Raw genomic sequence first — 44304 nt, 5'->3', positions numbered from 1 at the left:
CCAGCGGACCCTCCGGGCTTCGTTCTTTCGTGTTTCCAGCTTATCAGATGTTTTCCGCTCCGTTTCCGGGGCTTCGTTCATCCGACTCGCCGGTGCCTTCTGGGGTTTGACGCCCCGTCCGACGTTTCAAACTCTAGCCGATCCCTGCCCCGAAAGGCGAATCGACCGCAATCCGATAAAACGAGCACGCCGAATAAGAACCGAGCCGCGACGCAGAAATGCGAACGCAACCCAGCCCGAACCTGGGAAGTGGTGTTTCAGAGGATTGGCCGCCCCGGGACCGTCCGCGCAGACGCGTGTCCGGTGCTCCCTGCCGAGCAGCTCGAAGAACTCTACGCGCTTCTGGGGCCGGATGCAAACGGCAGGCAAAAGCGCGCCGGCCTGGCCCCGGGGAGAGGGGTCCGGCCGGCGCGCCGCGCGGGACGGGCTCAGTTGTTGGTGGGGAAGCCGAGGTTGATGCCGCCGTGCGACGGGTCCAGCCAGCGCTGGGTCACGGCCTTGCCGCGGGTGAAGAACTGCACGCCGTCCGGGCCGTACGCGTGGGCGTCGCCGAACAGGGAGGCCTTCCAGCCGCCGAAGGAGTAGTAGGCGACGGGCACCGGGATCGGCACGTTGATGCCGACCATGCCGACCTCAACCTCGAACTGGAAGCGCCGGGCCGCGCCGCCGTCGTTGGTGAAGAGGGCGGTGCCGTTGCCGTACGGGTTGGCGTTGATCAGCGCCAGGCCCTCGTCGTAGGAGGAGACGCGCACGACCGAGAGGACCGGGCCGAAGATCTCGTCGTTGTAGACGGACATGCCGGGCTTCACGTGGTCGAACAGCGTCGGGCCGAGCCAGAAGCCGTCGGCGGTCGGGGTGCCGTCCTTGTCCTCGGCGGTGACCGGGTGCTTGCGGCCGTCCACCGCGAGGTCGGCGCCGTCGGCGACACCGGACTCCACGTAGGAGGTGACCTTGTCGCGGTGCTGGCCGGTGACCAGCGGGCCCATCTCGGAGTCGCCGTTGCAGCCCGGGCCGACCTTGAGGGTGGCGACCCGCTGCTTGATCTTCTCGACCAGCTCGTCGCCGATCGGGTCGACCGCGACCAGCACGGACACCGCCATGCAGCGCTCGCCGGCCGCGCCGAAGCCGGCGTTGACGGCGGCGTCGGCGGCCAGGTCCAGGTCGGCGTCGGGCAGGACCAGCATGTGGTTCTTGGCACCGCCCAGGGCCTGCACGCGCTTGCCGTAGCGGGTGCCGGTCTCGTAGACGTAGCGGGCGATCGGGGTGGAGCCGACGAAGCTGACGGACTTGATGTCCGGGTGCTCCAGCAGGCGGTCGACGGCCACCTTGTCGCCGTGCACGACGTTGAAGACGCCGTCCGGCAGGCCGGCTTCCTTCCACAGCCCGGCGAGGAAGTTGGCGGCGGACGGGTCCTTCTCCGAGGGCTTCACCACGACGGTGTTGCCCGCCGCGATGGCGATCGGGAAGAACCACATCGGCACCATCGCCGGGAAGTTGAACGGCGAGATGACGGCGACCGGGCCGAGCGGCTGGCGGATCGAGTACACGTCGATGCCGGTGGAGGCCTGCTCGGTGAAGCCGCCCTTGATGAGCTGCGGGATGCCGCAGGCGTACTCCACGACCTCCAGGCCGCGGGCGATCTCGCCCAGGGCGTCGGAGTGCACCTTGCCGTGCTCCGACACGATGATCGAGGCCAGCTCGTCGCGGCGGGCGTTCAGCAGCTCGCGGAAGGCGAAGAGCACCGTCGACCGCTTGGCGACCGAGGCGGTGCGCCACTCGGCGAAGGCCGAGGCGGCGGCGGCCACGGCCTGGTCCACCTCGGCGATCCCGGCGAAGTCGACCTGGCCGGCGACCTGGCCGGTGGCCGGGTCGAAGATGTCACCGCGGCGGGGCGCCGCACCGGCGGTGGCGACCGGCTTGCCGCCGATCCAGTGAATGATGTGCTTGCTCAAGGTCCGTCTGCCTCCGAAGTCCCGGGCGGCATCCTGCCGCCGGTCCGGTGTGGCGCCGCCCGTGAATGGGCCGGGCGACGGGATTCACGGGGCTACCGCGCTCGCCTTCCAGTCTGGTCCCCGTCCCGGCCCTGCTCAACGAACAGGCTGACGGGGATCTCGGATTCAGCCTTACAGGTCGTCGGCCGCTACTCCGAACGTGCTCCGCCCACGCCCGGGGGGTCTCCGCAGGCCAGGGTGCCCGCACGCCAGCGCGCCCGCAGGCCACGGCGCCCGCAGGCCCGGGGCCGCCCCGGGCCGGAGCCACCGCTCCCCCGCCCCGCGCCGCATCCTCCGGGACGCGTCTAGGACTCCTCCTCCGAGGACGGATCCCCCGGGTACGGGTCCTCCAGGTACGGATCGTGCAGCCCGTCCGCCGCCTCCTGGGTCTCCAGCAGGTCCAGCCGCAGGTCCTGCGCCCATGCCAGCGCCCAGCGCTTCAGTCCGGCCACGGCCCTGGCCGGGACGCCCCGGGCGCGGAACCGCCCGTCCGCCGCCTCGGCGAGCGTCTCCAGCCGGTCGGCGAGCGCGGCGGGCTGGAAGTCCGGGTCCAGTTCCCCTGCCAGCGCGAGCAGTTCGCCCTCCCGGTAGCAGCGGGTCAGCGCGTGGACGTCGACCAGGTCGCGCGGCATGCCCCGGTCCACGAGCAGCGCGGTGGTCAGCGCCGCCGCGTCCTCCAGGGCCACGACCGGCAGCACCGCAGGCGGCTCGTCCGGCCCGGGTGCGCCCAGGTCGAGCCGGACCGACCGGTGACCGACCGGTTCCTTGCGCAGTTCCACGGTGTGCGTCCGGCCGCCCAGCGCCAGCCGGACGGTGAGCTGCTCCAGCCGCGGGGTGCCCGGACGCTCGGCCACCCCGCCACCTGCCGCGCGGTACGCCCCGGCGAGCGCTTCGGCCACCTCGGGCAGGTCGGCACCGCCGGTCACCAGGGTGAGCCCGTCCTGTGCGCAGGCCGCGACGCCGTGGGCGCGCAGCGCGTGTCCGCCGGCCAGGGCGAGGCCGTGCCGGTCACAGACCGGCGCGGCGAGCCCGGCCAGGCGCAGCTGGGCCGGGCCCGGTCGGAGGGACGCGTCTACGGCGTGCGGAGCGGTGGTCACGCCTCCAGTCTGACGCGACCGCCCGCGCCGTGCGCCACCGTCGCGCCGCACGCCACCGTCGACCCGCTCACCACCGTTGCCCGCGCGCCACCGTCGCCCCGTGCACCACCGCCGGCCCGCTCACCACCCGCCGAGACCCGCCGCGGCCTCGTGCAGGCCGAGCTCCAGCAGCACGGGGTCGGTGAGCCGCCCGGAGCCGTCAGGCGGAACGAGCCAGCGCACGCCCCGACTGCTGCGCCCGGGGTGCGGGACGACGATCCAGGTGCCCTCCCCCGCGCTGCGCACGCCCGTGCCGATCCAGCGGGCGGCGGTGCCGACCGGCACCAGGAAGCCGAGGTGCTCCTCGCCGGAGTCGGTGAGGACGGGGCCGCAGAGGACGGTGCCCAGGATCTCCAGTGCCCGGCGTCCGAGCCGTCCGGGGACGGAGAGGACGTCCCAGCGCCGGCCGGCCGGCAGCAGCACCAGGCCCAGCCCGGTGCGTTCCCACCGCTCCAGGAAGGCCTCCGGGTCCGGTGCCACCTGTACGAGCCAGTGCAGTCCGGTGTTCTCCATGTCTGTCCCCGCTTCTCGCTTCTCGCCGTTCGTACAGTTCGGGCGGCGGGAATGACCGGGACCCGCCGTCACCAGGGAGAGGCGGACGGCGGGTCCCTCTTACACGGGTCCTGAGCACTCGGGTGGTGGACGTTCACCCGGTTGGATGCACCAGGTCAGCTGTCGAAGCCCAGCCCCAGCCGGTCGAGCGTGCGCAGCCAGAGGTTGCGGTGGCCGCCGTTGCGGTCGGCCCGCTCCAGCGACCGGGTGGTGATCTCGATCCCGGCCCAGCGCACCGGTTCGGGCGGGAACGGCAGCGGCTTGCTGCGGACCATCTCCAGCGAGGTGCGCTCGGTGCGCTCGCCCGCGAGCAGGTCGAGCATCACCTCGGCGCCGAAGCGGGTCGCGCCGACGCCGAGCCCGGTGTAGCCGACCGCGTACGCGACCTTGCCCCGGTACGCGGTGTCGAAGAACGCCGAGAACCGGCTGCAGGTGTCGATCGCGCCGCCCCAGGCGTTGGTGAAGCGCAGCCCCTCCAGCTGCGGGAAGCAGCGGAAGAAGTGGCCGGCCAGGGTGCGGAAGGTCTCCGGCCGCTGGTCGTACTCGTGCCGGACGTGCCCGCCGTAGTGGTAGACCGCGTCGTAGCCGCCCCAGAGGATGCGGTTGTCGGCGGAGAGCCGGAAGTAGTGGAACTTGTTGGCGCTGTCCCCGAGCCCCTGCCGCCCGCGCCAGCCGATCGAGGCGAGCTGCTCGTCGGTGAGCGGCTCGGTCATCAGCGCGTAGTCGTACACCGGGACGACGTACGGGCGGACCCGCTTGAGCAGGGAAGGGAACACGTTGGTGCCGAGGGCGACCCTGCGGGCGAAGACCCGGCCGTACGGGGTGCGGGCGGCCATGCCGCTGCCGTGCTCCCGCAGGTCGGTGGCCCGGGTGTGCTCGAAGATCCGCACGCCCTGGCTCAGGCAGGCGTCCTTGAGGCCCCAGGCGAGCTTGGCGGGGTGGACCATGGCCACGCCATCCTTGTCCCAGAGGCCGCCGAGGAAGGTCGGCGAGTTCACCTCGGCGCGCAGCTGGTCGGCGTCCAGGACGGTGATGTCGAGGCCGTAGCGGGCGACCGCCTCGGCGACCTCATGGAGTTCCTCGACCTGGTGGGGCTGGGTGGCCACGTCGATCTCGCCGGTGCGCTCCCACTCGGCGTCGATGCCGTAGCGCTTGAGGGTGGCCTCGATGCCGTCGAGGTTGGCGGCACCGAGGCGTTCCAGCTGGGCGAGTTCGGACGGCCAGCGTTCCAGGCCGTTGCCGAAGCCGTGGGTGAGGCTGGCCGCGCAGAATCCGCCGTTGCGCCCGGACGCGGCCCACCCGACCTCGCTGCCCTCGACGAGCACGACGTCCAGGGAGGGGTCGCGCTCCTTCGCGATCAGGGCGGTCCACAGGCCGGAGTAGCCGCCGCCGACGACCAGCAGGTCGCAGGTGGTGTCGCCGACCAGGGCGGGCAGCGCCGTCGGCCGGCCCGGGTCCTCCAGCCAGAAGGGGGTGGGCCTTGCGTCACTGAGTGCGCGGGCGGAGTCCATGCATTATCAGCCACTTTCTACGGATAGATGACAGTACGAGCCACCGCTGACCGACCGTACGTCAGGCGGTGGCCTTCCTCCGGTTGCCGAGCCACTGGCCGGCGACGGTCAGCACGACCGCGGCGAGGAACATCGCGGTGCCGATGACGTTCACCTGCACCGGGATGCCGCGCTGCGAGGCGCCCCAGACGAACATCGGGAAGGTGACCGTGGTCGGGCCCGAGTTGAACTGGGTGATGATGAAGTCGTCGAAGGAGAGCGCGAAGCTGAGCAGCGCTCCCGCCGCGATGCCCGGCGCCGCCAGCGGCAGGGTGACCCTCAGGAAGGTCTGGACGGGGGTCGCGTAGAGGTCCTGCGCGGCCTGTTCGAGCCTCGGGTCCATGCTCATCACGCGCGCCTTGACCGCCGTCACCACGAAGCTGAGGCAGAACATGATGTGCGCGATGAGGATGGTGGTGAAGCCGAACGGGATGCGCATGTTGAGGAAGAGCGTCCCGAGCGAGGCGGCCATGACCACCTCGGGCATGGCCATCGGCAGGAAGATCATCGCGGTGGTGGCCGAGCGGCCGCGGAAGCGGTAGCGGGCCAGCGCGAAGGCGACCATGGTGCCGAGCACGGTGGCGCCGATGGTGGCGAACACCGCGATCTGCAGGCTGAGCGAGAGCGACTGGCACATGTCGGCCACGCCGCAGGGGTTGGTCCAGGCGTCGGTGGAGAACTCGTTCCACTCGTAGTTGAACTTGCCCACCGGCTTGTTGAACGAGAAGGCGAGCACGACCAGGTTGGGCAGCACCAGGTAGGCGAGGGCCAGCAGGCCGGCCAGCACCACCAGGTGGGCGCGGACCCACTTCAGAATCCGGGACATCAGACCAGTTCCTCCGTCCCGGCCTTGCGCATGTAGACCGTCACCATGCCCAGGATCAGGGCCATCAGGATGAAGCTCAGCGCGGCGGCCGTGGGGTAGTCGAGCACGTTCAGGAACTGCTTCTGGATGCCGTTGCCGACCATCTGCTCGCTCGGCGAGCCCAGCAGCTGGGCGTTGATGTAGTCGCCGGACGCCGGGATGAAGGTCAGCAGGGTGCCCGCGACCACGCCCGGCAGCGAGATCGGGAAGGTGACCTTGCGGAAGGTGGTGAACGGCCGGGCGTAGAGGTCGCCCGCCGCCTCGTGCAGGCGCGGGTCGATCCGCTCCAGCGAGGTGTACAGCGGCAGGATCATGAACGGCAGGAAGTTGTAGGTGAGGCCGCAGACCACCGCGAGCGGCGTGGCCAGCACCCGGTCGCCGGAGGTGAGGCCGACCAGGTTGGTGAGGTCCAGGACGTGCAGCGCGTTCAGCGCGCCGACCACCGGGCCGCCGTCGGACAGGATGGTCTTCCAGGCCAGCGTGCGGATCAGGAAGCTGGTGAAGAACGGCGCGATGACCAGGATGAGGATGACGTTGCGCCAGCGCTTGCTCGCCTTGAAGGCGATCGTGTACGCGAGCGGGTAGCCGACGGCCAGGCAGAGCACGGTGGCGACGGCCGCGTACGAGAACGAGCGGACGAAGTGCCACTTGTACTCGACCAGGGCGTCCCAGTACGTCGAGAAGTGCCAGGTGACCTTGAAGCCCTCTTCGAGCGAGCCCGTCTGCAGCGAGGTCGACCCCTGGTAGACCATCGGGACGGCGAAGAAGACGACCAGCCAGGCGATGCCCGGCAGCAGCAGCCAGTACGGGGTGAGCTTGCGCCTGGGCTTGCGCTCCGCCACCAGCGGGACGACTTGGGGCGGCGCGGCCGGGGTGGTGGTGGTCATGCGGCCTCCTCCGCCGTGCCCGCGTCGATCGCCTGCGAGGCGTCCAGGGCGAAGGAGTGCGCCGGGTTCCAGTGCAGCCGGACGGCGGCGCCGGGGACGATCCGGGCGTCGCGCTCCATGTTCTGCTCGAAGACGGTGACCTCCTGGCCGCCGTCGGTGCGCACCACGTACTGAGTGGAGACGCCGATGAAGCTGGAGTCGAGCACCGTGCCGGCCAGCTTGTTGCGGCCGTCGGCGACCTCCTCGGAGGCGTGCGTGATGGTGATCTTCTCCGGGCGCACGCCGAGATGGACGCGCTTGGCGTCGGTGGCGCAGCGCGCCCTGGGCACGGTGAGGCGGGCGCCGGCCGCGCTCAGCAGCAGGTCGCCGCCCTCGCTGCCGGTGACCTCGGCGGGCAGCAGGTTGGACTGGCCGAGGAAGTTGGCCACGAAGGTGGTGGCGGGGTTCTCGTACAGCTCGGCGGGCGCGCCCAGCTGCTCGACCCGGCCGCCGTTCATCACCGCGATGGTGTCGGCCATGGTCATGGCCTCCTCCTGGTCGTGGGTGACGTGCACGAAGGTGATGCCGACCTCGGTCTGGATCCGCTTGAGCTCCAGCTGCATCTGCCGGCGGAGCTTGAGGTCGAGCGCGCCGAGCGGCTCGTCCAGGAGCAGCACCTGCGGGTGGTTGATCAGCGCGCGGGCGACGGCGACGCGCTGCTGCTGGCCGCCGGAGAGCTGGTGCGGCTTGCGCCGGGCGTACTGGCCGAGCTCGACCAGCTCCAGCATGTCGTCGACCTGCTTCTTGACGTCCTTCTTGCCGCGTCGGCGCAGGCCGAAGGCGACGTTCTCGAAGATGTCCAGGTGCGGGAAGAGGGCGTAGCTCTGGAAGACGGTGTTCACCGGCCGCTTGTACGGGGGCAGGGCGGTGACGTCCTGGCCGCCGATCAGCACGGTGCCGCTGGTGGGCTCCTCCAGGCCGGCGATCATGCGCAGGGTGGTGGTCTTGCCGCAGCCGGAGGCGCCGAGCAGGGCGAAGAAGGAGCCCTGGGGGACGGTCAGGTCGAGCGGGTGGACGGCGGTGAAGGCGCCGTAGGTCTTGCCGATGCCGGTGAGCCGGACGTCGCCGCCGGCGGCCGAGTCTCGCTGCTGGTCTGTCATGGGTGGTGTCTTCCTGGGTCTCTCTGCCGGGAGGGGGGTCAGGCGCCGATGAGCTTGGAGAACTTCTGCTCGAAGTCGCTCTCCTCGCTCTCGGTGAGCGTGCGGAACACGTGCGCCTTGGCCGCCATCTCGGGGGTGGGTACGACCAGCGGGTTGGCCGCGGAGTCCGGGGCGAGGGTGGCGAGCTCGTCCTGCATCCCGGTGACGGCGGAGACGAAGCCGATGCCCGCGACCAGCTGCGCCGCGATCTTCGGCTGATAGTAGAAGTCGATCAGCTTTTCCGCGTTCGCCTTGTGCTGCGCCTTGGCCGGAACCAGCATGTTGTCGGTCGAGGAGAGGAAGCCCTTCTCCGGGATGACGAACTCGATGTCCGGGTTGTCGGCGCGCAGTTGGATCAGGTCGCCGCCCCAGGCGATGCAGGCCGCGATGTCGCCGGAGGAGAGTTCCTGGCCGTAGTCGTTGCCGGTGAAGCGGCGGATCTGCTTGCTGTCGACGGCCTTCTGCAGCCGGGCGATCGCGCCGTCGAAGTCGTCGGCGGTGAACTTCGCGGAGTCCTTGCCCTGGTCCAGCAGCACCATCCCGATGCTGTCGCGCATCTCGGAGAGGAAGGTGACCCGGCCCTTGAGCTCGGGGTCGTCCAGCAGTTGGGAGACGCTGGTGACCTCCTTCCCCTTGGTCGCCTTCTTGTTGTACGCGACGACGGTCTGGATGCCGGCCCACGGGTAGGAGTAGAGCCGGCCCGGATCCCAGTCGGGAGCTCGGAAGCGCGACTCGACGGTGGTGATCGCGGTGGTCACGTTCGCCGGGTTGAGCTTCTGCACCCAGCCGAGCCGGATCAGCCGGGCGGCCATCCAGTCGGTGAGCACCATCAGGTCGCGGCCGGTGTCCTGCCCGGAGGCGAGCTGCGGCTTGATCTTGCCGAAGAACTCGACGTTGTCGTTGACGTCCTCGTTGTACCTGACCTTGATCCCGGTGGCCTGGGTGAAGGCCTCCAGGGTGCCGTGCTTCTCCTTGTCGTTCTCGTCGGTGTCGACGTACAGCGGCCAGTTGGAGAAGGCGACCTCCTTCTCCGTGTCCGAGAGGTCCTTGGCGGCGTTCGCGGTGGAGTCTCCGGTCGCCCGGGGGGCCGCCGGGATGCCGCACGCGGCCAGGGTGCCGGCTCCGGCGGTGAGGGCGGCGGCGCGCAGCAGGGTGCGGCGGCCGAGTGCGGCCCGGCCGCTGGTCAGGCTGCGCTCCCAGGCCCTGCGGACCGGTTCGGGCAGACCGTCGGTGAGCTCGTTGAACGCCATGGAACGGGCCTCCTGGGGGAGAGAGGGGCGTGGGGGGAAGCGCCCTTGTCCGGGGGTTATCTGTCTCCGAAGACGGTGCGGTGCCAGTCCTTGCGGGCCACCGCGGTGGTGTCGAACATGACGTGCTTGACCTGCGTGTACTCGTCCAGCGAGTACTGGGACATGTCCTTGCCGTAGCCGGACGCCTTGTAGCCGCCGTGCGGCATCTCGCTGATGATCGGGATGTGGTCGTTGACCCAGACGCACCCGGCCGCGATCTCCCGGGTGGCGCGCAGCGAGCGGTGCACGTTGCTCGTCCAGGCGGAGGCGGCCAGGCCGTAGGGGGTGTCGTTGGCCAGCCGCAGGCCCTCGTCGTCGCCGTCGAAGGGCAGCACGACCAGCACCGGGCCGAAGACCTCGCCCTGGACGACCTCGCTGTCCTGGGCCGCGCCGGTGATCAGGGTGGGCGGGTAGTACGCGCCCCGGGTGAGGTCGCTGCCGTCGTGGCCCTTCTCGGGCACGCGGCCGCCGGTGACCACGGTGGCGTAGCCGCGGGCGCGCTCCACGAAGCCGGCCACCCGGTCCCGGTGGGCGTACGAGACCAGCGGGCCGAGGTCGGTCCGCGGGTTCAGCGGGTCGCCGATCCGGATCGCCGCGAACAGCTCGGCCACCCCGGCCACGAAGGCGTCGTACAGCGGGCGCTGGACGTACGCGCGGGTGGCGGCGGTGCAGTCCTGGCCGCCGTTGATCAGCGAGGCGGCGACGGCACCGTGCACGGCGGCATCGAGGTCGGCGTCGTCGAAGACCACGAACGGGGCCTTGCCGCCGAGCTCCAGGTGGGTGCGCTTGACGCTCGCGGTGGCGAGCTCGGCGACCCGCTTGCCGACCCCGGTGGAGCCGGTGAAGGAGACCATCGCGACGTCCGGGTGCCCGACCAGGTGCTCGCCGGCGGTGCGCCCGGCGCCGGTGACCACGTTGACCACGCCGTCCGGGATGCCCGCCGCCGTGCAGGCCCCGGCGAACATCAGCGAGGTCAGCGGGGTCAGCTCGGCCGGCTTGAGCACGATGGTGTTGCCCGCGGCGATCGCCGGGAGGATCTTCCAGGCGGCCATCTGCAGCGGGTAGTTCCACGGCGAGATCGAGCCGACCACGCCGATCGCCTCGCGCCGCACGTACGAGGTGTGGTCGCCGGAGTACTCGCCGGCCGCCTTGCCCTCCAGGTTGCGGGCGGCACCGGCGAAGAACGCGGCGTTGTCGATGGTGCCGGGAACGTCGAACTCGGTGGCCAGCTTGACCGGCTTGCCGGTCTGCGCGGTCTCCACCCGGGCGAGGTCGCCGCAGGCGTCGGTCAGCACGGCGGCCAGCCGGGTGAGCGCCTCGGAGCGCGCGCCGGGGGTGGCGGAGGACCAGCCGGGCAGCGCGGCCTTCGCGGCGGCGACGGCCGCGTCGACGTCGTCGGTGCCGGCCAGCGCGACCTGCTCGACCACGCTGCCGTCGGCGGGGTTGACGACCTGGAAGGGCTCGCCGCTCCCCCGGGCCGGGCGGCCCGCGATGTACTGCGCGCCCGCGCCGAAGTCGGTCAGGTCCATCTGGTTCCTCCAAGTGCCGGTGGTACGACTGAGCGACGGAGCGCCGCCTCCGCGGTGGGGGTCTGCGGGGGCGGGAGTCCGTCCTGTCGATCATCGGGGTTGCGCGATCCTGGCAGTCCGGACACGTCCGGACAAGGGATTCCACGGTTGCGTTCCGGTCACTGCGACGGATTCCGCCGTGGGGTCGGTTTTCCGCCACAGCCGACCCGCTGACCATGCCCGGTGCCGCCGGGGCGTGACAAGGGTCACTGCGACAATCTCGGCACGAAGGGCCTTACAGGGTGCAAGGGTCCGGGCAGGGCGACAGGTCGTCTCGGGGATGGATGATTCACCTGACACTCTGACCGCCCCCGCCGACGCCCGCCCCACTCCAGCCCCCGCCCTGCACATGGAGGCCCGCGATGCTCCCCACCGTCGCCCGCGTACTCGACCTGGAGGTGATGCGGCGCGGCCTGCCCCAGGTCGTGGCCGGCGCCGACCACCTGGAGCGCCCGGTCCGCTGGGTCCACGTGAGCGAACTGCCCGACGTCGCCGGGATGCTCCGGGGCGGCGAGCTGGTGCTGACCACCGGCATCGCACTGCCCGAGGACCGCGAGGGCCTGGCCCGCTACGTCCGCGAGCTGGACGAGGTCGGGGTGGCCGGCCTGGTCGTCGAGTACGGGCGGCGTTACTTCGACGCCCTCCCCCGCGCCCTGGTGAACGCCGCCGAGCAGCGCGGACTGCCGCTGATCACGCTCCGCCGCGAGCTGCGCTTCGTCGCCGTCACCGAGGCCGTGCACGCCCTGGTGGTCAACGCCCAGCTGGAGCAGCTGCGCATCTCCGAGTCCGTCCACCAGGTGTTCAACGAGCTGGTGGTGGAGGGCGCCGAGCCGCCCGAGGTGATCCGGCAGGTCGCCCGGATGGCGGGCGGGCCGGTCGTCCTGGAGAACCTCGCCCACCAGGTGCTCGCCCACGACGCCGCCGGACGCCCGGAGGCCGAGGTGCTGGAGGACTGGGAGCGCCGCTCGCGCGGGGTCCGTCCGCCCGGCCGCACCGGCCACGACCCGCGCAGCGGCTGGCTGGTCACCACCGTCGGCGCCCGCGGCCAGGACTGGGGCCGGCTGGTGCTGGTGCAGGAACCCGGCCCGCTGCCCGAGGGCGAGGCCCACCCGCACAGCATGCTGCTGGAGCGCGGCGCCTCCGCGCTGGCGCTCAACCGGCTGGTGGTCCGCGACCGGGAGAGCCTGGAGCGGCAGACCCACCGCACCCTGCTCTCCGGCATCCTCACCCACGCGCTGACCGTCTCCGAAGCGGCGCTGCGCGCCCAGGCGCTCGGCGTCCCGCTGGAGGGCCGGCGGCTGGTCGGCGTGGTGCTGCGGCAGCGCCGCGGGCCGATCCCGGCCGCGCTGGAGGCGCAGGCCCGGCTGCGCGACTTCACCGAGCTGGCCGCGGGCGCGGTCCGGTCCTGCCGGCTCTCCGCGCTGGTCGGCGCACTGGACGACGAGGCCGTCGGCCTGCTGATCTCGCTCGGCGCCCAGCAGGACGAGCACGCCGCGCTGGACTCCTTCTCGGCCGCGCTGCGCCGGATGTCGGCCGAGGCCGGCCGCGAGGGCACCGACCCGGCGGGCCCGGTGGTCGCGGTCGGCTCCTCCGTCGGCTCGGTCCGCGACGCCCGGCGCACCCTGCTGGAAGCCACCCAGGTCGCCGACGCCGCCCTGCACGACGTGCCCGGCGGCGGCCGCACCTCCTCCTACTACCGGCTCCCGGACGTCCGGCTGCGCGGCCTGCTCCACCTGCTGCGCGACGACGCCCGGCTGCAGACCTACGTGGAGCGGGAACTGGGGCCGCTGCTGGCCCACGACGCCGAACACAACGGCCAGTTGGTCCAGATGCTGCGGATCTACCTGGAGCAGGGCCGGAACAAGTCGGCCGCGGCGGACGCCGCGCACCTGTCCCGGCCGTCCTTCTACGACCGGCTGCACAAGGTCGAGCGGATCCTCGGCGTCGACCTCGACCAGGTCGAGTCCTGCCTCTCCCTGCACGTCGCGCTGCTCGCCCTGGACGCCGTGCGGCGCTAGCGCCCCGCCCCTCGCACCCGGTGGTGCGGCCTCACACCCCGGTGATGCGCCCCCAGACCTTGTGCAGCGCGGGCCGCTCGGCCGAGGCGACGTCGCGCATGGTGCGCAGCCGGGCGCGCATCTCCTCGGTCGGGAAGACCAGCGGGTTCTCGGCGAGTTCGGCCTTCTCCTTGTCGCCGCTGGCCGCCAGCACCTCGCGGGCGGCCGGCACCGGGCAGATGTACTGGACGAACGCGGCGAGCTCGGCGGCCACTTCGGGCCGGTAGTAGTGGTCGACCAGCAGTTCGGCGTTGCGCTTGTGGGTGGCGCGGTTGGGGATCATCAGGCTCTCCGCCCACAGCTCGCCGCCCTCCTCCGGCACCACGAACTCGATGTCCGGGTTCTCGGCGGTGAGTTGGACCGCGTCGCCGGAGTAGGCCTGGCAGGCGAGCGCCGCTCCGGAGGCGAGGTCGCTGGTGTAGTCGTTGCCGGTGAAGCGGCGGATGTGGCTGCTGTCGACCATCCTCTGCACCAGGTCCATCGCCTTGTTCGCGTCGTCGTCGTCGAACGCCGAGATGTCCGCGCCCTGGGAGAGCATCAGCAGCCCGAGCGCCTCGTCCAGCCCGGCGAACAGCGTGACCCGGCCCTTGAGGTCGGGCGCCCACAGGTCCGCGGTGGACTTGATCTCCCGGCCGAGCGCCTTGCGGTTGTAGGCGATGCCGGTGATCCCGGACTGCCACGGCACGCTGCGCCGGCGCCCGGGGTCGAAGGCCGGGTTCGCGAGCTGCGGGTCGAGGTTGGCGGTGACGTTGGGCAGGTTCGCCCGGTCCATGGCCTGCACCCAGCCCAGCGAGACGTACCGCCCGGCCATCCAGTCACTGACCACCATGAGGTCCCGGCCGGGGTCGGCGCCCTGGGTGAGCACCGGGCTGATCTTGCCGAAGAACTCGTCGTTGTCGTTGATGTCCTCGGTGTAGGTGACCTCGATCCCGGTCCTCTCGGTGAAGGCCTCCAGGGTCGGCCGCCCGCCCTGGTCGTCGGTGTCGATGTACTGCGTCCAGTTGGAGAAGGCGAGCCGCCGGTCGCTGTCCGACCGGTCCGGCGCGGAGCGGCGTTCCTCGGCGACGTACGCGGACGGGATCCCGCAGCCGGTCAGCGTGCCGGCACCGAGCAGCGCGACCCCGCCGAGCACGGAACGTCGGCGCACTGGACGGGAGTCGGACGAGCGGCGGGTCAGGGTGGTGCTGGGCATGAGCGGCCTTCCGGAGCGTGGGACGGCCCCGGCACGCACACGGGTGCCGGGGCCGTCCTGGTAGGAACGTCAGACAGTGTGCGCGTCGGTGAGCGACAGCACCTCGTCCAGCACCGCGAGGCCGGTCTTGGCCTCCTCCTCGGTGACGGTGCAAGGCGGGACGACGTGGAAGCGGTTCATGTTGACGAACGGCCAGAGCCCGCGCTGCTTGCAGGCGGCGGCCAGCTCGGCCATCGGCGCGTTCGCGGCGCCCGCGGCGTTGTAGGGCACCAGCGGCTCGCGGGTCTCCCGGTCCTTCACGAGGTCGAGCGCCCAGAACACGCCGAGGCCGCGGACCTCGCCGATCGACGGGTGCCGCTCGGCCAGCTCGCGCAGACCGGGGCCGAGCACGTTCTCGCCGATGTGCTTGGCGTTCTCGACGATGCCCTCCTCCGCCATCGTGTTGATGGTCGCCACCGCGGAGGCGCAGGCCAGCGGGTGGCCGGAGTAGGTGAGCCCGCCGGGGAACGCCCGCTCGGCGAAGGTGGCCGCGATCTCGGCGCTGATCGCCACGCCGCCGAGCGGCACGTAGCCGGAGTTGACGCCCTTGGCGAAGGTGAGCAGGTCCGGGGTGACGCCCCAGTGGTCGGCGGCGAACCACTCGCCGGTGCGGCCGAAGCCCGCCATCACCTCGTCGAGGATGAACACGATGCCGTGGCGGTCGCAGATCTCCCGCACCCCGGCCAGGTAGCCCGGCGGCGGGACGAGGATGCCCGCGGTGCCGACCACGGTCTCCAGGATGACCGCCGCGACGGTGCCCGGCCCCTCGAACGCGATCACCTCCTCCAGGTGCCGCAGCGCGCGCTCGCACTCCTGCGCCTCGTTCTCGGCGTGGAAGTTGGAGCGGTAGGCGTACGGGCCCCAGAAGTGCACCACGCCGGAGACGCCGGTCTCGTTGGCCCATCGCCGCGGGTCGCCGGTGAGGGCGATCGCGTTGGCGGTGGCGCCGTGGTACGAGCGGTAGGTGGAGAGCACCTTCTGCCGGCCGGTGTGCAGCCGGGCCAGCCGGATCGCGTTCTCGTTGGCCTCGGCGCCGCCGTTGGTGAAGAAGACCTTGTCCAGGTCGCCCGGGGTGCGCTCGGCGATCAGCCGGGCGGCCTCGCTGCGCGACTCGACCGCGAAGCCGGGTGCGATGGTGCAGAGCTTCGCCGCCTGCTCCTGGATCGCGGCGACCACCTTCGGGTGCTGGTGGCCGATGTTGGTGTTCACCAGCTGGGAGGAGAAGTCGAGGTAGCGGTTGCCGTCGTAGTCCCAGAAGTACGAGCCCTCGGCGCCGGCCACCGCGAGGGGGTCGATCAGCGCCTGGGCGGACCACGAGTGGAAGACGTGCGCGCGGTCGGCGGCCTTGACGGCCTGGCCGGCGGCTGAGTCAGCGGTGGGGATGCTCATGCTTGGTAAGGCTAGGGCCGACCACCGGCGAAGTGCAGTTCCATCTTGTCAGCCGGTCGCGCGATCGGTCGACAGGGTGCAAAGACACCGGGCCCGGGGCGGAAAGCCCCGGGCCCGTTGTCATTTCGACCGTTGATCGCTACATCAGATGGCGGTCATACCGCCCCGACGGTCACGACCCGCTAGATCGCGGTCATGACGTGCTTCACGCGGGTGTAGTCCTCGAAGCCGTAGGACGACAGGTCCTTGCCGTAGCCGGACTTCTTGAAACCGCCGTGCGGCATCTCGGCGACCAGCGGGATGTGGGTGTTGATCCAGACGCAGCCGAAGTCCAGGCGGCGCGACATCCGCATGGCGCGGGCGTGGTCCTTGGTCCACACCGAGGAGGCCAGCGCGTACTCGACGCCGTTGGCGTACTCGACGGCCTGGTCCTCGTCGGTGAACTTCTGCACGGTGATGACCGGGCCGAAGACCTCGTTCTGGACGATCTCGTCGTCCTGGTTCAGGCCGGAGACGACGGTCGGGGCGTAGAAGTAGCCCTTGTCGCCGACCCGGTGGCCACCGGCCTCGACCTTGGCGTGGGCCGGCAGCCGCTCGATGAAGCCGGTGACCTGCTGCAGCTGGTTGGCGTTGTTCAGCGGGCCGTACAGCACGTCCTCGTCGTCCACGCCACCGGTCTTGGTCTCGGCCGCGGCCTTGGCCAGCGCCTCGACGAAGGCGTCGTGGATCGACTCGTGCACCAGCACGCGGGTGGCGGCGGTGCAGTCCTGGCCGGCGTTGAAGTAGCCCGCCACGGAGATGCCCTCGACGGCCTCGGCGATGTCGGCGTCCTCGAAGACCACGACCGGGGCCTTGCCGCCCAGCTCCAGGTGGACGCGCTTGACGTCCTTGGAGGCCGACTCGGCGACCTGGATGCCGGCCCGGACGGAGCCGGTGATGGAGGCCATCGCCGGGGTCTTGTGCTCGACCATGAGCTTGCCGGTCTCGCGGTCGCCGCAGATGACGTTGAAGACGCCGGCCGGCAGGTCCAGCTCCTTGAGGATGCCGCCGATGATCTCGGCCAGCAGCACGGTGGAGGCCGGGGTGGTGTCCGAGGGCTTCAGGACGACGGCGTTGCCCGCGGCGAGGGCCGGGGCGAACTTCCAGACGGCCATCATCATCGGGTAGTTCCACGGTGCGACCTGGGCGCAGACGCCGACCGGCTCGCGGCGGACGATCGAGGTCATCCCGTCCATGTACTCACCGGCGGCCTTGCCCTCCAGCAGGCGGGCGGCGCCGGCGAAGAAGCGGATCTGGTCCACCATCGGGCCGATCTCCTCGGAGAGGGTCAGCGCGCGGGGCTTGCCGGTGTTGCGCACCTCGGCGTCGACGATCTCGTCGGCCCGGGCCTCGACGGCGTCGGCGATCTTGAGCAGCAGCTTCTGCCGGGTGCTCGGGGTGGCATCGCGCCAGATCGGGAACGCGGCGGCGGCGGAGGCCATGGCGGCGTCCACGTCCGCGGCGCCGGACAGCGGCGACGTCGCGTACACCTCGCCGGTGGTCGGGTCCACGATGTCGAGCGTGCGGCCGTCAGCCGCGTCGACGAACTCACCGTTGATGTAGTTGCGCAGCGTGCGAAGGTCGCTCACGGATCTCTCCTCGGTCTGGGCCTGCGGCTTTGCAGATTCCGGCGCCATGGTACGTCGGCGGATCCGACGTACGAAGGGTGCCGAGTGGCCGGCCCCGAAAGGGCGCGGTCCACTGGTGGCGGTACGCGCGGCACCTCGCAGGGCCGCGCGCGTACCGTGCCAGGGTAGCCGCACGACTGCCGTTATCGACAGGTGGAACGCGCGGGAGCGATGAAATCCGTATGCGTTTTCCAAGATCACAACGAAATCAGCAGTTTCCACGCTTGCGAACGCGGGCCCGATCGGGCACAGTGGCCGCGTGGCCAACCGCGACCGGAACGCCAGCGTTCCCCTCGACGCCGCCTCCAAGGCGATCATCGAGCAGCTCCAGGAGGACGGGCGACGCCCGTACGCCGCCATCGGCAAGGCCGTCGGCCTGTCCGAGGCGGCCGTGCGGCAGCGCGTCCAGAAGCTGCTCGACCAGGGCGTGATGCAGATCGTCGCCGTCACGGACCCGCTCACCGTCGGCTTCACCCGCCAGGCGATGGTCGGGATCCGGGTCGAGGGTGACATCGAGCCCGTCGCCGACGCGCTGGCCGCCCTCGACGAGGTCGACTACGTGGTCTGCACCGCAGGCTCGTTCGACCTCCTGGCCGAACTGGTCTGCGAGGACGACGAGCACCTGCTCGAAATGATCAACAAGCGCATCCGCGCGCTTCCCGGCGTGCGGAGCACCGAGAGCTTCGTTTACCTGAAGCTCCGGAAACAGACCTACACCTGGGGCACCCGATGACAGCCGACCCGGCGCAGAAGGACCTTTCCAAGACCGCCTACGACCACCTGTGGATGCACTTCACCCGCATGTCGTCGTACGAGAACTCCCCCGTGCCGACGATCGTCAAGGGCGAGGGCACCTACATCTGGGACGACAAGGGCCGGAAGTACATCGACGGCCTGGCCGGCCTGTTCGTCGTGCAGGCCGGTCACGGCCGCACCGAGCTCGCCGAGGTCGCCGCCAAGCAGGCCAAGGAACTCGCGTTCTTCCCGATCTGGAGCTACGCGCACCCCAAGGCCGTCGAGCTGGCCGAGCGCCTGGCCAACTACGCCCCGGGCGACCTGAACAAGGTCTTCTTCTCCACCGGCGGCGGCGAGGCCGTCGAGACCGCCTGGAAGCTCGCCAAGCAGTACTTCAAGCTGATCGGCAAGCCGACCAAGTACAAGGTCATCTCCCGCGCCATCGCCTACCACGGCACCCCGCAGGGCGCGCTGTCGATCACCGGCCTGCCGGGCCTGAAGGCCCCGTTCGAGCCGCTGGTGCCGGGCACCCACAAGGCCCCGAACACCAACATCTACCGCGCCCCGCAGTACCTGGAGGGCCCCGACGGCACCGTCGACCCCGAGGCCTACGGCCGCTGGTGCGCCGACCAGGTCGAGGAGGCCATCCTCTTCGAGGGCCCCGAGACCGTCGCCGCCGTCTTCGTCGAGCCGGTGCAGAACGCCGGTGGCTGCTTCCCGCCGCCGCCCGGCTACTTCCAGCGCCTGCGCGAGATCTGCGACCGCCACGACGTGCTGCTGGTCTCGGACGAGGTCATCTGCGCCTTCGGCCGTCTCGGCACCATGTTCGGCGCCGACAAGTTCGGCTACGTGCCGGACATGATCACCTGCGCCAAGGGCATGACCTCGGGCTACTCCCCGATCGGCGCCACGATCATCTCGGACCGCATCGCCGAGCCGTTCTACAAGGGTGACAACACCTTCCTGCACGGCTACACCTTCGCCGGCCACCCGGTCTCCTCGGCCGTGGCGCTCGCCAACCTCGACATCTTCGAGCGCGAGGGCCTCAACCAGCACGTGCTCGACAACGAGTCGCGCTTCCTGGGCACCCTCAGCAAGCTGCGCGACCTGCCGATCGTCGGCGACGTCCGCGGCAACGGCTACTTCTACGGCATCGAGCTCGTGAAGGACAAGGTCACCAAGGAGACCTTCAACGACGAGGAGACCGAGCGCGTGCTCTACGGCTTCCTCTCGAAGGCCCTCTTCGACAACGGCCTGTACTGCCGCGCCGACGACCGTGGCGACCCGGTCGTCCAGCTGGCCCCGCCGCTGATCTCCGACCAGTCGACCTTCGACGAGATCGAGCAGATCCTGCGGACCAGCCTCACCGACGCGTGGGCGAAGCTCTGATCCCCTGAGCCCTCTTCCCCACCCTCCGCCGAAGGGCGGTCCCGCTCCCCGCGGGGCCGCCCTTCGGCGTTCCGCGCTCACCGGCTTCGCGCTCGTGGGCGTTCCGCACCCTCCGCGTTCCGCAAACTTCGGCGTTCCGCAACCGGAACATCACAGTCGTACGACCAAACATGCCTGAATGCGGGTGATTTGCCCGTGATGGACCAGTGCGCCGCAACCGCGGCCCGCCCCTGTCGTTCTAATCTGACGACTGTCATATCCCTGCGGCCACCCAGGATGGAACCTGATGTCAGCGGCACCGCCTGACAACGACGTGCTGTGGGCCCGAGGGATCGTCAAGTCCCATCACGGCACCCCCGCCCTGCGCGGTATCTCGATCGGCGTCCGCGAGGGCGAGGTGCTCGCCGTCACCGGCCCGCGCGGCTCCGGGAAGAGCACCCTGCTGGGCTGCCTCTCCGCCCAACTCCCGGTCGACGAGGGCGAGGTCTGGTTCAACAGCGCCCCCGTGCACACCCTCGCCCGGTCCGGCCGCGAACGGCTGCGCCGCGACCGCTTCGGCTTCGTCGGCTCCGAACCGCACCTGGTCCCCGAGCTGACCGCCCGGGAGAACGTCGCCCTGCCACTGCTGCTCGCCGGAGCCGGCAACAAGGCCGCCTACACCGCCGCCGACGAGTGGCTGGAGCGCCTCGACGTCGGCGACTTCGCCGGGCAGCGCCCCGAGCGGCTGGTCCAGAGTCAGCGCCAGCGGGTCGCCGTCGCCCGCGCCCTGGCCCCGCTGCCGCCCGTGGTCTTCGCCGACGACCCCACCGCCCCGCTGCACCGCGAGGCCGCCGACCAGGTCATGCGGATACTGACCAGCGCGTCCCGCTCGCACCAGCTCACCCTCGTCCTCGCCACCCACGACCCCGAGCTCGTCCGGTTCGCGGACCGCTCCGTCGCCCTCGTCGACGGACGGCTCACCGCCCCCGCCACCCCCGTCCCGCGCGGCGCCGCCGCGTCCGGTGCCTCCGGAGCGACCGCCGTCACGGCAACCCGCCACTGACGACGCCGAGCCGCTGAAAGAGTCGACGTGTTCTATCTCCGTCTGGCCCGGGGCTACCGGGTGCCCGACCTGGGCCGCTGGCTGCTCACCGCGCTGGCCGCCGCCGTGGTCGCAGCCTTCCTGCTGCGCTCCCTCGGCCGCGCGATGAGCGCCCCGCTCGGCGGCGCCGACCCGCTGGTCCGGCTGCTCTGGTGCCTGCCCCCGCTGGCCGCCGTCGCGTGGTTCGCGGCCGTCGCCGCCCGCGCCGTGCCCGCCCGGCGCCCCGAGCGGATCGCCGGCCTCACCGCCGCCGGGGCCGGCTCCCGCCGGATCCGCACCCTGATCGCCGGCGAGGTCGCCCTCGCCTGCACCCTCGGCAGCGTGCTCACCCTGCTGGTCTTCCTGGTGCTGCGCAACGACATCGCCGGGCCCTCGCTCGCCCCCGACCTCGGCATGGGCGTGCCGCTGCCGGCCGCCGCGCCGGTCACCCTGCTCGCCCTGGTCCCGGTCACCGCCGGGATCGCCGCCGCCTGCGCGGTGCCCGTCACCGAGAACCTGCCCGGCGGACGCACCCGCCGCCGCAGCGGGTTCGGCGCCTGGCGGATCGCCCTGCCGATCGGGCTGGTCGTGATCGGCGCCGCGCTCGAACTCATCGCCCTGCGCCCCGGCGCCGCCGCCGACGGCCGCCCGGTCCACCTGCCCGCCGGGCTCGGCAGCACCAGCACCGCCGCCCTCGGCGGCTGGGCGGCGAGCGCGCTCGGCCTCGCCCTGCTCACCGGACCGCTGCTGGCCTGGGCCGGACGGCTGCTGGCCGTCGGCCGGCCCACCCCACTGCGACTGCTCGCCGGACGCGGGCTCACCGCCCAGGCCCCGCGCCTCGGCGCGCCGCTGGCCGTCCTCGCCCTCACCGTCGCGCTGGTGCTCACCACCGTCCGCTACTGGATCGGCACCCCCGACAGCGCCGACGCACTGCCGGCCGTCGAGGCCTGCCTGGTGCTCGGCTGCGCGGCCGCCGCGGTGGTCTCCCGGCTGGCCGAGGTCCGCACCGACCGCCGCGACGTCACCGAAGCGCTGCTGCGCCTCGGCACCTCACCCCGGCTGCTGTTCGGCGCGGTCGCGCTGCGCACCCTGGCGGCCGGCACCACGCTGCTGCTGACCGGCGGCGCGACCGCCGCCCTGGCGGCCGCCGGACTGCGGTAGGGCCCGCCCTCGAACCCGCCGCCGTACGGGCGGGGGTCGGGGACGGGCCCTTGAGCGGTCGGTCCTGCCGGACTAGCCGGCCGCGGCGAGCTGGCCGCAGGCGCCGTCGATCTCCTGGCCGCGGGTGTCGCGGACGGTCGTCGGCACGCCGTGCGACTGCAGCCGCCGGACGAACTCGCGCTCGTCCTCGGGCCGGGAGGCGGTCCACTTGGAGCCCGGGGTCGGGTTCAGCGGGATCAGATTGACGTGCACCCGGTGGTTCTTGATCAGCCGGCCGAGCAGGTCGGCCCGCCAGGCCTGGTCGTTGATGTCCTTGATCAGCGCGTACTCGATGGAGATCCGGCGGCCGGACTTCTCCGCGTAGTTCCAGGCCGCGTCCAGCACCTCGGCGACCTTCCACCGGGTGTTCACCGGCACCAGCTCGTCGCGCAGCTCGTCGTCCGGGGCGTGCAGCGACAGCGCCAGGCGGCAGCTGAGGCCCTCGTCGGCGAAGCGGTGCATCGCCGGGACGAGCCCGACGGTGGAGACGGTGATGCCGCGCTGGGACAGGCCGAAGCCGTCCGGCGCCGGGTCGGTCAGCCGGCGGATCGCGGCCAGCACCCGGTTGTAGTTCGCCAGCGGCTCGCCCATGCCCATGAAGACGACGTTGGACAGCCGCGCCTCGCCGCCCGGGATCTCGCCGGTCTTCAGCGAGCGCATCCCGGCGGCGATCTGCTCGACGATCTCGGCGGTGGAGAGGTTGCGGGTCAGCCCGGCCTGGCCGGTGGCGCAGAACGGACAGTTCATGCCGCAGCCGGCCTGGGAGCTGATGCACATGGTGACCCGGTCCGGGTAGCGCATCAGCACGGACTCCACCAGCGTGCCGTCGAACAGCTTCCACAGCGTCTTGCGGGTCGCGTCGTCGTCGCACGAGACGTGCCGCACCACCGACATCAGCTCGGGCAGCAGGCTCCCGGTGAGCTTCTCCCGGCTGGCGGCAGGGATGTCCGTCCAGCCCGCCGGGTCGTTCGACATCCGGCCGAAGTAGTGGTTGGACAGCTGCTTCGCGCGGAACGGCTGCTCGCCCAGCTCGGCGACGGCCTCCTTGCGCTCGGCGGGGCTCAGGTCGGCGAGGTGTCGCGGGGGCTTGGCGCCGCGCGGCGCGACAAAGGTGAGTTCTCCGGGCTTAGGCATGGTTGTTCCAGTGTCGCAGACGCGCGAGGGCCCCGGACGCCGGGCGTCCGGGGCCCTCGCGGGCACTGCGCGGATCAGGTGCCGACGAAGGCGGCCAGGAGCAGCCAGACCACCGGCGCGGTCGGCAGGAGCGAGTCCAGCCGGTCCATGATGCCGCCGTGGCCGGGCAGCAGCGTGCCCATGTCCTTGATCCCGAGGTCGCGCTTGATCATCGACTCGCCCAGGTCTCCCAGGGTCGCGGTGACCGCCGCGCAGCCGCCCAGGATCAGGCCCTGCCACCAGCTGCCGCCGTCGATGATCAGCTGCATCAGCAGCGCGCCGGCCAGCATCGACAGGCCGATGCCGCCGGCCAGGCCCTCGCGGGTCTTGCCGGGGCTGATCGTCGGGGCCAGCTTGGTCCGGCCGAACTTGTAGCCGACGGCGTAGGCGCCGGTGTCGCTGCAGATCGTGACGATCAGGAAGAGCACGATCCGCTGGGGGCCGTCGTCGGCCGCCAGCATCATCGCCACGAAGGTGGCCAGGAACGGCACGTAGAAGGCGGTGAACACCCCTGCCGTTATGTCCCGCAGGTAGTTCTCGGGCGGCTCGGCCATCCGCCAGACCATCACTGCCAGCCCGGTCAGTGCGAGCGAGGCCGCGGCCCACTGGATCCCGGACCAGTAGCCGGTGGCGACCATGGCGATGCCGCCCGCGACCAGCGGGATCAGCGGCGCCTTGATCTCCTTGCGCTCGGCGAGCCGGCTGGTCAGCTCCCAGACGCCGACCGCGACGGCGGCCATCACGACGACCAGGAACAGCGCCTTCACCACGAACAGCGAGGCGACGATCACCGCGCCGAGGCCGACCCCGACGCCTATGGCGGCCTGGAGGTTACGGCCTCCGCGCTGCTTGCGCGGCTGCGGCTGCGGGTCGGGCTGGGCGGCCACGGGTGTCTCCTGCCCTGGGTGGGACGACGGCACGAAGTGGGGCTGCCCGGCCGCCGGGTGGCTGGGCGGCGGCGCGGGATGCACCGGAGCCCCCGGGTACGGCGGGGTGCCGTGGCCGGGGGCTGGGGCGGCGTCGTCGGATATCGCGCGCAGCACGACCGTCTCCGTCACGCCGGACGGCGGGGTCCCGGGCTGCTCGTCCCGGAAGAGCGGGCCGCTCAGCCGGCCGGCCTCCCGGGCCGGGCCCTCGGCGGGGTCGACCGGACCACCTGCGTCGGGCCGACCCGCAGCCGGACCGCGACCGGGCGGACGGTGGCCGGACGGGCCGTGGCCGGGCGGACGGTAGCCGGACGGACGGTGGCCGGACGGGCCGTGGCCGGGCGGACCGCCGAGGCCCGGCACGCCCGGGAGCGGGCCGGGGTCGGCCGGTACGGGAGGCATGACCTGAGTCTCCTCCGCGTCACCGCCCCAGTACACCGGAGGCTGCTGCGAGTGATCCGAACGGAGGCCCTGGTCCGCCGGGACGGCACCCGGCCCGCCCGGGGACATGCCGTGGCCGCCCGGGTGGTCGGGGTGGTGTCCCCGGACCGGCGCCGAGGGCTGCTCGCCGTACCCCGGCGCCGGGTGGGCCGGGGTACGGGGTGCCTGCGGCTGCGGCGCCGGGCGGTAGGGCTGGAACTGCTGGTCGGACGGGCCCCAGTAGCCGGGGGCGTCAGGGGCGTCGTTCATCAGACCTCAAGCAGCTCGGATTCCTTGTGCTTCAGCAGCTCGTCGATCTGGGCCACGTACCGGGCCGTGGTGTCGTCGAGCTCCTTCTCGGAACGGCGGCCGTCGTCCTCGCCGACCTCGCCGTCCTTGACCAGCTTGTCGATGGCGTCCTTGGCCTTGCGGCGCACCGAACGGATCGAGACCTTGGCGTCCTCGCCCTTGGTGCGGGCGATCTTGATGAACTCCCGGCGGCGCTCCTCGGTGAGCTCCGGCAGCACCACGCGGATGATCGAACCGTCGTTGGACGGGTTGACACCCAGGTCGGAGTCGCGGATCGCCTGCTCGATGGCCTTCAGCGCGGTCTTGTCGAACGGCGAGACGACCGCCATCCGCGGCTCCGGCACCGAGAACGAGGCCAGCTGGTTGATCGGCGTCTTGGCGCCGTAGTACTCGGCGACGATCTTGGCGAACATCGCCGGGTGCGCACGGCCGGTGCGGATGGCCGCGAAGTCGTCCTTCGCGTGGGCGACGGCCTTCTCCATCTTCTCCTCGGCTTCGAGGAGGGTCTCTTCGATCACTGTGGTCTCCCTGTCCGGTTCATCTGCGGTTGTTCCGACCGGTGTCGGAGCGGCGGCCGGTCGCGGCTCCCGCACCGTCCCGTACGGCTGGTTGCTGCTCAGGCCCGGACAGAATCCTGGCTGATGAGTGTGCCGATCTTCTCACTCTTCACCGCACGCGCGATATTGCCCTCCGCCAGCAGTTCGAAGACCAGCATCGGGAGGTTGTTGTCCTTGCACAGCGTGATCGCGGTGAGGTCGGCGACCTTGAGGTCGCGCGCGATGACCTCGGAGTACTCCAGCGCGTCGAACTTGACCGCGTCCGGGTTGGTCCGCGGGTCGGAGTCGTAGACGCCGTCCACGCCGTTCTTGCCCATCAGCAGGACGTCGGCGTGGATCTCCAGCGCGCGCTGGACGGCCGTGGTGTCGGTGGAGAAGTAGGGCATGCCCATACCCGCGCCGAAGATCACCACGCGGCCCTTCTCCAGGTGCCGGACGGCGCGCAGCGGCAGGTACGGCTCGGCGACCTGGCCCATGGTGATGGCGGTCTGGACCCGGGTCTCGATGCCCTCCTTGACCAGGAAGTCCTGCAGCGCCAGGCAGTTCATGACGGTGCCGAGCATGCCCATGTAGTCGGACCGGGCCCGGTCCATGCCGCGGACCTGCAGCTCGGCGCCCCGGAAGAAGTTGCCGCCGCCGATGACCACCGCGACCTCGGTACCGGCGCGGACGACCGTGGCGATCTCCCGGGCGATCGCGTGCACGACGTCCGGGTCGACGCCGAGCCCGCCACCACCGGCGAAGGCTTCACCGGACAGCTTGAGCAGCACCCGGCGGCTCGTGCCGGCCTTGGGGTCCTGCGCGGTCTCCTGCGTCTCCTGCATGGACTTCTCCTTTTTGCACCTACTGGTCACAGGCGCGGGTGTGCGGATGCCCCGCCTGCGCGTACACGCGAGGAGGCCACTGCCGCGGGAACCGGTTCGGTGTCCTGCACGGCAATGGCCTCCTCGTCGTTCATGGTGCCGACGCGAGCCCGCCCGTGGGCGGATGGCGCTGGGTGAGCCCGTTCGGCGTCCCGCCCTGGTCAACGGGCGGGGGCGATTCCCAGCCTAAGGGGGCCGGGAACCCGGTGGAACGTGGCTCAGGCGCCGACGCGGAAGCGGGCGAAGCGCTTGAGGGCGACGCCGTTCTCCTCAAGGACCTTGGCGACGGTCTTCTTGCTGTCCTTCGCGAAGGCCTGCTCCAGGACGGAGTTCTCCTTGACGAAGCCGGTGACGCGGCCCTCGACGATCTTCGGCAGGGCGGCCTCCGGCTTGCCCTCCTCGCGAGCGGTGGCCTCGGCGACGCGGCGCTCGTTCTCCAGCGCGTCGGCCGGGATCTCCTCGCGGGACAGGTACTTCGGCGCGAAGGCGGCGATGTGCTGCGCGACGTCCTTGGCGACCTCGGCGTTCTCCTTGTCCAGCTCGACCAGGACGCCGACGGCCGGCGGAAGGTCGGGGCTGGTCTTGTGCAGGTAGACCGCGACGAAGCCGTCACCGTCGAACTGGGCGAAGCGACGGAAGACGATCTTCTCGCCCAGGGTCGCGTTGGCCTCGTCCACGAACTGCTGGACGGTCTTGCCGGCCTCGATCTCGGAAGCCAGGGCGGCGTCCAGGTCGGCCGGGGCCGTCTTGGCGACGTGGGCGGCGATCGCGTCGGCGACCTGGACGAAGTTGTCACCCTTGGCGACGAAGTCGGTCTCGCAGTTGAGCTCGACCAGGACGCCGGACTTCTTGTCCTCGGCGATCAGCGCGGCGACGGCGCCGTTGGAGGCGTCACGGCCCTCGCGCTTGGCAACGCCCTTCTGGCCCTTGATGCGAAGGAGCTCGACGGCCTTCTCGACGTTGCCCTCGGCCTCGTCCAGGGCCTTCTTGCAGTCCATCATGCCGGCGCCGGTGAGCTCACGGAGCTTCTTGACGTCCGCGGCGGTGAAGTTCGCCATGGTGTGAATCTCTTCTCGCGTCTCGCGTGTCTGCGTGGAGTGGCGCCGGGACCGATGGTTCGGCCCCGGCGCGGGAGAGAGGGGCACCTGCCGGCGTCGTACCGGCGGGTGCCCCTCACCCTTGGTACGTCAGGCCTGCTCGGCCGGAGCCTCGGCGGCCGGAGCCTCGGCGGCGGCGGGGGCCTCCTCGGCCTTCTTCTCGCCCTCGATGAGGTCCTTCTCCCAGTCGGCCAGCGGCTGGTCGGCGCCCGGCTCGGCCTTGGCGTCGCCCTTGGCGACACCGGCGCGGGACTTCAGGCCCTCGGCCACGGCGTCGGCGATCACGCGGGTCAGCAGGGTGACGGAGCGGATGGCGTCGTCGTTGCCCGGGATCTTGTAGTCGACCTCGTCCGGGTCACAGTTGGTGTCGAGGATGGCGACGACCGGGATGTTGAGCTTCCGGGCCTCGCCGACCGCGATGTGCTCCTTCTTGGTGTCCACGATCCAGACGGCGCTGGGAACGCGCTGCATGTCGCGGATACCGCCGAGGGTCTTCTCCAGCTTGTCGTGCTCGCGCTGGAGGACCAGGAGCTCCTTCTTGGTGAGGCCGGAGCCGGCCACGTCCGAGAAGTCCAGCTCGCCGAGCTCCTTCAGGCGCTGCAGGCGCTTGTAGACGGTCGAGAAGTTGGTCAGCATGCCGCCGAGCCAGCGCTGGTTCACGTAGGGCATGCCCACGCGGGTGGCCTGCTCGGCGATGGCCTCCTGGGCCTGCTTCTTCGTGCCGACGAAGAGGACGCTGCCGCCGTGGGCAACGGTCTCCTTGATGAACTCGAAGGCGCGGTCGATGTAGTTCAGCGACTGCAGGAGGTCGATGATGTAGATGCCGTTGCGCTCGGTGATGATGAAGCGCTTCATCTTCGGGTTCCAGCGGCGGGTCTGGTGACCGAAGTGGACGCCGCTCTCCAGCAGCTCCCGCATCGTGACGACGGCCATTGCCGTGCTCCTCAGGTGTTACGGCCCGGCGGCGGCAGCTGGTCTCAGCGATCGCCCGCAGCCGGGTCAGTCTCGGTTTGTCCGTGGCGGCCAGGTGACAGCCACGCCTGACGCCCCGAACGTGCCGAGCCGCTCCGACCCGCTCGGCCGGAGGCCGATCGGGCTCGGCGGACCGAGCGGCACTCGCACCTGGCGGGGCTGCGGAAGAACCGCGTCCGACCGCCGGTGGCGGGGCGTGCGAAGTCGACCCGGCGGACCGGGTCGCGTGTGAAGTGTACGGGAAGCGCCGAGCGGCGGGCGACTTCACGAGCGGCCGGAGGCCCGCCGAGCACTGGGAAGAGCCTGGGAGCGGCTGGGCCGGGCGGTATCGGCGGTGGCGGTGACGACGGTGCTGTGGCGGTGGCGGCGGAGGGCGCAGCCGTGGTGGTGGCGGTCCCGGCAGCGGTGGTGGCAGCTGCTGCGTGGGCGGCTGAGTCGGCGGCGCGGGGACGAGTCCGCCCGCCGGTCGACCGCCTGCCCGCGGCCCGTCGCGGATATGCCGCCTGTACACCGGATGGCGGGGTTCGTACACCCGTTTGGGGGACGTCGGCCGGTCGCGGGAGCGTTTTGTCCACAGGAATCCGGATTCGGGTGGCGCCGGGCGCGGCCGGGCGGCGAGCCTTCGCGCATGACTGCTCGTGGGTGGTGCGTCGGGGTTCGGCGACTGGTCGCCGTGGGGGTGGTACTGGGGGTGGTGGGCGTGCTCGGGACACCGGCGGCGGGTGCGGGCCCCGCTGTGGGGCTCTCGGCCGACGGCTCCGGGAGCGGCTCGGTCGGGGGCTCCGGAGGTGACTCGGCTGACGGCGGCTCCGGTCCGCGCGGGACGCGGGCGTGGCCGCTGGGCGGGCCCGGGGCGCTCCTGGGGCGCTTCGATCCACCCGCGAAACCCTGGGCCGCCGGACACCGCGGGGTGGACCTCGCCGCCGAGAACGGGGCGGAGGTACGGGCGGCGGCGGCCGGGGTGGTCACGTTCTCCGGACTGGTGGCGGGCCGTCCCGTGGTCACGGTCACCCACCCGGGCTCGGGCACTCCCCCGCTCCGGACCACCTACCTGCCGGTCACCGGCGTCCTCCCGACCGGCACCGCGGTGGCCGCCGGAGAGGTGATCGGTCGGCTCGCCCCGGACGGGCGGCACTGTGCCGCGCGTGCGTGCCTGCACTGGGGACTGCTACGCGGCGGGCGCTACCTGGACCCGCTGGCCCTGTTCGGTGCGGGCGCGGCACGGCTCCTGCCGCTGCGCCCGGGGCCTCCGCAGGACGAACGGCCGGTCACGCCCGGCTGAGGCCGTGCAGCGCGAGGGCGACGGCGGTGTCCGCGATCTCCTCGGGGCTCTCGGTCAGGCAACCGGTGCGCGCGGTGGCCGCCTGCTCGGCTCGGCGGACGGCCGACTCCACGACCCCCTGCAGCAGTGCCGCGGCGAGCCGGGGCCGCTCGTGGCCCAGGTCCTCCAGCGCGCGGACGACCAGGCCGGCCAGCCGGCCGTGGGCCGCCCGGATCCGCTCGCGCGCGGCCTCGTCGAGCTCCAGCGCCGAGATCGCCACGACCGCGCGGTGACGCGGGTCGGCCGCCAGCGCCAGCTGGCCCCGGACGTACGCCTCGATCCGCCCGGCGGCGGTGTCGCAGCTCTCCATCCCGGCCTCGATCTCGGCCGCCCAGAGCGGGAAGTCCACCTCGCACAGCGCCTCGACCACGGCGGCCCGGGAGCGGAAGTACTCGTAGACCGAGGAGCGCGCCAGCCCGGTGCGCGCAGCGAGCGCGGGGAAGGTCAGGGCCTCCTTGCCGCCCTCGGTGAGCAGGGTGCGGGCAGCGTCGAGGAGGGCTGCCCGCTGCAGCTGGCGATGCTCGGCCACCGTGGCCGCTCGGATCTTCGGCACGCTCCCACTGTACGGAGCCCTACGCGCGGCCGATAAGGCGCCGCGCATGAGGAGCCGGCGCGGGCGCCGCCCCGCAGGCCCGACCCGGGCAGCCGCAGGCGATCCCGGCAGTCCCGGGCAGGCCCGGCGGCCGCGCTGCCGAGTCGGCGCGCGACCGGATCCGCGCGCTAGCGGACGTCCGAGAGCTTGGCGCGCAACTGGAGGACGGACTTGGTGTGGATCTGGCTCACCCGACTCTCCGTCACCCCCAACACCTGCCCGATCTCGGCGAGGGTGAGACCTTCGTAGTAGTAGAGCGTCACCACGGTCTTCTCCCGCTCGGGCAGGGTGTTGACCGCCTGGGCCAGCAACCTGCGAAGCTCGCGATCCTCGGCCACCTCGACCGGGTTGTCCGCGCCATGGTCCTCCAGGGTGTCCACCAGGCTCAGCCGGTCGCCGCCCTCCCCCACCGGGTGGAGCAGCTCGTCCAGCGCGACCACGTTGGCGAGCGACAGCTGGCTGAAGATGGCGTGCAGGTCCTCGATCGCGATGCCCATCTCGGCCGCGACCTCGGGGTCGTGCGGCGTCCGGCGCAGGCGGGCCTCCAGCGTCGCGTACGTCCGCTCGACCGCCTTCGCCTTCTGCCGCACCGAGCGCGGGATCCAGTCCAGGGCGCGCAACTCGTCGATGATCGCGCCGCGGATCCGGCTGATCGCGTAGGTCTCGAACTTGATGGCGCGGTCGATGTCGAACTTCTCGATCGCGTCGATCAGCCCGAAGACCCCGGAGGAGACGAAGTCCGCCTGCTCGACGTTGGAGGGCAGACCGACCCCGACCCGCCCCGCCACGTACTTGACGAGCGGTGAGTAGTGCAGGATCAGCTGCTCGCGCAGCCGCTGGTCGCCGGTCTCCTTGTAGGAGCGCCAGAGTTCTTCGAGTGCGCTGCGACCCCGGGCCGCGGCGTCCCGGCCGGCCTGCCCGGTGTCGCCGGGCGGGTCGGCGGGAGCGCCCACCGGCACGTCGGCGGCACGGACCGCCTCGGCCCCCCGGGTCGCCTCCACGGGCTGGCCTGGCACCACCGTCGGCCGGCCGCCCTGCCGCGACAGGCCTCCCATCGTCCCCGCCGACTTGGAGGGGAACTCGGTCGAGGGGCGCCGCTCGGTCCGCGGCCCTCCCGAGGACCGAGCGCCACCGGTCACTCTGTGTCCGGGAATGTGTGTGGGCATGCGTTGGTCTGCGCCGTTCTGCCGAGTCATGTGCTGATAGGGAAGGCATGTGGAGCGTAGCGTGACCGACTCACTGCAAAGCGCTACCGCCACTCGGTCGTCCCCCGATCCGGTGGCGTTCACTCACCGGATCCGGGCACACGAGCGGAAGGACCGGATCAGCAGGTCAGCCGGGCGGTTCGGACACGCCCTCCCCCGGCGCACGGGTGTTCTCCGCTCCGGCGGTCACCTCCTCCGCACCATGCGCCAGTGCGCGCCGTGTCGCTCGACGTAGCCGAGCGAGCCCAACTCGTAGAGCCGCTGGAGCACTTCGTCCGGCGGGAGCCCGGACTGACGGGCCAGCCGCTCCACCGGTGCGCCCTCCGCCGTCGCCGGCACGGCCTCCAGGACCCTGGCCACCGCGGGCTCCAGCAGGTCTCGCGGCAGCACCGGTCCGCTGCGCCGCGGGGCCAGGTCGTCCCCGATCGCCCCGATCAGCTCGGTGATCTCGGCCGCGTCGGTGACCAGGGTGGCGGCGCCGCTGCGGATCAGGGCGTGCACACCGGCCGAGAGCTCCGAGGTCACCGGGCCTGCGACACCCATGGTGTGGCGGTTGAGGTCGCGCGCGCGTCTCGCCGTGCTCAGGGCTCCGCTGCGGACCGCCGCCTCCACCACCACGGTGCCCCGGGTGAGTGCCGCGATGACCCGGTTGCGGAGGACGAAACGGAAGCGCGTCGGGTGTTCCCCCGGTGGGAGCTCACTGACCAGCAGGCCCTGGACACCGATCCGTCGGATCAGTTCGGCGTTCCCCTTCGGATAGGCCACGTCGGCTCCGCAGGCGAGCACCGCGACGGTCATCCCGCCGACGGCGAGCGCGCCGCGGTGCGCGGCCGCGTCGATCCCGTAGGCGGCGCCGGACACCACCACCCAGCCGCGCTCGGCGAGTTGGGCCGACAGCTCTCCGGCGACATGGGCGCCGTAGGCCGTGCAGGCGCGGGAGCCCACCATCGCGACCGAGCGGAGCGCGAGCAGCCGCAGCGAGCCGGTGCCGGTCGTCCAGAGGCCGATGGGACGTCCGTCCCCCAGGTCGTCGAGTTGGCTGGGCCATTCCGTGTCCCCCGGAATGATGAACCGTCCACCGACGCGCCGTACCCGTTTCAGGTCCGTCTCCGGGTCCGGCCCCGGGAGCCTCGCCTGGTACCCGGTCAGCCGGATGGAGTCGAGCCCGGGGTGGTCGGGCACCGTCCCGTCCCGGATCGCCTGGACCACCTCGACGGCGGGGAGCTGTCCGAGCCAGCGGCCGATCACCGCGTCGCCCGGTTCGCTGAGCCGGCTGAGCACGACGCGGGCGAGGCGCTCGGGTTCGGACGCCGTCGCGGGGACGGCCGGGTCGCCCTCGACCCCGGTCGTGCCGTGGGGGTGCTGCACCGGCTGGTTCATGCCTCGTCCTCCCCGTTCCCGGTCCGCTCGGTGCCCCGCCCCGGCGGTCCGTCCTCCGGCGGACCGCCGCGCTGGGCCGGGATGCCCCCGAGACGGCCGAAGGTCCGTTCGGTCAGTGGTAGCCCGTGCTCCACCCCGGTGCGCAGGACCAGGGCGGTGCGCACGTCCCGCTGGTCCGGCCGGTCGCGGCCGGCGAGGTCGGCGACCGTCCAGGCGACCCGGAGCACCCGGTCCAGGCCCCGGGCGGTCAGCATGCCCCGCTCCAGCTGGCGCGCGACGTCGTTGAGCGCGCCGGGCGCGAGCTGCCAGCGCGTGCGCAGCTCGTGGCCCGGCACCTCCGCGTTCGTCCGCCACGGCGTCTCCGCCAGCCGGGCCGCCGCACGCTCCCGGGCGGCCAGCACCCGGGCGGCGACGGTCTCGGTGTTCTCCGCCGAGGCGTCCCGCTCCATGAGTTCGGCCCGCGTCACCGGAGCGACCTGGACCTGCAGGTCGACCCGGTCCAGCAACGGCCCGGAGAGCCGCCCCTGGTAGCGGCTGACCATCGTGGGGGTGCACTCGCAGCCCTCGCCCCGCCGTGAGTGCCGGCCGCACGGGCAGGGATTGGCGGCCAGGCAGAGGAGGAAGCGGGCCGGGAGCCGGAGCGACCCCGCCGATCGGGCGATCACCACCTGCCCCGACTCCAGCGGCTGCCGCAGCGCGTCGAGCACCCGGACCGGGAACTCCGGCGCCTCGTCCAGGAACAGCACGCCCCGGTGGGCCAGCGAGACGGCTCCCGGCCTCGGCAGCCCGCTGCCGCCGCCGACGATCGCGGGCATCGTGGTGGAGTGGTGCGGGGCGCAGTAGGGCGCGGTGTCGATCAGCGGGCGCCCGACCGGGAGCAGGCCCGCCACCGAGTGCACGGCGGTGACCTCCAGGGCCTCCTTCTGGGTCAGCGGCGGGAGCAGCGCGGGCAGCCGCTCCGCCAGCATGGTCTTGCCCGCGCCCGGCGGACCCTTGAGGTAGAGGTGGTGTCCTCCGGCGGCAGCGATCTCCAGGGCTCGCCGTGCCTCGTACTGGCCGGCCACGTCGGCCATGTCGAGACGGGCCGCCCTGTCGTCGGGCAAGCCCCGCAAGCCGGCGCTGGGCAGCATCAGCCCGGCCATCAACGGATCCGGTCGGCCGCCGATCGGATCGGGCGGCTCCTCCGGCGCCGTCGCCCCGGTGAGGATCGCGACCAGCTGGCGAAGGCTGCGGACACCGATCACCGTCACGCCGGGGACGAGCGAGGCCTCGGGCGCGGTCTGCTCGGCGACCACGACCCGTTCGTATCCGGCGTCGGCCGCGGCCAGCACCGAGGGCAGCACCCCGCGGACCGGCCGCACCCGGCCGTCCAGCCCCAGTTCGCCGATGACCAGGAGTTCGGCGATGGACGACGGGTCGAGCCGCTCGGCGGCGGCCAGCACGGCACAGGCCACCGCGAGGTCGAAGCCGCTGCCGCTCTTGGGCACCGAGGCGGGGCTGAGGCCGACCGTCAGCTTGCGCTGCGGCCAGGCCTCGCCGCTGTTCACCACCGCGGCGCGGACCCGGTCACGGGCCTCGGTGAGCGCCTTGTCGGGCAGGCCGACCAGGGTGAACGCGGCCACCCCGGGCTCCAGATCGGCCTGGACCTCGACGATCACCCCGTCGACGCCGACCAGCGCGACGGAGCAGGTGCGGGCGAAGGCCATCTCAGACCACCCCCCGCAGGTGGTCGACCAGGGCCGCACCCCGCGCCCGGTTGACCACGGCGACCAGGTCGATCCGCACCCCGCCCGGCGGGGCGGGCGGCCAATGCGGATCCGTCGGCGCCACGTCGTCGTCGGCCCCGGCCAGCCGGGCGAAGTGGCCGGGCCAGCGCTCGGCCATCCAGCGCTCGGCCAGACGTCGCAGCCGTGCGGCCTTGGCCTGGTCGATGGCCTCGGAGGGCTGCTGGAACCCCCGCTCGGAGCGGGTCTTCACCTCGCAGACCGCCACGGTGTCGCCGTCGAGGGCGACGATGTCCAGCTCGCCCTCGACGCAGCGCCAGTTGCGGTCGAGGATGCGGAGCCCGGCCTCCGTCAGGCGGCGGGCGGCGACCCGCTCCCCGTAGCGGCCGAGCCCGGTCCGGGTGCTGCGGTCCGACGCTCCCCGCGGCTTCCTCCCGGCTCCGGCCGGGGCCGGTGCGGCCGTGTCCCGTACGGCCGGGGCCAGAACAGCCGCGTCCGGTACGGCCGTCTCCAGCGCGGCCGTGTCCGGTACGGCCTGGTCCTGCGTGACGGTGTGCTGCATGGTGACCACCTCCGCCGAGGAGGCTGCACCACCGCGCACCACGAGGCCCGGAAATCACGTTTCCCTGTGGATAACTCGGGCCTGTGGACAACTTCTGTCACCCGCAGGGGTGAGAAGCCCCGTCCCCGCGAAATTCGGCTGGACAACGCGGGGCGGAGTCGTTCAACGTCAGTTCCCGAAGCCGGACTCGTCCGAGGGCAGCTCCAGATCGCTCTTCGCGAGTTCCTCGATGTTCACGTCCTTGAAGGTCAGCACCCGGACCTTGCGGACGAACCGGGCCGGCCGGTACATGTCCCAGACCCACGCATCCGCCATCGACACCTCGAAGAACACCTCGCCCTGGACCGAGTGCACCTGCAGCTCGTAGTCGTTGGTGAGGTAGAACCGTCGCTCGGTCTCGATCACGTACTTGAACAGGCCGACGACGTCCCGGTACTCCCGGTAGAGCTTGAGCTCCATCTCGGTCTCGTACTTTTCGAGATCTTCGGCACTCATCCAGGCGTCCCCTCATTTGTCACGTCCACCCATTGTGGACCACCGCACCCACGGTCAGAGCCGTACCGGGTCCACCGGCGGGCCCTCGACCAGCAGCCGTTCCAGGAAGTCCGCCAGGCCGGCCGGATAGACCGTCTCGCCGGTCCCCCTCAGTTCCTCGACCGTCCACCAGCGCGCCGCGAGCAGTTGGGCGTGCTCGTCGGCGCCCGTGCCGAACCGGTCAAGGCCCGTCTCCGTGGTCCGGGCCAGGTGGAACCACTGCTCCTGTTCGTAGCGCTGTCCCCGAAAGGAGAACGACACCGTGCCGTACGCCACCAAGGGCCCGAGGTCCACACCCCGCAAGCCGGTCTCCTCCGCGAGCTCCCGCGCGGCGGCCTCGCGCACGTCCTCCCCTGCTTCCAAGCCGCCTCCGGGCGTGAACCACCACGTCTCCCCGGGAACGGCCGGATCGGCGCCCAGGAAGAGGAGGATGCGGTCCAGCCCGTCCAGCAGCAGGATCCGCGCCGCCTTGCGACGCTGTGCCGTCATGGCAGCTCTTCACGCTCCTTCCGTTCGCATCGGTGGCGCTACCGATCCTGCCACCCGGCGCGTCCGTCCGGGGCGATGTTCGGCAGAGCGGCCCGCGCCGCGACGGCCCCGCTCAGGAGCTGCGCCCCCGGCGGAGCCGACGGGCCAGGCCGGCCACCCCGCCCACCGCCGAGGTCACCAGGATCAGTGCCGCACCGGCGACGCTGGCGTAGGCGGCGGGCTCCAGCGGGCCGGGCTGCGACGCCCTCGGCCCCGCGAAACCGTCGAAGGCCGGGGTGCGGTCGAGCAGGCCGGCCCGTCCGAAGGGCTTCAGTGTGGCCTCGACCCTGGCCTCGACGGCGGTGGCCGGGACGGTGCCGCCGTCGACCTCCAGGTGGGTGCGGGAGTCGAGCGAGCCGACGCGGTTGTCGCCGAGCATGAACAGCCGGCCCTGCGGCACCGTCACGCTGAACGACTCGCCTTGCCGGCCCTGCGTCGCGAGGTAGGGCTCGTCCACCGGCTGTCCGTTGACCGTCAGCCGTCGGTTGTCCCCGCTGGTGGCGACGGTGTCCCCGCCGACCGCGACCACGCGCTTGACCATGAGCTCGCCGCCCCAGGCCTCGTCCCGGAAGACCACCACGTCGCCCCGGCCGACGGCCGCGCCCCCGACCTTGCGGGCGAGCACGGTGTCCCCGACCTGCAGCGTCGGGTGCATCGACGCGGTGGGGATGTTGTACGGCCGGTAGTCGATCGCGATGAGGGCGAAGCCGCCGATCATCAGCACCAGCCCGAGCGCCAGCGCGACCCCCTGCAGAACCGAGGCGAGCCGCGGGCGCTCGCGGACGGGCGTGGCCCGGCGGTCGGCCGTCTGCTCCACGACACTGCTCATCGACACCGTCCACCTCTGGCCGACCGGAGAACACTGGCACGCCGGAGGCACCGGCGGGAACGCCGACGGGCCGTGGCACGTCCGAGCAGATTACTCGTCGGTACCACGGCCCGCGCAAGAGTCGGGGACAACCCGGTGGAGCTCAGGACCCCTTCCGGTCCTCCGCCCGGCCCCGCACCCGACGCACCAGCGGCAGCAGGGCGACGGCCCCGACCGCACCGGCTGCGGGGGGCGCCATCGGCGCGGCCGCCGCCAGGCCCTTCTGGTCGAAGGTGGCAGGCACCGGAAGCGTCGACCAGTGGGGGATCGGCCAGGCCACCACGAAGGCGCGCCCGATCACGTTGTCCACCGGGACGGTGCCGCCACCGGGCTGGTCCATGTGGAAGCGGGAGTCCAACGAGTTGGCGCGGTGGTCGCCCATCACCCAGATCCGTCCCTTCGGCACCTTGACCGGCCCGAAGGGGTGGTCACCGCAGGGGGTGTTGCCCGGGTAGATGTACGGCTCGTTGAGAGCGACCCCGTTGACCTTGACCGGTCCTTCGCCCTCGCACTCGACGGTGTCGCCGCCGACCGCGATGACCCGCTTGATCAGGTCCTTCTCGTTGGCGGAGGGCATCAGGCCGACAAAACTGAGCACGTCCTGCACACCGCGGACGAAGGAGTTGCTGCTCTGCTGGGACGGCTCGTCGTTCAGCCAGCCGCCCGGGTCGTGGAAGACCACGACCTCGCCGCGCTCGGGCTCGGCCCCGAACCAGGGGGTCAGCTTGTCCACCAGGACGCGGTCACCGACCTGGAGCGTGTTCTGCATCGACTCCGACGGAATGGAGAACGCCTGGACGAAGAAGGTCTTGATCACCAGCGCGAGGATCAGCGCGATGCCGATCAGGATCGGCAGTTCCTTCCAGAAGGAGCGCGGCTTGCGCGGCGTGGCCGGAGACTCCGACTCCGACCCGTCCGCCGACCCGCTCTCCGAGCGCGAGGGTTCCGGCGACTCCCCGGACCCCGCGCCCTGCTCGTCGGCGGTCTGGGCCGCCGCGTCGTCGACCGCGGCCGAGGGTGCCGAGGGCTCGGCGGACCGGGCCGCCCGACGGCCTGGGCCCTCGGGCTCTCCGGCGCCCGAACGGGCGCCGATCACCAAATCCCCCACAACGTCTCCTCCCTGCTGTGCGGACGCCCGCGCGCCCGCGCTCAGAGTGCCGCACAGCGGGCACCACGCTCGCCACGACCGTGACCGCCCCAGGACTGCCCACTACGGGCTCCCCTGACACCAGCACAGCCTGACGCACGACCGGGACCGCTCCCGGCCGCACCTGCACTTCTCTATCACTCCAAGGCATCCGGCTCGCGGTCCCACACGCGAGGCCCGGCCGGTCGGCGGCCGGCGCGGCTCACTCCGGAGGCCGCCCCCGCCGACGAACGACGAGCGGAAGGATGCCCAACACACCCATAACGAGCGGTGGTTCCACAGGAACCGGCCCAACGCCCACGGATTCCCCGGCAGTTCCACCGGCCTGCGGAACCCGGTCGAGAGAGGAGAGTGAACTCGGCACGTCGAGTTGATGGAAGCGGTCCAGCGGCCAGGCGATCACGAACGCGCGACCGACCACGCCGCTCAGCGGGATCGTGCCCTGGCCCGGGTTGCCCATGTGGAACCGGGAGTCGGCGGAGACGTCCCGGTGGTCGCCCATGACCCACAGTCGGCCCTGCGGCACCTCCACCTTGAAGGGCTGTCGGGACGGCGGGTTGCCGGGCGCGAGGTACGTCTCGTCCAGCGGGTGCCCGTTGACGCTGAGCCGTCCCTGCGCGTCGCAGCACTCGACGGTGTCCCCTCCGACACCGATCACCCGCTTGATCAGGTCCTGCTCGTTGTCGGACGGCAGCAGCCCGACGAAGGTCAGCACCTGCTTGGCCGCACCCAGCACCGGGCCGTCGTCGGAGGGCTTGCGGTCGCTCTCCAGCCAGCCGCCCGGGTCCTTGAACACCACCACGTCGCCGCGCTGCGGCTCACTGCCGAACCAGGGGGTCAGCTTGTCCACCAGCACCCGGTCGCCGACCAAGATGGTCTGCTCCATCGAACCCGAGGGGATCACGAACACCTGGACCAGGAAGGTCTTCATCACCAGTGCCACCAGCAGGGCCACCAGGATGATCATCGGGATCTCGCGCACCAGCGACCGCTTGCGCCGGCTCGCCGCCCGGCGGGCACTGCGACGGCGGTCGGCCCGGCCGCGCACCGGCGGGGTCCCGGTCGGGCGGGCGCCCTCCGGAGCGCCGCCGTCCGGCTCGCGGGCCGGTCGGTCGGCGACCCGACTCCTACCTCTGGTCCCCATGACCACCCGTCCCCGCAGTCGCGGCGAAGGCCGCGGGCCGGTCCAGACCGGTCCAGCGCGAGAACGGGTAGACCACCCAGTCCGCCCGGCCGATCACCTTCTTCTCGGGCACGAAACCGCCCCCGGGCTCGCCCAGGTGGTCGCGGGAGTCACGGGAGGCACTGCGGTGGTCGCCCATCACCCACAGCTCGCCGGCCGGCACCACCACGTCGAAGGCCACGCTCGACGGGTCGTCCCCCGGGGACAGGTAGGAGGTCTCGTCCACCGGCACTCCGTTGACGGTGATCGGCGCGCCCGGCCCTGTACTGGTCACCCGGTCACCGCCGACGCCGATCACGCGCTTGACGTAGATGGTGTCCCCCGCCGGGGCCAGGCCGAGGTCCAGCGCGACCGACCGCGCGTCGGCCCAGAAGCCCTGCGACTTCGCGGACTCCGGCCGGAAGGATCCCGTCCCGTCGAAGACCACGACGTCGCCCCGCCGGGGGTGGCCTCCGAAGGCGTACGCGAGCTGGTTGGCGACCAGCCGGTCACCGGTGCGCAGGGTGTCCTCCATCGACCCGGAGGGCACCGCGAACGGACGCGCGACGAAGGCGTTCACCAGGAGCAGGAACGCCAGGCAGATCCCCGCCAACAGCAGCAGGTCACGCGAACGCGAATGGCCCGGCTCCTCCTCCTGCCCCGCGCCGTCCTCCCGCTCTGCGCCGTCCTCCCGCTCCGCGCGCTCCGGCTCAGCGCCCTTGCCCGGCTCCCCGGCGCCCCCCTGCTCGGAACCGTCCCGGGCGGTGTCGGCGGGGGCGGCGGCGGTCGTACCGGCCCCCGCGTCCTCGGGGACGACGCCCGGAGTTCCGCAGGGAACTCCCACCGGAACTCCGGCGGGAACGACCGCGGACCGCGACAGCGAGTCCGCACCGGTGGGTGCGGGACTGCCGTCGCGGTCCGCGGGTGGTTCGTGCGTGCTCATCGGGGGGTGAGCTTACCTTGCGGTCGTTCGGCCCCCGAGAGCGCTCCGATCCCCCGGCGAGGCCGGGGGCCGGTGGATCAGCGGTCGCGCTTCTCCTTGATCTTCGCGGCCTTGCCGCGGAGGTCACGCAGGTAGTACAGCTTGGCGCGGCGAACCGCACCGCGGGTCACGACCTCGATCTTCTCGACGACCGGGGTGTGCACCGGGAAGGTGCGCTCCACGCCGACGTTGAAGCTGACCTTGCGGACGGTGAAGGTCTCACCGACGCCGGCGCCGTGGCGACGGATGACGACGCCCTGGAAGACCTGGACACGGGAGCGGTTGCCCTCGATGACCCGGACGTGAACCTTCAGGGTGTCACCGGCGCGGAAGGCCGGGATGTCGGAACGCAGCGAGGCCGCGTCGACAGCAGCGAGCTTGTTGCTCATGTTGCTCTCCATCGCAGGCGCCACGGGCCGCCCACGGAAAATCGTCACAATGGGGTCTGCTGCGGGCCGCATCGGCTGACGACGATCCCCCCGTGGCGGGGGCGCCGGTCCACGTGCCCCCTACGGGAGGGGACCAACGACAGACAGCAGCGGCCTATTCTTCCACACCACCGGCCACGGACCGAAATCGGCCGAGCTGCTCGTCCCAGGCCAGGCCGAGGATGCTGAGCGCCTCCCGCTCCTTCTTGTCGAAGGCGCCGTACTGCCAGCGCTCGACCAGGTCGGGGCGGTTCGCCAGGGTGCGGGCGAAGGCCTGCTCGCGCCGCCAGCGGGCGATCCGGCCGTGGTTGCCGCTGAGCAGCACGTCCGGCACGGTCCGGCCGCGCCACTCGGCGGGCTTGGTGTAGACCGGGCCCTCCAGCAGGTCCGCCATCGCACCCGGCGCGAAGGAGTCGTCGCGGTGGGACTCGGCGTTGCCGAGCACCCCGGGCAGCAGCCGGGCGATCGCCTCGACCATCACCAGGACGGCGACCTCGCCGCCGGCCAGGACGTAGTCGCCGATCGAGGCCTCGACCACCGGCATGCGGGTGGCGGCCTCCTCGATCACCCGGCGGTCGATGCCCTCGTAGCGCGCGGGGGTGAAGGCCAGCCAGGGGCGGCCGGCCAGTTCCTGGGCGAGTTCCTGGGTGAACGGGCGCCCGCTCGGGGTCGGGACGACCAGCGTGGGCAGCTCGCCCTCGGGCCCGCCGGCGACCACCGCGTCCAGCGCCTCGCCCCACGGCTCGGGCTTCATCACCATGCCGGGCCCGCCGCCGTACGGGCTGTCGTCCACCGTGCGGTGCACGTCGTGGGTCCACTCGCGCAGGTCGTGGACGTGCACGTCCAGCTGGCCGCGCGCACGGGCCTTGCCGACCAGCGAGATGTCCAGCGGCTCCAGGTACTCGGGGAAGATCGTGACGACGTCGATGCGCATCCCGCTCTGCACGCCATCACCCTGCACGACACCGCCCTGCACCGCACCACTCCGCGCAGCACCGCCGGGCACGGCGTCGCCCTGCACGGCACCGTTCTCCTCGACGGTCACCGCGACTCCTCCGACCCCTCGGCCGAACCCTCAGCCGACTCCTCGGCCGCACCCTCGGCGCGCTCCGCCGAGGACGTACCGGCGACGTCGGCCTGCTCCGGGTCGATCAGCCCGGCCGGCGGGGTGATCACCGCACGCTGGTTCTCCAGGTCGATGGTCGGCACGATCTGGGTGACGAAGGGCACCAGCACCTCCGTGCCGTCGGCCTTCTTCACCGTGAGCAGGTCCTGGTAAGGGAGGTGGACGACCTCGGTCAGCTCGCCGACGAGGGTGCCGTCGAGCAGCACCACGTCCAGGCCGATCAGCTGGTGGTCGTAGTACTCCTCCGGGTCGTCGGGACGCTCCTCCGGGTCGACCTCGGAGATGAGCAGGGTGCCCCGGAGCGCCTCGGCCGCGTTGCGGTCCTTGACGCCGGCGAAGCGCAGCAGCAGCCGGCCGCTGTGCACCCGGCCGGACTCGACGGTCAGCGGCCCGGCCGACGCGGGGTCGGTGAGCACGACGGCACCCGGGCCGAGCCGGAGCTCCGGCTCGTCGGTGCGGACCTCGACGCTGACGTCCCCCCTGATGCCGTGGGCACGGCCGATCTTGCCGACGACGAGCTGCACGGTGATCGTTCTCCTGGAGTTCCTGAGCCGAAACGAACGCCCGACGCAATGCGAAGGGCCGGTGCGCAGGGCTGGTGCGGTGGTGCGATGGGCTGGTGCGGTGGTGCGGTGGTGCGGTGGCGGCCCCGCGGGGCGCTGCCGGGAAACGAGAAAAGGCCGACCGGGACGACATGCGTCCCGGTCGGCCCCAAGCCCTGACGGCTGAACGAGCAGCTGCGTCAGCGGATGTTGTCCACGTCGACCAGGTCGACCCGGACGTTGCGACCGCCGAGGGCGCCGACCACGGTGCGCAGAGCGCGTGCCGTGCGGCCGCCCCGGCCGATCACCTTGCCGAGGTCATCGGGGTGCACTCGCACCTCGATGGTGTTGCCCCGACGCAGGTTGCGCGAACGCACCTGCACCTCGTCGGGGTGCTCGACGATGCCCTTCACCAGGTGGTCGAGGGCGTCCTCGATCACGATCAGGCCTCGGCGGCGGCGTCGGCCTCAGCCTCGGCCTTGTCCGACTTCTTGGCCTTCGGGGTGATGGCGACGCCGGTGGTGGCGTCCTCGAAGCCGGCGACGGCCTTGGCGAACAGGTGCGAGAAGTCCTCGACCTTCGGCTCCGCGACCTTCAGCGGGGCCGGAGCCGGCAGGCCCTTGAACTTCTGCCAGTCGCCGGTCAGCTTCAGGATGGCGAGCACCGGCTCGGTCGGCTGGGCGCCGACGGACAGCCAGTACTGGGCGCGGTCGCTGTCGACCTCGATCTTCGAGGGGTTGTAGGTCGGCTGGTAGATGCCGATCTCCTCGATCGCGCGGCCGTCACGCTTGGTGCGGGCGTCGGCGACGACGATGCGGTAGTGCGGGGAGCGAATCTTGCCGAGACGCTTGAGCTTGATCTTGACTGCCACGGGAGTGGATTCTCCTGGTGTTGACGTGGGTGAGCGGGCGCGCCGTCGCGTGGGGTTGCGGGGCGGACCGTTCAAGGGACACGCCAGCCGTAGGAGAGAGGGGTCCTGCTCGGCTGCCGAGTACTCAGCTGTCCATTCTGCCATACCGGCGCGAACCGCCTGCACACGGGCCGGGAGACGGAACAGGGCTCGACCGGGAGCCCCCGCTCCCGGTCCAGCCCACGAAGTCACCGTCGTTACTGCTCTGCTGTTGTCCCGCCCGTGGCCGCCGATCCGCCCGTGGCCGCTGTTCCGCCCGTGGCCGCCGATCCGCTCGTAGCGCCGGTCACCGCCCTGCCGTCGTACCGATCCGCCGTGCGACCGTCCCGCCGCACGGCGCGTACGCGCTCACGCGCCTGTCGTACCGCCCGCTCCGGCCGGACCGCTGCCCGCACAGCAGCCCCGCCGGGCCGTCGACCACTTACGCGATCTTGAACGGCTGCTGGCACGCGCCGCAGACGATGGACGCCTGCGCGAGCACCGACGGCACGACCCGGACGTTGCGTCCGCAGCCGCAGACCGCCTTGACCCGGACGCCGCCCCCGGAGGAGCCGTGCCGGGCGGCAGGACCGCGGAAGGCACGCGTCGAGCCGTCGCCGGCCACCGCTTCCTGGTGTGCGCCGAGGGCGCGGTCCAGGCGCTCGATGGTCCCGGCGTAGCGCTCCTGGGTCTCCTTGAGCATGGTCACCTGGGAGAAGCCGCTGCTCGCGTGCGGCTCGACCGGGTGCGCCAGGCCCAGCTCGGAAGCGAGCATCAGGAAGCGCCGGTTGTGGTAGCGGCCGGCCCGCGAGGTGTCCCGGATGTCCCGGGCCGCGGCCAGACCGTGGGCAGCCTCGTGGAGGAGCCGCTCGAAACCGAGCCGCGTGCCACAGGCCGAGGAGGATTCGCCGATCAGGGCCTCGGGCGAGGCCAGGTCGGGGAGGTCCTGGTGGTAGGCCTGGATGTCGCTCCAGGCGGCGGCCAGTTCGGCCGCGAGAACGAGGGGCTGTGTCGTGCTCACGCTAGACCAACGATGGAGTGCGAGCCGATGTTCCGCATGTTCCCGTTCTCCGGGAATTCACAGGGAACTCCCAGGAATGCCAGGTCGCGCGCGAATTGCACGCTCCGGATCTGACGCAAGACCAACCCCCTGCCTGTTTCGGTCCGTCGCAGAGTCGGCGGACCTGGTGAATTCCGTCCCGGGGGGCGGGCTGTCGCCCCCAGGACGTACGGCCCGTGGTCCCGCCTGATTG

General features: G+C 72.0%; 41 protein-coding genes. 6 read left to right on the top strand and 35 right to left on the bottom strand.

The window, feature by feature from the left end; translation table 11 throughout:
* Nucleotides 1-428 precede the first annotated feature (428 nt).
* The 9 genes from ACZ7KX_RS36085 to ACZ7KX_RS36045 all read right to left on the bottom strand — a co-directional run bounded on the left by ACZ7KX_RS36085 (nucleotide 429) and on the right by ACZ7KX_RS36045 (nucleotide 10977).
* A complete protein-coding gene (locus tag ACZ7KX_RS36085) occupies nucleotides 429-1952 on the bottom strand; it encodes a CoA-acylating methylmalonate-semialdehyde dehydrogenase (RefSeq protein ID WP_470330184.1) in 1524 nt (507 codons plus the stop codon).
* Nucleotides 1953-2296: 344 nt separating this feature from the next.
* A complete protein-coding gene (locus ACZ7KX_RS36080) occupies nucleotides 2297-3088 on the bottom strand; it encodes a nucleotidyl transferase AbiEii/AbiGii toxin family protein (RefSeq protein ID WP_470330183.1) in 792 nt (263 codons plus the stop codon).
* Between the two features lie 120 nt (nucleotides 3089-3208).
* Entirely contained in the window at nucleotides 3209-3640 is a 432-nt protein-coding gene (locus ACZ7KX_RS36075) for a bifunctional DNA primase/polymerase (RefSeq protein WP_470330182.1), read from the bottom strand.
* Nucleotides 3641-3795: 155 nt separating this feature from the next.
* On the bottom strand, nucleotides 3796-5190 hold the full coding sequence (locus ACZ7KX_RS36070; RefSeq protein ID WP_470330181.1) for an NAD(P)/FAD-dependent oxidoreductase: 1395 nt from the start codon (nucleotides 5188-5190) through the stop codon (nucleotides 3796-3798).
* A gap of 61 nt (nucleotides 5191-5251) precedes the next feature.
* Complete coding sequence (locus ACZ7KX_RS36065) at nucleotides 5252-6055, bottom strand: ABC transporter permease (RefSeq protein ID WP_350524560.1); 804 nt, start codon at nucleotides 6053-6055, stop codon at nucleotides 5252-5254.
* The gene (locus ACZ7KX_RS36060; protein WP_470330180.1) at nucleotides 6055-6981 is read right to left on the bottom strand and encodes an ABC transporter permease; all 927 of its coding nucleotides are present in this window, start codon (nucleotides 6979-6981) and stop codon (nucleotides 6055-6057) included. The genes ACZ7KX_RS36065 and ACZ7KX_RS36060 overlap by 1 nt, the downstream gene beginning before the upstream one ends.
* A complete protein-coding gene (locus tag ACZ7KX_RS36055) occupies nucleotides 6978-8120 on the bottom strand; it encodes an ABC transporter ATP-binding protein (protein ID WP_350631285.1) in 1143 nt (380 codons plus the stop codon). Before ACZ7KX_RS36055 ends, ACZ7KX_RS36060 begins: the two co-directional genes overlap by 4 nt.
* A 38-nt stretch (nucleotides 8121-8158) precedes the next feature.
* On the bottom strand, nucleotides 8159-9409 hold the full coding sequence (locus tag ACZ7KX_RS36050) for a polyamine ABC transporter substrate-binding protein (protein WP_350524563.1): 1251 nt from the start codon (nucleotides 9407-9409) through the stop codon (nucleotides 8159-8161).
* A gap of 56 nt (nucleotides 9410-9465) precedes the next feature.
* Nucleotides 9466-10977 carry a gamma-aminobutyraldehyde dehydrogenase gene (locus ACZ7KX_RS36045; protein ID WP_470330179.1) on the bottom strand — a complete coding sequence of 504 codons (1512 nt, stop codon included), beginning with the start codon at nucleotides 10975-10977 and terminating at the stop codon, nucleotides 9466-9468.
* Nucleotides 10978-11378: 401 nt separating this feature from the next.
* Between ACZ7KX_RS36045 and ACZ7KX_RS36040 the strand changes: the two genes are divergently transcribed.
* Nucleotides 11379-13034, top strand: coding sequence for a PucR family transcriptional regulator (locus tag ACZ7KX_RS36040; protein ID WP_470330178.1), 1656 nt, complete (start codon nucleotides 11379-11381; stop codon nucleotides 13032-13034).
* Between the two features lie 31 nt (nucleotides 13035-13065).
* Here the strand turns inward: ACZ7KX_RS36040 and ACZ7KX_RS36035 are convergent, their stop codons facing one another.
* The 3 genes from ACZ7KX_RS36035 to ACZ7KX_RS36025 form a co-directional block, all read right to left on the bottom strand.
* Nucleotides 13066-14265 (bottom strand): polyamine ABC transporter substrate-binding protein, encoded by a 1200-nt coding sequence (locus ACZ7KX_RS36035; RefSeq protein ID WP_470330177.1) that lies wholly within the window; start codon nucleotides 14263-14265, stop codon nucleotides 13066-13068.
* A gap of 69 nt (nucleotides 14266-14334) precedes the next feature.
* Nucleotides 14335-15693, bottom strand: a complete 1359-nt coding sequence (locus ACZ7KX_RS36030) for an aminotransferase class III-fold pyridoxal phosphate-dependent enzyme (protein WP_470330176.1) — start codon at nucleotides 15691-15693, stop codon at nucleotides 14335-14337.
* A gap of 182 nt (nucleotides 15694-15875) precedes the next feature.
* Nucleotides 15876-17369, bottom strand: a complete 1494-nt coding sequence (locus ACZ7KX_RS36025; RefSeq protein WP_470330175.1) for a gamma-aminobutyraldehyde dehydrogenase — start codon at nucleotides 17367-17369, stop codon at nucleotides 15876-15878.
* A 250-nt stretch (nucleotides 17370-17619) separates the two neighbouring features.
* Between ACZ7KX_RS36025 and ACZ7KX_RS36020 the strand changes: the two genes are divergently transcribed.
* The 4 genes from ACZ7KX_RS36020 to ACZ7KX_RS36005 all read left to right on the top strand — a co-directional run bounded on the left by ACZ7KX_RS36020 (nucleotide 17620) and on the right by ACZ7KX_RS36005 (nucleotide 21705).
* Nucleotides 17620-18093: an Lrp/AsnC family transcriptional regulator gene (locus tag ACZ7KX_RS36020; protein WP_030306695.1), complete on the top strand. Its 474-nt coding sequence runs from the start codon at nucleotides 17620-17622 to the stop codon at nucleotides 18091-18093.
* Nucleotides 18090-19484, top strand: a complete 1395-nt coding sequence (locus tag ACZ7KX_RS36015; protein WP_350524569.1) for an aspartate aminotransferase family protein — start codon at nucleotides 18090-18092, stop codon at nucleotides 19482-19484. The genes ACZ7KX_RS36020 and ACZ7KX_RS36015 overlap by 4 nt, the downstream gene beginning before the upstream one ends.
* A gap of 286 nt (nucleotides 19485-19770) precedes the next feature.
* Complete coding sequence (locus tag ACZ7KX_RS36010; protein WP_470330174.1) at nucleotides 19771-20526, top strand: ABC transporter ATP-binding protein; 756 nt, start codon at nucleotides 19771-19773, stop codon at nucleotides 20524-20526.
* A gap of 27 nt (nucleotides 20527-20553) precedes the next feature.
* Nucleotides 20554-21705 carry a hypothetical protein gene (locus ACZ7KX_RS36005; RefSeq protein WP_470330173.1) on the top strand — a complete coding sequence of 384 codons (1152 nt, stop codon included), beginning with the start codon at nucleotides 20554-20556 and terminating at the stop codon, nucleotides 21703-21705.
* A 72-nt stretch (nucleotides 21706-21777) separates the two neighbouring features.
* Here ACZ7KX_RS36005 and rlmN read toward each other — a convergent pair whose 3' ends face one another.
* The 6 genes from rlmN to rpsB all read right to left on the bottom strand — a co-directional run bounded on the left by rlmN (nucleotide 21778) and on the right by rpsB (nucleotide 28022).
* The gene (rlmN, locus tag ACZ7KX_RS36000) at nucleotides 21778-22878 is read right to left on the bottom strand and encodes a dual-specificity RNA methyltransferase RlmN (protein ID WP_350524572.1); all 1101 of its coding nucleotides are present in this window, start codon (nucleotides 22876-22878) and stop codon (nucleotides 21778-21780) included.
* A 74-nt stretch (nucleotides 22879-22952) separates the two neighbouring features.
* Nucleotides 22953-24245, bottom strand: coding sequence for a phosphatidate cytidylyltransferase (locus tag ACZ7KX_RS35995; RefSeq protein ID WP_470330188.1), 1293 nt, complete (start codon nucleotides 24243-24245; stop codon nucleotides 22953-22955).
* Nucleotides 24246-24532: 287 nt separating this feature from the next.
* A complete protein-coding gene (gene frr / locus ACZ7KX_RS35990) occupies nucleotides 24533-25090 on the bottom strand; it encodes a ribosome recycling factor (protein ID WP_350524573.1) in 558 nt (185 codons plus the stop codon).
* A 98-nt stretch (nucleotides 25091-25188) separates the two neighbouring features.
* On the bottom strand, nucleotides 25189-25953 hold the full coding sequence (gene pyrH / locus ACZ7KX_RS35985; protein ID WP_350524574.1) for a UMP kinase: 765 nt from the start codon (nucleotides 25951-25953) through the stop codon (nucleotides 25189-25191).
* A gap of 257 nt (nucleotides 25954-26210) precedes the next feature.
* Nucleotides 26211-27050 (bottom strand): translation elongation factor Ts, encoded by an 840-nt coding sequence (gene tsf / locus ACZ7KX_RS35980; protein WP_470330172.1) that lies wholly within the window; start codon nucleotides 27048-27050, stop codon nucleotides 26211-26213.
* A gap of 129 nt (nucleotides 27051-27179) precedes the next feature.
* Nucleotides 27180-28022 (bottom strand): 30S ribosomal protein S2, encoded by an 843-nt coding sequence (rpsB, locus tag ACZ7KX_RS35975; RefSeq protein WP_329929693.1) that lies wholly within the window; start codon nucleotides 28020-28022, stop codon nucleotides 27180-27182.
* A 949-nt stretch (nucleotides 28023-28971) separates the two neighbouring features.
* On the opposite strand from rpsB, the gene ACZ7KX_RS35970 reads away from it, so the two are divergent.
* Nucleotides 28972-29343, top strand: a complete 372-nt coding sequence (locus ACZ7KX_RS35970; protein ID WP_470330171.1) for a M23 family metallopeptidase — start codon at nucleotides 28972-28974, stop codon at nucleotides 29341-29343.
* On the opposite strand, the gene ACZ7KX_RS35965 is transcribed toward ACZ7KX_RS35970, so the two are convergent.
* From ACZ7KX_RS35965 to ACZ7KX_RS35885, 17 genes are all read right to left on the bottom strand, one after another.
* The gene (locus tag ACZ7KX_RS35965) at nucleotides 29330-29911 is read right to left on the bottom strand and encodes a TetR/AcrR family transcriptional regulator (RefSeq protein ID WP_470330187.1); all 582 of its coding nucleotides are present in this window, start codon (nucleotides 29909-29911) and stop codon (nucleotides 29330-29332) included. The genes ACZ7KX_RS35970 and ACZ7KX_RS35965 overlap by 14 nt on opposite strands.
* Nucleotides 29912-30102: 191 nt before the next feature.
* Nucleotides 30103-30975, bottom strand: coding sequence for an RNA polymerase sigma factor WhiG (gene whiG, locus ACZ7KX_RS35960; RefSeq protein ID WP_470330170.1), 873 nt, complete (start codon nucleotides 30973-30975; stop codon nucleotides 30103-30105).
* Nucleotides 30976-31365: 390 nt separating this feature from the next.
* The gene (dprA, locus tag ACZ7KX_RS35955) at nucleotides 31366-32559 is read right to left on the bottom strand and encodes a DNA-processing protein DprA (protein WP_470330169.1); all 1194 of its coding nucleotides are present in this window, start codon (nucleotides 32557-32559) and stop codon (nucleotides 31366-31368) included.
* Nucleotides 32556-34265, bottom strand: a complete 1710-nt coding sequence (locus ACZ7KX_RS35950) for a YifB family Mg chelatase-like AAA ATPase (RefSeq protein WP_470330168.1) — start codon at nucleotides 34263-34265, stop codon at nucleotides 32556-32558. Before ACZ7KX_RS35950 ends, dprA begins: the two co-directional genes overlap by 4 nt.
* A 1-nt stretch (nucleotide 34266) precedes the next feature.
* Complete coding sequence (locus tag ACZ7KX_RS35945; RefSeq protein ID WP_470330186.1) at nucleotides 34267-34638, bottom strand: YraN family protein; 372 nt, start codon at nucleotides 34636-34638, stop codon at nucleotides 34267-34269.
* Between the two features lie 375 nt (nucleotides 34639-35013).
* Nucleotides 35014-35340 carry a DUF2469 domain-containing protein gene (locus tag ACZ7KX_RS35940; protein ID WP_030056781.1) on the bottom strand — a complete coding sequence of 109 codons (327 nt, stop codon included), beginning with the start codon at nucleotides 35338-35340 and terminating at the stop codon, nucleotides 35014-35016.
* Between the two features lie 54 nt (nucleotides 35341-35394).
* On the bottom strand, nucleotides 35395-35868 hold the full coding sequence (locus ACZ7KX_RS35935) for an NUDIX hydrolase (protein WP_470330167.1): 474 nt from the start codon (nucleotides 35866-35868) through the stop codon (nucleotides 35395-35397).
* A 112-nt stretch (nucleotides 35869-35980) separates the two neighbouring features.
* Nucleotides 35981-36736, bottom strand: a complete 756-nt coding sequence (gene lepB / locus ACZ7KX_RS35930) for a signal peptidase I (RefSeq protein WP_470330166.1) — start codon at nucleotides 36734-36736, stop codon at nucleotides 35981-35983.
* A 142-nt stretch (nucleotides 36737-36878) separates the two neighbouring features.
* Nucleotides 36879-37883, bottom strand: coding sequence for a signal peptidase I (gene lepB, locus ACZ7KX_RS35925; protein WP_470330165.1), 1005 nt, complete (start codon nucleotides 37881-37883; stop codon nucleotides 36879-36881).
* A gap of 241 nt (nucleotides 37884-38124) precedes the next feature.
* On the bottom strand, nucleotides 38125-39066 hold the full coding sequence (gene lepB, locus ACZ7KX_RS35920; protein ID WP_470330164.1) for a signal peptidase I: 942 nt from the start codon (nucleotides 39064-39066) through the stop codon (nucleotides 38125-38127).
* On the bottom strand, nucleotides 39050-40027 hold the full coding sequence (gene lepB / locus ACZ7KX_RS35915; protein ID WP_470330163.1) for a signal peptidase I: 978 nt from the start codon (nucleotides 40025-40027) through the stop codon (nucleotides 39050-39052). The genes lepB (ACZ7KX_RS35920) and lepB (ACZ7KX_RS35915) overlap by 17 nt, the downstream gene beginning before the upstream one ends.
* A 77-nt stretch (nucleotides 40028-40104) precedes the next feature.
* Nucleotides 40105-40455, bottom strand: coding sequence for a 50S ribosomal protein L19 (gene rplS / locus ACZ7KX_RS35910; RefSeq protein ID WP_063347674.1), 351 nt, complete (start codon nucleotides 40453-40455; stop codon nucleotides 40105-40107).
* 154 nt (nucleotides 40456-40609) lie between these two features.
* The gene (trmD, locus tag ACZ7KX_RS35905) at nucleotides 40610-41428 is read right to left on the bottom strand and encodes a tRNA (guanosine(37)-N1)-methyltransferase TrmD (protein ID WP_470330185.1); all 819 of its coding nucleotides are present in this window, start codon (nucleotides 41426-41428) and stop codon (nucleotides 40610-40612) included.
* A 107-nt stretch (nucleotides 41429-41535) separates the two neighbouring features.
* Nucleotides 41536-42144, bottom strand: coding sequence for a ribosome maturation factor RimM (rimM, locus tag ACZ7KX_RS35900; RefSeq protein WP_470330162.1), 609 nt, complete (start codon nucleotides 42142-42144; stop codon nucleotides 41536-41538).
* Nucleotides 42145-42362: 218 nt separating this feature from the next.
* Nucleotides 42363-42602 (bottom strand): RNA-binding protein, encoded by a 240-nt coding sequence (locus ACZ7KX_RS35895; protein WP_030056773.1) that lies wholly within the window; start codon nucleotides 42600-42602, stop codon nucleotides 42363-42365.
* 2 nt (nucleotides 42603-42604) lie between these two features.
* Nucleotides 42605-43033, bottom strand: coding sequence for a 30S ribosomal protein S16 (gene rpsP, locus ACZ7KX_RS35890; protein WP_045700219.1), 429 nt, complete (start codon nucleotides 43031-43033; stop codon nucleotides 42605-42607).
* Nucleotides 43034-43493: 460 nt separating this feature from the next.
* On the bottom strand, nucleotides 43494-44072 hold the full coding sequence (locus ACZ7KX_RS35885; RefSeq protein WP_350524588.1) for a hypothetical protein: 579 nt from the start codon (nucleotides 44070-44072) through the stop codon (nucleotides 43494-43496).
* Nucleotides 44073-44304: the final 232 nt, after the last annotated feature.

The organism is Kitasatospora sp. NPDC038210 (genome assembly GCF_055600605.1).
This window is presented reverse-complemented; position numbering and strand designations above follow the sequence as displayed.

Coding starts and splice junctions, on each gene's coding strand:
- ACZ7KX_RS36075 (WP_470330182.1), bottom strand. CDS start 3,640: ATGGAGAACACCGGACTGCACTGGCTCGTACAGGTGGCACCGGACCCG.
- ACZ7KX_RS36070 (WP_470330181.1), bottom strand. CDS start 5,190: ATGGACTCCGCCCGCGCACTCAGTGACGCAAGGCCCACCCCCTTCTGG.
- ACZ7KX_RS36065 (WP_350524560.1), bottom strand. CDS start 6,055: ATGTCCCGGATTCTGAAGTGGGTCCGCGCCCACCTGGTGGTGCTGGCC.
- ACZ7KX_RS36060 (WP_470330180.1), bottom strand. CDS start 6,981: ATGACCACCACCACCCCGGCCGCGCCGCCCCAAGTCGTCCCGCTGGTG.
- ACZ7KX_RS36055 (WP_350631285.1), bottom strand. CDS start 8,120: ATGACAGACCAGCAGCGAGACTCGGCCGCCGGCGGCGACGTCCGGCTC.
- ACZ7KX_RS36050 (WP_350524563.1), bottom strand. CDS start 9,409: ATGGCGTTCAACGAGCTCACCGACGGTCTGCCCGAACCGGTCCGCAGG.
- ACZ7KX_RS36045 (WP_470330179.1), bottom strand. CDS start 10,977: ATGGACCTGACCGACTTCGGCGCGGGCGCGCAGTACATCGCGGGCCGC.
- ACZ7KX_RS36040 (WP_470330178.1), top strand. CDS start 11,379: ATGCTCCCCACCGTCGCCCGCGTACTCGACCTGGAGGTGATGCGGCGC.
- ACZ7KX_RS36035 (WP_470330177.1), bottom strand. CDS start 14,265: ATGCCCAGCACCACCCTGACCCGCCGCTCGTCCGACTCCCGTCCAGTG.
- ACZ7KX_RS36030 (WP_470330176.1), bottom strand. CDS start 15,693: ATGAGCATCCCCACCGCTGACTCAGCCGCCGGCCAGGCCGTCAAGGCC.
- ACZ7KX_RS36025 (WP_470330175.1), bottom strand. CDS start 17,369: ATGGCGCCGGAATCTGCAAAGCCGCAGGCCCAGACCGAGGAGAGATCC.
- ACZ7KX_RS36015 (WP_350524569.1), top strand. CDS start 18,090: ATGACAGCCGACCCGGCGCAGAAGGACCTTTCCAAGACCGCCTACGAC.
- ACZ7KX_RS36010 (WP_470330174.1), top strand. CDS start 19,771: ATGTCAGCGGCACCGCCTGACAACGACGTGCTGTGGGCCCGAGGGATC.
- rlmN (WP_350524572.1), bottom strand. CDS start 22,878: ATGCCTAAGCCCGGAGAACTCACCTTTGTCGCGCCGCGCGGCGCCAAG.
- ACZ7KX_RS35995 (WP_470330188.1), bottom strand. CDS start 24,245: ATGCCTCCCGTACCGGCCGACCCCGGCCCGCTCCCGGGCGTGCCGGGC.
- pyrH (WP_350524574.1), bottom strand. CDS start 25,953: ATGCAGGAGACGCAGGAGACCGCGCAGGACCCCAAGGCCGGCACGAGC.
- tsf (WP_470330172.1), bottom strand. CDS start 27,050: ATGGCGAACTTCACCGCCGCGGACGTCAAGAAGCTCCGTGAGCTCACC.
- rpsB (WP_329929693.1), bottom strand. CDS start 28,022: ATGGCCGTCGTCACGATGCGGGAGCTGCTGGAGAGCGGCGTCCACTTC.
- dprA (WP_470330169.1), bottom strand. CDS start 32,559: ATGAACCAGCCGGTGCAGCACCCCCACGGCACGACCGGGGTCGAGGGC.
- ACZ7KX_RS35950 (WP_470330168.1), bottom strand. CDS start 34,265: ATGGCCTTCGCCCGCACCTGCTCCGTCGCGCTGGTCGGCGTCGACGGG.
- ACZ7KX_RS35940 (WP_030056781.1), bottom strand. CDS start 35,340: ATGAGTGCCGAAGATCTCGAAAAGTACGAGACCGAGATGGAGCTCAAG.
- ACZ7KX_RS35935 (WP_470330167.1), bottom strand. CDS start 35,868: ATGACGGCACAGCGTCGCAAGGCGGCGCGGATCCTGCTGCTGGACGGG.
- lepB (WP_470330166.1), bottom strand. CDS start 36,736: ATGAGCAGTGTCGTGGAGCAGACGGCCGACCGCCGGGCCACGCCCGTC.
- lepB (WP_470330164.1), bottom strand. CDS start 39,066: ATGGGGACCAGAGGTAGGAGTCGGGTCGCCGACCGACCGGCCCGCGAG.
- lepB (WP_470330163.1), bottom strand. CDS start 40,027: ATGAGCACGCACGAACCACCCGCGGACCGCGACGGCAGTCCCGCACCC.
- rplS (WP_063347674.1), bottom strand. CDS start 40,455: ATGAGCAACAAGCTCGCTGCTGTCGACGCGGCCTCGCTGCGTTCCGAC.
- trmD (WP_470330185.1), bottom strand. CDS start 41,428: ATGCGCATCGACGTCGTCACGATCTTCCCCGAGTACCTGGAGCCGCTG.